Annotated in this window: 52 protein-coding genes and 2 pseudogenes (1 of these 54 running past the window's edge); 27 read left to right on the top strand and 27 right to left on the bottom strand. The window is 70.7% G+C overall.

Annotation, left to right across the window (positions count from 1 at the left end; genetic code table 11):
• The 4 genes from vanX to EBO15_RS11530 all read right to left on the bottom strand — a co-directional run.
• On the bottom strand, positions 1–204 hold the 5' end (the start) of the coding sequence (gene vanX / locus EBO15_RS11545; RefSeq protein ID WP_122194341.1) for a D-Ala-D-Ala dipeptidase VanX. Its footprint begins 405 nt before the window's first position; the window shows 204 of its 609 coding nt (coding positions 1–204); its start codon is at positions 202–204; its stop codon lies off the left edge, out of view.
• Positions 201–1,241, bottom strand: a complete 1,041-nt coding sequence (gene vanA, locus EBO15_RS11540) for a D-alanine--(R)-lactate ligase (RefSeq protein WP_122194340.1) — start codon at positions 1,239–1,241, stop codon at positions 201–203. Before vanA ends, vanX begins: the two co-directional genes overlap by 4 nt.
• Entirely contained in the window at positions 1,238–2,227 is a 990-nt protein-coding gene (locus EBO15_RS11535; protein WP_122194402.1) for a D-isomer specific 2-hydroxyacid dehydrogenase family protein, read from the bottom strand. The genes vanA and EBO15_RS11535 overlap by 4 nt, the downstream gene beginning before the upstream one ends.
• A gap of 264 nt (positions 2,228–2,491) precedes the next feature.
• Positions 2,492–2,833 (bottom strand): ArsR/SmtB family transcription factor, encoded by a 342-nt coding sequence (locus tag EBO15_RS11530; protein ID WP_122194339.1) that lies wholly within the window; start codon positions 2,831–2,833, stop codon positions 2,492–2,494.
• A gap of 128 nt (positions 2,834–2,961) precedes the next feature.
• Between EBO15_RS11530 and EBO15_RS11525 the strand changes: the two genes are divergently transcribed.
• From EBO15_RS11525 to EBO15_RS11515, 3 genes are all read left to right on the top strand, one after another.
• Positions 2,962–4,146 carry an MFS transporter gene (locus EBO15_RS11525; protein ID WP_199744474.1) on the top strand — a complete coding sequence of 395 codons (1,185 nt, stop codon included), beginning with the start codon at positions 2,962–2,964 and terminating at the stop codon, positions 4,144–4,146.
• A 182-nt stretch (positions 4,147–4,328) separates the two neighbouring features.
• Entirely contained in the window at positions 4,329–4,787 is a 459-nt protein-coding gene (locus tag EBO15_RS11520; RefSeq protein WP_233616119.1) for a MarR family winged helix-turn-helix transcriptional regulator, read from the top strand.
• On the top strand, positions 4,784–6,268 hold the full coding sequence (locus EBO15_RS11515) for an MFS transporter (RefSeq protein WP_199744473.1): 1,485 nt from the start codon (positions 4,784–4,786) through the stop codon (positions 6,266–6,268). The genes EBO15_RS11520 and EBO15_RS11515 overlap by 4 nt, the downstream gene beginning before the upstream one ends.
• A 32-nt stretch (positions 6,269–6,300) precedes the next feature.
• On the opposite strand, the gene EBO15_RS11510 is transcribed toward EBO15_RS11515, so the two are convergent.
• Together EBO15_RS11510 and EBO15_RS11505 are read right to left on the bottom strand one after the other, a co-directional pair.
• Positions 6,301–7,029, bottom strand: a complete 729-nt coding sequence (locus EBO15_RS11510; protein ID WP_122194399.1) for a phosphotransferase family protein — start codon at positions 7,027–7,029, stop codon at positions 6,301–6,303.
• Positions 7,030–7,081: 52 nt separating this feature from the next.
• Positions 7,082–8,218, bottom strand: a complete 1,137-nt coding sequence (locus EBO15_RS11505) for an epoxide hydrolase family protein (protein ID WP_122194337.1) — start codon at positions 8,216–8,218, stop codon at positions 7,082–7,084.
• A gap of 62 nt (positions 8,219–8,280) precedes the next feature.
• Between EBO15_RS11505 and EBO15_RS11500 the strand changes: the two genes are divergently transcribed.
• Complete coding sequence (locus EBO15_RS11500; RefSeq protein ID WP_122194336.1) at positions 8,281–9,234, top strand: helix-turn-helix transcriptional regulator; 954 nt, start codon at positions 8,281–8,283, stop codon at positions 9,232–9,234.
• Positions 9,235–9,292: 58 nt separating this feature from the next.
• Here the strand turns inward: EBO15_RS11500 and EBO15_RS11495 are convergent, their stop codons facing one another.
• Positions 9,293–9,832, bottom strand: coding sequence for a DUF1062 domain-containing protein (locus EBO15_RS11495; RefSeq protein WP_233616118.1), 540 nt, complete (start codon positions 9,830–9,832; stop codon positions 9,293–9,295).
• A 432-nt stretch (positions 9,833–10,264) separates the two neighbouring features.
• Here EBO15_RS11495 and EBO15_RS11490 point away from each other — a divergent pair, with 432 nt between their 5' ends.
• Complete coding sequence (locus tag EBO15_RS11490; protein ID WP_122194334.1) at positions 10,265–10,861, top strand: VanZ family protein; 597 nt, start codon at positions 10,265–10,267, stop codon at positions 10,859–10,861.
• Positions 10,862–10,917: 56 nt separating this feature from the next.
• Positions 10,918–11,601, top strand: coding sequence for a response regulator transcription factor (locus EBO15_RS11485; protein WP_122194333.1), 684 nt, complete (start codon positions 10,918–10,920; stop codon positions 11,599–11,601).
• 8 nt (positions 11,602–11,609) lie between these two features.
• Here the strand turns inward: EBO15_RS11485 and EBO15_RS45925 are convergent, their stop codons facing one another.
• Positions 11,610–12,461 (bottom strand): LysR family transcriptional regulator, encoded by an 852-nt coding sequence (locus tag EBO15_RS45925; RefSeq protein ID WP_122194332.1) that lies wholly within the window; start codon positions 12,459–12,461, stop codon positions 11,610–11,612.
• An 80-nt stretch (positions 12,462–12,541) separates the two neighbouring features.
• Between EBO15_RS45925 and EBO15_RS11475 the strand changes: the two genes are divergently transcribed.
• On the top strand, positions 12,542–13,447 hold the full coding sequence (locus EBO15_RS11475; protein WP_122194331.1) for an MBL fold metallo-hydrolase: 906 nt from the start codon (positions 12,542–12,544) through the stop codon (positions 13,445–13,447).
• A gap of 1 nt (position 13,448) precedes the next feature.
• On the opposite strand, the gene pdxR is transcribed toward EBO15_RS11475, so the two are convergent.
• On the bottom strand, positions 13,449–14,837 hold the full coding sequence (pdxR, locus tag EBO15_RS11470) for a MocR-like pyridoxine biosynthesis transcription factor PdxR (protein ID WP_122194330.1): 1,389 nt from the start codon (positions 14,835–14,837) through the stop codon (positions 13,449–13,451).
• Between the two features lie 84 nt (positions 14,838–14,921).
• On the opposite strand from pdxR, the gene EBO15_RS11465 reads away from it, so the two are divergent.
• Together EBO15_RS11465 and EBO15_RS11460 are read left to right on the top strand one after the other, a co-directional pair.
• Positions 14,922–15,671, top strand: coding sequence for a metallophosphoesterase (locus EBO15_RS11465; protein ID WP_233616124.1), 750 nt, complete (start codon positions 14,922–14,924; stop codon positions 15,669–15,671).
• Between the two features lie 25 nt (positions 15,672–15,696).
• Positions 15,697–16,383 carry an HAD family hydrolase gene (locus EBO15_RS11460; RefSeq protein WP_122194329.1) on the top strand — a complete coding sequence of 229 codons (687 nt, stop codon included), beginning with the start codon at positions 15,697–15,699 and terminating at the stop codon, positions 16,381–16,383.
• 16 nt (positions 16,384–16,399) lie between these two features.
• Here the strand turns inward: EBO15_RS11460 and EBO15_RS11455 are convergent, their stop codons facing one another.
• Positions 16,400–17,362: a GlxA family transcriptional regulator gene (locus tag EBO15_RS11455; protein WP_122194328.1), complete on the bottom strand. Its 963-nt coding sequence runs from the start codon at positions 17,360–17,362 to the stop codon at positions 16,400–16,402.
• A gap of 145 nt (positions 17,363–17,507) precedes the next feature.
• On the opposite strand from EBO15_RS11455, the gene EBO15_RS11450 reads away from it, so the two are divergent.
• The 5 genes from EBO15_RS11450 (at position 17,508) to EBO15_RS11430 (ending at position 23,325) form a co-directional block, all read left to right on the top strand.
• The gene (locus EBO15_RS11450; RefSeq protein ID WP_122194327.1) at positions 17,508–18,404 is read left to right on the top strand and encodes an NAD-dependent epimerase/dehydratase family protein; all 897 of its coding nucleotides are present in this window, start codon (positions 17,508–17,510) and stop codon (positions 18,402–18,404) included.
• A gap of 230 nt (positions 18,405–18,634) precedes the next feature.
• Positions 18,635–18,817 carry a hypothetical protein gene (locus EBO15_RS11445; RefSeq protein WP_122194326.1) on the top strand — a complete coding sequence of 61 codons (183 nt, stop codon included), beginning with the start codon at positions 18,635–18,637 and terminating at the stop codon, positions 18,815–18,817.
• Positions 18,818–19,658: 841 nt separating this feature from the next.
• Positions 19,659–20,921, top strand: coding sequence for a chymotrypsin family serine protease (locus EBO15_RS11440; protein WP_122194325.1), 1,263 nt, complete (start codon positions 19,659–19,661; stop codon positions 20,919–20,921).
• 190 nt (positions 20,922–21,111) lie between these two features.
• Positions 21,112–22,518, top strand: a complete 1,407-nt coding sequence (locus EBO15_RS11435) for an FAD-dependent oxidoreductase (protein ID WP_122194397.1) — start codon at positions 21,112–21,114, stop codon at positions 22,516–22,518.
• A 69-nt stretch (positions 22,519–22,587) separates the two neighbouring features.
• Positions 22,588–23,325 carry a VOC family protein gene (locus EBO15_RS11430; protein ID WP_122194324.1) on the top strand — a complete coding sequence of 246 codons (738 nt, stop codon included), beginning with the start codon at positions 22,588–22,590 and terminating at the stop codon, positions 23,323–23,325.
• Between the two features lie 58 nt (positions 23,326–23,383).
• On the opposite strand, the gene EBO15_RS11425 is transcribed toward EBO15_RS11430, so the two are convergent.
• Positions 23,384–24,907, bottom strand: coding sequence for an MFS transporter (locus EBO15_RS11425; RefSeq protein WP_199744472.1), 1,524 nt, complete (start codon positions 24,905–24,907; stop codon positions 23,384–23,386).
• 267 nt (positions 24,908–25,174) lie between these two features.
• Here EBO15_RS11425 and tnpA point away from each other — a divergent pair.
• Both tnpA and EBO15_RS11415 read left to right on the top strand, forming a co-directional pair.
• Positions 25,175–25,611, top strand: a pseudogene (gene tnpA / locus EBO15_RS47275) (IS200/IS605 family transposase).
• A gap of 28 nt (positions 25,612–25,639) precedes the next feature.
• Entirely contained in the window at positions 25,640–26,803 is a 1,164-nt protein-coding gene (locus EBO15_RS11415; protein WP_233616116.1) for an RNA-guided endonuclease InsQ/TnpB family protein, read from the top strand.
• 26 nt (positions 26,804–26,829) lie between these two features.
• Here the strand turns inward: EBO15_RS11415 and EBO15_RS11410 are convergent, their stop codons facing one another.
• Together EBO15_RS11410 and EBO15_RS11405 are read right to left on the bottom strand one after the other, a co-directional pair.
• Positions 26,830–27,270: a ChbG/HpnK family deacetylase gene (locus EBO15_RS11410; RefSeq protein ID WP_122194322.1), complete on the bottom strand. Its 441-nt coding sequence runs from the start codon at positions 27,268–27,270 to the stop codon at positions 26,830–26,832.
• A complete protein-coding gene (locus tag EBO15_RS11405; protein ID WP_158628187.1) occupies positions 27,267–28,457 on the bottom strand; it encodes an ROK family transcriptional regulator in 1,191 nt (396 codons plus the stop codon). The genes EBO15_RS11410 and EBO15_RS11405 overlap by 4 nt, the downstream gene beginning before the upstream one ends.
• A 444-nt stretch (positions 28,458–28,901) precedes the next feature.
• On the opposite strand from EBO15_RS11405, the gene EBO15_RS11400 reads away from it, so the two are divergent.
• On the top strand, positions 28,902–30,161 hold the full coding sequence (locus EBO15_RS11400; protein ID WP_122194320.1) for a chymotrypsin family serine protease: 1,260 nt from the start codon (positions 28,902–28,904) through the stop codon (positions 30,159–30,161).
• A gap of 105 nt (positions 30,162–30,266) precedes the next feature.
• On the opposite strand, the gene EBO15_RS11395 is transcribed toward EBO15_RS11400, so the two are convergent.
• Positions 30,267–31,184, bottom strand: a complete 918-nt coding sequence (locus EBO15_RS11395; protein ID WP_122194319.1) for a DMT family protein — start codon at positions 31,182–31,184, stop codon at positions 30,267–30,269.
• A 161-nt stretch (positions 31,185–31,345) separates the two neighbouring features.
• Complete coding sequence (gene sigJ / locus EBO15_RS11390; RefSeq protein WP_122194318.1) at positions 31,346–32,293, bottom strand: RNA polymerase sigma factor SigJ; 948 nt, start codon at positions 32,291–32,293, stop codon at positions 31,346–31,348.
• 150 nt (positions 32,294–32,443) lie between these two features.
• Here sigJ (EBO15_RS11390) and EBO15_RS11385 point away from each other — a divergent pair, with 150 nt between their 5' ends.
• A complete protein-coding gene (locus EBO15_RS11385; protein WP_233616115.1) occupies positions 32,444–32,998 on the top strand; it encodes a carboxymuconolactone decarboxylase family protein in 555 nt (184 codons plus the stop codon).
• A 57-nt stretch (positions 32,999–33,055) separates the two neighbouring features.
• Here the strand turns inward: EBO15_RS11385 and EBO15_RS11380 are convergent, their stop codons facing one another.
• On the bottom strand, positions 33,056–33,952 hold the full coding sequence (locus tag EBO15_RS11380) for a LysR family transcriptional regulator (protein ID WP_233616123.1): 897 nt from the start codon (positions 33,950–33,952) through the stop codon (positions 33,056–33,058).
• 79 nt (positions 33,953–34,031) lie between these two features.
• On the opposite strand from EBO15_RS11380, the gene EBO15_RS11375 reads away from it, so the two are divergent.
• Positions 34,032–34,970 carry an NAD-dependent epimerase/dehydratase family protein gene (locus EBO15_RS11375; RefSeq protein WP_122194315.1) on the top strand — a complete coding sequence of 313 codons (939 nt, stop codon included), beginning with the start codon at positions 34,032–34,034 and terminating at the stop codon, positions 34,968–34,970.
• A gap of 14 nt (positions 34,971–34,984) precedes the next feature.
• Positions 34,985–35,869, top strand: coding sequence for an aldo/keto reductase (locus EBO15_RS11370; protein WP_122194314.1), 885 nt, complete (start codon positions 34,985–34,987; stop codon positions 35,867–35,869).
• 17 nt (positions 35,870–35,886) lie between these two features.
• Here EBO15_RS11370 and EBO15_RS11365 read toward each other — a convergent pair.
• The 6 genes and pseudogenes from EBO15_RS11365 to sigJ (EBO15_RS11330) form a co-directional block, all read right to left on the bottom strand.
• Positions 35,887–36,063: pseudogene (locus EBO15_RS11365) on the bottom strand (mycothiol transferase); the annotation flags it as partial.
• 43 nt (positions 36,064–36,106) lie between these two features.
• Positions 36,107–37,330, bottom strand: coding sequence for an NAD(P)/FAD-dependent oxidoreductase (locus tag EBO15_RS11355; RefSeq protein WP_122194313.1), 1,224 nt, complete (start codon positions 37,328–37,330; stop codon positions 36,107–36,109).
• Positions 37,331–37,988: 658 nt separating this feature from the next.
• Complete coding sequence (locus EBO15_RS11345; RefSeq protein WP_147481454.1) at positions 37,989–38,216, bottom strand: hypothetical protein; 228 nt, start codon at positions 38,214–38,216, stop codon at positions 37,989–37,991.
• Between the two features lie 30 nt (positions 38,217–38,246).
• On the bottom strand, positions 38,247–38,453 hold the full coding sequence (locus EBO15_RS11340) for a hypothetical protein (RefSeq protein WP_122194310.1): 207 nt from the start codon (positions 38,451–38,453) through the stop codon (positions 38,247–38,249).
• Positions 38,454–38,666: 213 nt separating this feature from the next.
• On the bottom strand, positions 38,667–39,857 hold the full coding sequence (locus EBO15_RS11335; RefSeq protein WP_122194309.1) for a helix-turn-helix domain-containing protein: 1,191 nt from the start codon (positions 39,855–39,857) through the stop codon (positions 38,667–38,669).
• Between the two features lie 89 nt (positions 39,858–39,946).
• Complete coding sequence (gene sigJ / locus EBO15_RS11330; protein WP_122194308.1) at positions 39,947–40,819, bottom strand: RNA polymerase sigma factor SigJ; 873 nt, start codon at positions 40,817–40,819, stop codon at positions 39,947–39,949.
• Between the two features lie 214 nt (positions 40,820–41,033).
• On the opposite strand from sigJ (EBO15_RS11330), the gene EBO15_RS11325 reads away from it, so the two are divergent.
• Entirely contained in the window at positions 41,034–43,283 is a 2,250-nt protein-coding gene (locus tag EBO15_RS11325) for a hypothetical protein (RefSeq protein ID WP_122194307.1), read from the top strand.
• Positions 43,284–43,347: 64 nt separating this feature from the next.
• Here the strand turns inward: EBO15_RS11325 and EBO15_RS11320 are convergent, their stop codons facing one another.
• The gene (locus EBO15_RS11320) at positions 43,348–46,005 is read right to left on the bottom strand and encodes a WD40 repeat domain-containing protein (RefSeq protein ID WP_122194306.1); all 2,658 of its coding nucleotides are present in this window, start codon (positions 46,003–46,005) and stop codon (positions 43,348–43,350) included.
• A 145-nt stretch (positions 46,006–46,150) separates the two neighbouring features.
• Here EBO15_RS11320 and EBO15_RS11315 point away from each other — a divergent pair, with 145 nt between their 5' ends.
• Positions 46,151–47,038, top strand: coding sequence for a helix-turn-helix transcriptional regulator (locus EBO15_RS11315; RefSeq protein WP_122194305.1), 888 nt, complete (start codon positions 46,151–46,153; stop codon positions 47,036–47,038).
• On the opposite strand, the gene EBO15_RS11310 is transcribed toward EBO15_RS11315, so the two are convergent.
• Positions 46,949–48,049 carry a metallophosphoesterase family protein gene (locus tag EBO15_RS11310; protein ID WP_199744470.1) on the bottom strand — a complete coding sequence of 367 codons (1,101 nt, stop codon included), beginning with the start codon at positions 48,047–48,049 and terminating at the stop codon, positions 46,949–46,951. The genes EBO15_RS11315 and EBO15_RS11310 overlap by 90 nt on opposite strands.
• A gap of 113 nt (positions 48,050–48,162) precedes the next feature.
• Between EBO15_RS11310 and EBO15_RS11305 the strand changes: the two genes are divergently transcribed.
• The 3 genes from EBO15_RS11305 to EBO15_RS11295 all read left to right on the top strand — a co-directional run bounded on the left by EBO15_RS11305 (position 48,163) and on the right by EBO15_RS11295 (position 52,597).
• Entirely contained in the window at positions 48,163–50,397 is a 2,235-nt protein-coding gene (locus EBO15_RS11305) for a DUF4132 domain-containing protein (RefSeq protein ID WP_122194304.1), read from the top strand.
• A 79-nt stretch (positions 50,398–50,476) separates the two neighbouring features.
• Positions 50,477–51,478 carry a sigma-70 family RNA polymerase sigma factor gene (locus tag EBO15_RS11300; protein WP_199744469.1) on the top strand — a complete coding sequence of 334 codons (1,002 nt, stop codon included), beginning with the start codon at positions 50,477–50,479 and terminating at the stop codon, positions 51,476–51,478.
• Between the two features lie 420 nt (positions 51,479–51,898).
• The gene (locus EBO15_RS11295; RefSeq protein ID WP_199744468.1) at positions 51,899–52,597 is read left to right on the top strand and encodes an HAD family hydrolase; all 699 of its coding nucleotides are present in this window, start codon (positions 51,899–51,901) and stop codon (positions 52,595–52,597) included.
• Here the strand turns inward: EBO15_RS11295 and EBO15_RS11290 are convergent.
• Entirely contained in the window at positions 52,584–53,786 is a 1,203-nt protein-coding gene (locus EBO15_RS11290; RefSeq protein WP_147481453.1) for a helix-turn-helix transcriptional regulator, read from the bottom strand. The genes EBO15_RS11295 and EBO15_RS11290 overlap by 14 nt on opposite strands.
• Positions 53,787–53,915: 129 nt before the next feature.
• Between EBO15_RS11290 and EBO15_RS11285 the strand changes: the two genes are divergently transcribed.
• On the top strand, positions 53,916–54,176 hold the full coding sequence (locus EBO15_RS11285) for a hypothetical protein (protein ID WP_122194300.1): 261 nt from the start codon (positions 53,916–53,918) through the stop codon (positions 54,174–54,176).
• 184 nt (positions 54,177–54,360) lie between these two features.
• On the opposite strand, the gene EBO15_RS11280 is transcribed toward EBO15_RS11285, so the two are convergent.
• Positions 54,361–55,062 carry an HAD family hydrolase gene (locus EBO15_RS11280; protein ID WP_122194299.1) on the bottom strand — a complete coding sequence of 234 codons (702 nt, stop codon included), beginning with the start codon at positions 55,060–55,062 and terminating at the stop codon, positions 54,361–54,363.
• Between the two features lie 150 nt (positions 55,063–55,212).
• Here EBO15_RS11280 and EBO15_RS11275 point away from each other — a divergent pair, with 150 nt between their 5' ends.
• Positions 55,213–55,413, top strand: a complete 201-nt coding sequence (locus tag EBO15_RS11275; protein WP_199744467.1) for a hypothetical protein — start codon at positions 55,213–55,215, stop codon at positions 55,411–55,413.
• 14 nt (positions 55,414–55,427) lie between these two features.
• Here the strand turns inward: EBO15_RS11275 and EBO15_RS11270 are convergent, their stop codons facing one another.
• The gene (locus EBO15_RS11270; protein ID WP_325051895.1) at positions 55,428–56,171 is read right to left on the bottom strand and encodes a helix-turn-helix domain-containing protein; all 744 of its coding nucleotides are present in this window, start codon (positions 56,169–56,171) and stop codon (positions 55,428–55,430) included.
• Positions 56,172–56,348 lie beyond the last annotated feature (177 nt).

Below are 56,348 nucleotides of genomic sequence, written 5' to 3'. Positions count from 1 at the left end.
GTCCCAGAGAAGCAGCCCGAAGCCGAGAGAGGCCGCCTTCCGGCGCGCTCGCTCCAGGGCCGCGCTCAGGGACCGGGTGCCGACGATTCGATTCGCGAGATAGCCGTCCACCGGTTTGCCGGTGAAGTTGTCCCAGGTGGCGTACTTGGCGTCCCAGCGGACGCCCGGAACCCAGTCGTCGATGTAGACGAAGTCGTCGTTCATCGCTTCGTCCCGTGCAGCGTCATCGAGATGAGCCGGTCGATCACGTCCGAGAGCGACAGTCCCGCGGCGGCCATCATTCGCGGGTAGCGGCTGTAGGACGTCATGCCGGGCATGGTGTTGACCTCGTTGAGCACCACCTGTCCGTCGTCGGTGAGGAACATGTCGACGCGGGCGAGTCCCCTGCAGCCCAGGGCGCGGTAGACGGTCTTGGCGGTCTGTTGGGCGAGCCGGCGCGAGTCGTCGGAGATGTCGGCGGGAACGATGAACGTCGAGTTCTCCGAGCCGGTCTCGGGGGAGTCCTCCTGGTGGATTCTGAAGAATCCGTGCGAGAGGTCGACGCGGTCCACCTCGCCGGTGACCAGGCCGGACCGTTCTTCGAGGACCGCGCAGCCGATCTCGCCGCCGGCCACCGCCTCCTCGATCAGAACCTTGAGGTCGTACTGTCGCGCTGCGCTCAGCGCGCTCGGCAGCTCATCTTTCTCGGTGACTTTACTGACGCCGAACGATGAACCTGATCGGGCCGGCTTCACGAACACGGGATAAGGGAGGCGGTCGGGGTCGACCTTCTCGTTCTCCGCGACGACCCAGAAAACCGGCGTCGCGATTCCTGCGCTCTTCGCGACGGTGTAGGCCAGGGACTTGTCCATGCACACGGCCGAGCCCTGGATGTCGCAGCCGACGTAGGGGATGCCGGAGAGCTCCAACAAACCCTGGATCGCGCCGTCTTCGCCGAGCCTGCCGTGAAGTATGGGGAAGACGAGGTCGAGGCGCACCGTCTCATAGCCAACCTGCCCCATGACCAGCAGACCGTGCACGCTTCGGTCAGGTGACAGCGTGACGGGTCGGGCGCTGCCGCTCTCCCAGCCCGCGGCAGGGCCGTCGCACAGTATCCAGTCGCCGTCGGCCGTGATGCCGATCCAGAGCGGCTCGTACTTCTCGGTGTCGAGGTTCCTCGCCACCTCGCGCGCTGACTTGACGGAGACGGAGTGCTCCTCGCAAGCGCCTCCGAAGATGAATCCGACCTTCAATCTGCTCATGCTGTTCTCCCGCTCTCGAAGCTCAGGCAGTTGATGAGAGTGTTCTCGACGATGTCTTTCAGGGCGTGGTCGGTGTCATAGGCGGAGTGCGGACTGATCAGCACGTTCGGCAGGCGCTGCAGTCGCGCCAGGGCCTCGTTCTCGAAAGGCCTGTTTCGACGGTCGGTGTAGAAGATGCCGTCCTCGCCTTCGAGGACGTCCAGTGCCGCGCCGCCCAGCCTGCCGCTCTCCAGTGCGGCGAGGAGCGCCTCGGTATCGAGCAGCGGTCCGCGACCTGTGTTGACGATGTACGCGCCGGGCTTCATCCGCTCGATGCGATGGCGGTCGAGGAGATGGTGGGTGTCCGCGGTGAGCGGGGTGTGGAGCGTCACGATGTCGCTCAGTTCGATCAGTTCGTCGAAAGGCACGTGGCCGGGTGAATCGTGAGATCGGTTGTTGTGGGCCAGCACGCGGCAGCCGAAACCTCGCAGACGCTGGATGACCGCTGCGCCGATGCGGCCTGTGCCGATCACCCCGACGGTCAGGTCCCGCAGCTCCTTGCCGCGAGTTTCGCTCAGCCGATAGTCATGAGCGTCGGTGCGGCGGATGGTGGATTTCGCGTGGCGCACGGCCATCAGCATCAACATCAACGTGTAGTCGGCCACGCTGTCCGGCGAGTAGGCGACATTGCCGACCGAGATACCGACGCGCTCGGCGTACTCCAGGTCGATGTGGTTGCAGCCGATGCTTCTGGTGGAGATGTATTCCACACCGGCTTTGCTGAGCGCCAGAAGCATGGGACCGGTGACCTGGGTCTTGTGGTTCACGCTGACGCATCGGTTGCCACGTGCAAGTTCAGCGTTGGTCTCGCAGACGGCGCCCTCGGTGATGGTCAGCGACAATCCAAGGCGTGCCCCCATCTCCCGGAACAAGGCGGCATCGTCCTGACCGCATCCGAAGACCGCGAGTCCTGTTGGTGGGATGGGCGAGGAAGATGGCTCGGCCATCGTTCGGGCGCGACGGTCCGTGGCCACTTCGCTGTAGATCGAACCCGATTCGCTGAAGGGCATGTCTCAAGTCAAGACAGCGCCGTGTTGTCAGCACGTATGCGAATCTCGATACGCGGCCGATATTCCGCTCTGATCTGACTGCGCAGGGCGCCGCCTGGACAGGGCGCACATCGGTGCTTCCCCCGGATGACCGAGTCCGAGGCGTGGAAGGCCGGCCGCGGAGTGGTTCGGGGCGGCCGGTCGTTTTGTGGGGAGCCGCGCCTACGAGGCCTCGACGGTCGCGGTGGCGCGTGTTTTGCGCTGCGCGGTGAGTACGGAGTCGAGCAGGCCGGGGAACAGCTCGTTGAGTTCTTCCCGGCGCAGTCGGACCAGCCGGGATCGGCCCTGCACCGTCGTCCACGTCACGCCGGCCTCGCGCAGTACCCGGTAGTGGTGCGACAGCGTCGTCTGGTGCACGTCGAGTTCGGCGCCGATCGCGTTGCAGAAGTCCTCGCCCATCTGGTCGAGCCGCAGGACGAGGTCCAGTCGCACCGGGTCGGCGAGAGCGCGAAGCACCTCCACCAGCCGGATGGCCTCGGTCGCCGGTTGAGACACCTCACGCATCGCCGCTCCTCGTGGTCCGCACACCCGCACCCTAGCACTCATTGATACATGGACAAGTATCAATGTATTGGCCTAGGGTTCCGCTCTGTACTTCCGAGGTTCCTCTGGAAAGGCGGCACCCTCCGGTGTTGAAACGACTGCTTCCCCTGGCCCTGGCGACGTTCGCCGTAGGCACCGACAGCTACGTCATCGCGGGCCTGCTCCCGGCCATCGCCACCGACCTGCGGGTGTCCACGCCCGCCGCCGGGCAGCTGGTGACGGTGTTCGCCCTGGTGATGGCCGTGTCGGCGCCGGTCATGGGCGCGATCACCAGCGGGCTGGACAGGCGGTCCGCGCTGCTGATCGCGTTGAGCGTCTTCGTGGTCGGCAACGCCGTCACCGCCGTCGGCACCAGCTACGAGGTCGTGATGTTCGCCCGCGTCGTCACCGCGGTCGGAGCCGGGATGATCAACTCCGCCGCGTCCAGCACGGCGGGGGCCATCGCGCCCCCCGAACGCCGGGGCAGTGCGTTGGCGTTCGTGTTGGGCGGCCTCACGTTGGCGACGGCGCTGGGCCTTCCCCTGGGCACGCTGATCGGCCGTAGCGACTGGCACGTCACCCTGTGGGCCGTCGCCGGTGTCGGCCTTGTCGCGATCGTCGGAATCGTCGTCGGCCTGCCCAAGGTGACGCTCCCCGCCGCCTCACTGGGGGACCGGCTGCGTCCACTCAAGCAGGGACGGGTCCTCTCGCTGCTGGCCGTCACCGCGCTGGCCTTCGTCGGCGCCTACATCCTCTACACCTACATCGCCCCGGCCCTGAAGGACGCGACGGACGGCTCCGAGTCGCTGTTCACCATCGTCCTTCTGGCCTGGGGACTCGGCATCCTTGCCGGGAACATCATCGCCGGACGGCTCGTCGACCGGCACGACCCCGCGCGTGTGCTGACCGCTCCGCTCGTCATCGCCGCCGCCGCCCTCGCCCTCACCTCGGTCGCGACGTCCACGTACGCGTCCACCCTGGTCTGGGCGGCGGTGTGGGGCGTGGCCCTGGGCATCGTCGTCGTGCCCCAGCAGCACCGGCTCATCGCGCTCAGCCCGGCCGCGGCGCCGGTCCTGCTCGGCCTGAACTCCTCGGCCATCTACATCGGGATCGCCCTCGGCGGCGGACTGGGCGGACTCGCCCAGGAGTCGTTCGGCATCGCGCCCCGCTCCCTCGGCCTGCCCGCCGCCGCGGTCACGACGCTGGCGCTGCTCTACCACCTGACGACCGTGCGCCGCCGTCCGGCCGCGGCACCCCAGCCGACCCCCTCCACCCCGGAGCCGGCCGAGGCGTGACCCTCTGACCGGAGCCCCGGACCGTCACCGGTTCCGGGGCCTGAACGCCCGTTCTCACCCCTGACGTCGCGGCCTCATGACGGGTCTTCGAGTTTGACCATGAACGCGTTGTCAGCCGAGTACCGCCGAACCCCGACCGGGAGATACATAAAGGCTTCATATAAAAGTGCTATGTTTCCGGCATGAGCCACCGAGACGCCGCGCACGGCGCTTCCGATGCCATCGGGACAGCCCTCTACGGTCTGGCCACCAGGGCCGTGAAACGCCTTCCCCGCGACATGAGCCTGACGTCCGCCGCCACCTTGGCCACCCTGGACAGGACCGGCCCGCGACGCATCACCGACCTGGCGGTGGCCGAGGGCGTCACCCAGCCCGCGATGACCGTCCTGGTCCGGGTGATGGAGGAATCCGGGCTGGTCGAGCGGAAGGGCGATCCGTCCGACAAGCGGGTCACGCTGGTGTGCCTGACCGAGGCCGGCGCGTCGTACGTCCGGACGCGGCACCAGGCGGGCGTCGACGCGTACGCGCGGTTGATCGACGAACTCACCGGTGACGAGGTCGAGGCCTTGGCAGCGGCCCTTCCGGCGCTGCTGCATCTCGCGGAGCTCGAAAGCCACGCCCGGCAGGAGTCGGACCGGTGACCGAGGCCCAGGCTCATGACCAGCCCGTGAACACCGCCCCGAAACGTTCCGAGGCACGTCTGCTGGTCCCCGCCCTGATCTTCGTCGCCCTGGTCGTGGCGGCGGTCGGCAGCCTCGGGACGCCGCTCATCACCAGCGTGGCGACCACGTTCCACGTTTCCCTCGACAGCGCGCAGTGGACGCTGACCATCGCCCTGCTCAGCGGCGCCGTCGCCACACCCGTCCTCGGCCGGCTCGGGGCCGGTCCGCACCGGCGGGCCACGATTCTCGCCACGCTGGCGATCGTCGTCGTCGGCAGCGCGCTCACCGTGCTGCCGCTGCCGTTCGCCTGGCTGCTCGTGGGCAGGGCGGCCCAGGGCGTCGGACTCGGCCTCACGGCGCTGATGATGGGCGTGGCCCGCGACCATCTTCCCGAGCGGCGCAGCGCGGCCACGATCGCCCTGATCTCCGTGGTCTCCATCATCGGAGCCGGCGTCGGCTACCCGCTGGCCGCGCTGCTCGCCGAGTTCGGCGGACTGCGGGCCGCCTACGGCCTCGGCCTGCTCGTCACCGCCCTCGCCTTCGTGACCGCGTGGCGCTCCATGCCCGTAGCTCCCGAAGGCCGCTCCGCTCAGGTGAACGTGGCTGGTGCGTTCGTCCTGACGGGTGGACTGCTCCTCGTCCTGTTCCTGGTCGGCGAGAGGAGCCTGTGGAGCCGACACCTCGCCGTGGCGGTGACCCTTGCCGTCGCCGCCGTGCTCCTGCTCTGCGCCTGGACCGTTTCCGAGCTGCGGACCACGACGCCCCTGGTCGACGTCCGGGCGGTACGGCACCCGGCGGTCGCCGGGGCGAACATCGCCATGTTCGTCGGCGGGAGCGGCATGTACCTCCTGCTCACGCTCATCACCCGCTACGCGCAGACGCCGCACAGCGCCGGCTACGGCTTCGGACTGACCACCTTCGTTGCGGGGCTGGTCCTCATCCCGTTCTCCGTGCTGGGGTTCGTCGCCGGCAGGCTCACGCAGCGGGTCCGGGAACGGATCGACGGCCCCCTGCTCCTGGCCGGCAGCGCCGCCATCGTCGGCGGCGGGTTCGTCCTGTTCGCCACCGCCCGGTCCGACCTGGCCGAACTGCTCGCGGCCATGGGCGTGCTGGGCTTCGGCGTCGGCGGCTTCTCGGCCGCCATGCCCGGCGTCATCCTGGCCGTCACGCCCAAGAGCGAGACGTCGAGCGCCATGAGCTTCAACTACGTCGTCCGCAGCGTCGGGTACTCCCTGGGCAGCGCCATCGGCGGTCTGGTCCTGGCCGCCGGCACCGCCACGGGCCACCTCTTCCCGAACGAGGACGCCTACACGACCGCGGCGCTGGTCGGCGTCGCCGCGATGGCGATCACGACGATGGCGAGCCTCGCCCTCGCCCGCCGACGCTCACCCGAGACCGATCCGGCCACGGCCCCGGTCGGTGAGCCGGGCCAGGGCCGGTCGAGTCGCACCGAAAGCTGAGGATCGAAACGTCCGGCGTGACGACCGACGTTTCAGGACTGGGCCTTCAGGACGGCGAGCTCGGGCCACGGGTCGAAGCCGTGCTCGATCAGCCAGCGGACCACGCGCAGGCTTCGCCACGACCACCAGGCGCGGATCACGTCGAGATCGACGTCGGCGCCGTAGCCGGCGACGACGTCGTCGAGGTGCTCCCCGTGCCCGAGCGTCAGGGTGGCGAGGTCGAACAGGGCGTCGCCCGGGGCCGCTTCGGACCAGTCGATCACGCCGGTGACCTCGTCGCCGTCGACGAACACGTGGGTGACCTGCAGGTCTCCGTGCGCGAACACCGGCGTCCACGGTCGCAGTGCGACCTCGGCGACCCGCCGGTTGCGGTGGACCACGTCGGCGGGGAGGACGTCGTTGGCGACGAGCCACGCGCATTCGCGGTCGAGTTCGGACGCGACGTCGTCGAGGCTCCGTCCCGGCCACGGCGGCGGAGGCGCGTCGTGCAGTGTCCGCGCGGCGGCGCCCGCCGCGCCCCACGCCGCCGGGGACGCGGGCGACGGCTCCCCGAGGCGGCCGAGGGCCGTCCCGGGGAGGGCGGCGAGCGCCAGCGCGGGCGGCTTCCGCCACAGGACCTCCGGGGTGGGGATCGGTGCCCTGGCCATCGCCTCGACCTCGACGTCGGTGCGCGCCTGATCGGCGTCGATCTTCAGGAACACGTCGCCGACGCGCAGTGTCGCGCGCTCGCGATGGGCGACGACGACCTCGACCTCATCCACGGCGGCCATTATCGTGGGCCGGTCCGCTCCCTGCCAGACCGGGTGGTCCGCGTCAGCGGAGTTCGCGGAAGAACGCGCGGAGGTCGCCGATCATGAGGTCGGGGGTCTCCATGGGGGCGAAGTGGCCGCCGCGGTCGAACTCGGACCAGTGCACCACGGTGTTCTGCTTCTCGGCGATGCCGCGGATCGTGTTGTTCCCCGGGAAGGCCGCGACGCCCGTGGGCACGCCCGAGTTGGAGAGCTCCCCGCCCCACTGCCGCATTTCCTTGTACATCCACATGGACGAGCCGGTGGTGTTGGTGAACCACAGGATCGAGATGTTCGTGAGCAGCATGTCGAGGTCGATCGCGTCGGAGGGCGTGGCCTTGGCGGGGTCCTTGAAGGTGTTCACCACGTCCAGTACCCAGGCCAGCATGCCCGCGGGGGAGTCGGCGACCGCGGGCGCGAGGGTCTGCGGACGGGTGGAGTGCATGCCCGCGTAGCCCGAGGTCTGCTTGCTGCTCCAGTCCTTCATTCGCGCCAGCTTCTCCTGGTCGCTCGCGCTGTATCCGGATCCGTCGTCGCCCCAGGACGGAACGGTGATCGGATCGTTGAGGTGGATTCCCGCCACGTGCCCGGTGTCGATGCGTCCCAGCTGAGGTGCGATGAACGAGGCGGCGTCGCCGCCCTGTGCGCCGTAGCGCTCGTATCCCAGTTCCGCCATGAGTTTCGCGATGAGCTCGGCACCACGGTCGGTGGACGCCGCACCGGCCTCGCGCGTCGGGCCGGAGAAGCCGAACCCCGGGAGCGTCGGAATCACCAGGTGGAAGGCGTCCTCTGCGGTGCCTCCGTGCGCGACCGGATCGGTGAGAGCGTCGATCGTGGCGGTGAAGTCCTCGAACGGCCAGCCGTGCACGAGGACGAGCGGCAGTGCGTCGGGCTCGGCCGAGCGGATGTGCAGGAAATGCATCCGCTGCCCATCGATGTCGGCGAGGAACTGCGGATACCGGTTCAGGGCGGCCTCCTGCGTCCGCCAGTCGAAGCCGGTACGCCAGTAGTCGGCCAGCTCCCGCACATAGGCGGTCGGGATGCCGTAGGTCCAGCCGACGCCGGGCAGCTCGTCGGGCCAGCGGGTGGCGGCGAGCCGGCGGTGCAGATCCTCGAGGTCGGCGTCGGAGATGTCGATGCTGAAAGGAACGATCTTCGTCATGTCCTCCAAGCTAGGAGGGCCTTAGGACAGGCTCGTTCCTAAGCCGGTGGCATTCTTGGGGCATGCTCGAAACCTCGGCCCGGCTCCTTCGCCTGCTGTCCCTGCTCCAGATGCGTCGCGACTGGTCGGGCGGCGATCTGGCCGAACGTCTCGGCGTCAGCACCCGGACCGTCCGGCGGGACGTGGACCGGCTGCGCGAACTCGGCTACCCGGTGGACGCCGTCCAGGGCACGGCCGGGTACCGGCTGGCCGCGGGCAGCACCCTGCCGCCGCTGCTCCTGGACGATGAGGAGGCGCTGGCCGTCGCCGTCGGACTGCGCACCACGACGGGCGGGACCGTGGGCGGCTTCGAGGACGCCGCGCTGCGCGCCCTCACCAAGCTCGAACAGGTCATGCCCTCGCGCCTGCGGCACCGTCTGCAAGTGCTGCAGCGCGCCGTCGTCCGCGTGGAGGCGTCCGCGCCACGCGTGGAACCCGACACCCTCATCGCCATCTCCGACGCGTGCCACCGTCACGAGCGGCTGCGTTTCGAGTACACGAACTTCCACGGCCGGGAGTCGGTCAAGGATGTCGAGCCGCACTCACTCGTCAACTTCAACCGGCACTGGTACCTGGTCGCGTGGGACACGGCGGCCACGGACTGGCGCTCCTACCGGGTCGACCGGCTCCACGTCCTGACGCCCAACGGCCCGCGATTCCCACCCCGCGAGGCGCCGGAGGGGGACGTGGTCACCTACCTCTCGAATCAGCTGTCCGTGTGGGCGTGGCCCTACCGGGCCACGGTCACCCTGCACCGCTCGGCCGCCGAACTGGCCGACCGCATCTGGACGGGCAAGGGCGTCCTGGAGGCGGTCGACGACGGCAGTTGCCTGCTCCATGTGGGCGCCGACTCCCCGTGGGCGCTGTCCTGGATGATCACGTCCATCGACACCGACTTCACCGTCACCGAGCCCCCCGAGCTGGTCGAGCAGCTCGAGATCCTCGCCCGCCGGTGCACGGCCGCGATCCGGACGTGAGGGCACGAAGCCCGAAGGCCGCGGCGAGCCGGATGGCCCGCCGCGGCCTCGTCGTCCGCTAGTCGCCGGGCATCACGTCGAACGTGAACCCGGTGCTGGTCGGACGGCGGAGCGGCGTTTCGGACTTGATCCGGCGCAGCGCCTCAGCCCTGCTGAGGCCGACGACCCGCGCGATGAGGCGGTCCGGACGCACGGGCACCGGGTCCTCGAAGCGGACCTCCACCCGGACGGGCCATGCCTCGTCGAGCCACGGCGACGGGGTGTCGAGCCGCCAGGCCCCCGTCCAGTCCAGGGTGAAGCGGTTGCGGCGGGCGAGCAGCGGATCCAGCAGCGTGGACGCCACCAGGCCCGGATCGTTGACGCGGTAGCCGCGGAACACGGCCGGATCGAGGGACCTGACCGGCACCCGGTCGTGCACGGTGAGCTTGCCCGTCCGGTTGCAGGACACGCAGCGGACGAGCAGCCACACGTCGACCAGCTTGCCGTTGGAGTTGACGCGGAATCTGCCCTCGCCGGTGGTCGCCGACTCCGACCCGCAGTCGACGCACCGCAGCGACAGCAGGGGCAGCCGGGTACGACGGACGACCCAGGGCAGCACGATATGAGGTTGTGAAGACATGATCTCTCTAGACCTGACACGAGGCCGATTACGCGCGGCCTCGAACGCTGTAGAACCGGGCGCGCGAGGGCAGCCCGGCGGAACCGACGAGAGCGCGTCGGCTACAGGAGAGCGGAGAAGCTGTCAGGTCTAAAGGGCAGGCGGGGTCACGCGGGTCCGTCCTCTGTCTTCACGATGATGGGCCGTAGGCAACCTACGAAACGCGATGGCCGGTTTCAAGCGGTTTTTTCGTCCGGCACCTTGAGCCACTCCAGTGGCGGACGAACCCGGACGGTCGACACGGAAGCCGCACACGACCGGCGACAAGCACGTTGAAAACGCATACGCCCTCGAAACAGCCTTGCTGCTTCAGTGGGGGACGCGGAACCATCCGGGATCCGCGGCTCGACGGGAAGCGGAGGCGGAGGCGGCATGCTCAAGGGGTGGCACGGCTTGTTCGGCACGTTCACGGGCGTCGCGCTCATCACGGTGGCCGTCCTGCCGGTGGCCGCGCTGGTCGTCGGGGTCCTGGCGCGCCGCCGCAGGGCCGCCGGGGTTCCGACCGCGCTGGCGCGGCGATGGTCACTGGCCGAGGTCGGCATCGTCTACGGGACGGTGCCATGGGTGTGGATGATCCTGTTGCCGGGCAGTCACCCCGGCGCCGACCCCCGGGTGAGCCTGGTGCCGCTGCGGGACCTGTTCGCGATCCTCAGCGGCAGTCCGGTGACGGCGACGGCGCAGATCGTCGGCAACCTGCTGGTGTTCGCGGCGCTGGGGTTCTTCTGCCCGCAGCGGTTCCCGGCGCTGGCGTCGGTGCCGCGGGCCCTGGCGCTCGGGGCGGGGTGCTCGGCCCTGGTCGAGACCGCGCAGTACGTCCTGCGGCTGGACCGGGTGTCGTCCGTGGACGACGTCCTGGTCAACGCCGCCGGAGCCGGGCTGGCCGCGCTGGCCTCGCGCCGCTGGTGGCGGGCCGCGGCCGGCGCGTCCGAGGAGGACCGGCCGCTCTCCGCCCCGGCGCCGGGACGCTGAGCGGGTCCGCCCGCTTGCATACGCCGGCGATATGCCGCGCCGCCTAGGCTTCGGGCATGCGCGTGCTGATCGTGGAGGACGAGCCCTACCTGGCCGAGGCCGTCCGGGACGGGCTCCGGCTGGAGGCGATCGCCGCCGACATCGCGGGCGACGGCGACTCCGCCCTAGAGCTGCTCAGCGTCAACTCCTACGACCTCGCCGTCCTCGACCGCGACATTCCCGGCCCGTCCGGTGACGAGGTCGCCCGGCACATCGTCGCGTCCGGCAGCGGCATCCCGATCCTCATGCTCACCGCCGCCGACCGGATCGACGACAAGGCGTCCGGGTTCGAGCTCGGCGCCGACGACTACCTCACCAAGCCGTTCGAGCTGAGGGAGCTCGTCATGCGGCTGAGGGCGCTCGACCGCAGGCGCGCGCACGTCCGCCCTCCGGTCCTGGAGATCGCGGGCGTCCGGCTGGACCCGTTCCGCCGGGAGGTCTTCCGCGACGGACGCTACGTGGCGCTCACCCGGAAGCAGTTCGCCGTGCTCGAGGTCCTCGTCGCCGCTGGGGGCGGGGTCGTCAGCGCCGAGGAGCTCCTCGAACGGGCCTGGGACGAGAACGTCGACCCGTTCACCAACGCCGTCCGCATCACCGTCTCCGCCCTGCGCAAACGACTCGGCGAACCGTGGCTCATCGCCACGGTGCCCGGTGTCGGCTACCGGATCGACACCGACCTCGGCGGTGGCGCGCTCGAGTAGCGGAGCGCTCAGCGGCGGTAGGCGGCCGTGGCGAGGCGGACGAACGAGGGGATCAGCGGGTTCGTGTCGCCCGCGCTCCACGCCGCGACGACGCGGCTCGGAGCCATGTCGGCCAGCGGCACCGCGGTCAGCCCCTCGGGCATGGCGTGCCCGAGCGGGGTCATGCCGACCGTGCCGTTCCAGAGCACGGCGCTCCGGCATTCCTGGACGGCCCGCACCACCGGTCCTTCGCGGGGCTCGCCGCCGTTCCAGTACGACCACCACTGCGGGTCGGTGCCGTCCGGGAACTGGAACCAGCGGCGGCCGGCCAGGTCGGCCAGCTCCAGGTGGGCGCGGTCGGCGAGCGGGTCGTCGGCGCGGAGCACCGCGCCGACCGGGTCGGCGCGCAGCTCGCGCACGGCAAGGCCGGTCTCGTCGAACGGCGCGCGGGTCAGCGCGACGTCGACCAGTCCGGCCCGCAGCCCGCAGGTCGGGTCGGTGAGGTCGGCCTCGCGGACGCGGACCTCGACGCCCGGATGCCGCTCCCGGTAGGAGTCGGCCAGCCGGACGGCGCCCAGGTCGGTGCCGTCGCCGAGGAGCCCGATGGTGAGGGACGCGGCGCCGGCCTCCGCGGCGACGCGCGCGGGGATCAGGTCGGCCCGGTCGAGCAGGTCGCGGGCCTCGTTCAGCAGGACCGTCCCGGCGGGGGTGAGGGTGACGCCCGTGGGCGAGCGGTGCAGGAGGGTGGCGCCGAGGTGGGTCTCCAGCCGCTTGATCGCCCGGCTCAGCGGAGGCTGGCTCATGTGCAGCCGGGCGGCGGCCCGGCCGAAGTGGAGTTCCTCGGCGACGGCGACGAAGTAGCGCAGCGTTCGCAGCTCCATGGTGCGACGATACCGATGGGGTATCGGGGCCTCCGCATCGGTCTTGGACGGCCGGACGCCCCGGGCTGTGGAATCGCGGCATGAGCGACACGCAGATTCCCGACCCCGTTCTCGATCCCGCCGTCCATGTGGCCGGTGTCCAGGAGGTCGCTCCGGACGTTCTGGTGATCCCGGACCGCGGCGTCCAGCTGGTTCCCAACATCGGTGTCATCGGTGGTGAGCGGGCCGTGCTCGTCGTCGACACGGGCATGGGCACCGCCAACGCCGAACAGGTCCTCGCGTTCGCGTCCGAGGTGGCCAAGGGGCGTCGGCTGTACCTGACGACGACGCACTTCCATCCCGAGCACGCCTTCGGGGCGCATGTGTTCGGCGGCGCGGCGACCTACCTCGCCAACCGTGCCCAGGCGGACGACCTGGAGGCGAAGGGGCCCGGCTACCTGGAGATGTTCCGCGGCTTCGGTTCCCCGGTCGCCGACCGGCTCGACGGCGACGTCCGCGTGCCGGCCCCCGACGAGGTCTACGACGGCGCCTACGACCTGGACCTCGGCGGACGCACGGTGCGGCTGCGACCCACCGGCCGCGGCCACACCAAGGGCGACCAGGTCATCGAGGTGCCGGACGCCGGGGTCCTGTTCACCGGCGACCTCGCCGAGGCCGGGCAGTTCGCGATCTTCCCCTGGTTCCCGCCGTACGACACCGACGTCTCCGGGATCGGCTGGCTGGCGGTGATGGAACGGCTCGCGGCCGGTGGGCACCGGGTCGTGGTCCCCGGTCATGGCGAGGTCGGCGGCCCGCGGGTGCTGGCCGACGTCCGCGACTACCTGCGCCTGCTCCGCGACGAGACCTGGCGGCGTCGCGACTCCGCGATGGGGGAGGGCGAGATCGCGGCCGAGGTCCGGGCGCTGCTGATCGAGCGGCACCCGGAGTGGGTCGGGCGGGAATGGATCGAGAAGGGCGTCGGATGTCTGTGCAGCGAGCACGCCTGATTCAGGTGAAGGCGGAGAACAGGGCGTCCAGGGCCGCCGGGTAGGCGCTTTCTGAGGGGGCCGCGAAGCCGACGAGGATGCCTTGGGGGCGACCGGCGGGGTCGTGGTGGAGTTCGGTGAAAGTGCGGATTCCGACGCTGCGCGCCGCGCAGTGGTTGAGGATCTCGGTCTCGTCCGGCCCGTCGGCGGGGAGGGTGAGCAGGCTGTGCAGCCCGGCCGGGACGCCATGGACGGTGAGACCGGGGACGGCGGACGCGCGTTCGAGCAGGAGCGCGCGGCGACGGCGGTAGCGCAGGCGGGCGGCGCGGATGTGGCGGTCGTAGACGTGCCCGGCGATGAGGTCGGCCAGGACCAGCTGGCCGAGGGACTCGGTGTACAGGTCGGCGTCCTGCTTGGCCCGGACGACCTCGGGCACGAGCCGGGGAGGCAGCACCATCCACGCCAGGCGGAGTGCCGGGCTGAGCGTCTTGGACGCCGTCCCGCAGTAGACGACGTGGTCGGGAGCGATTCCCTGCAAGGCCCCGACGGGGTGGCGTTCGTAGCGGAACTCGCCGTCGTAGTCGTCCTCCACGATCACGCCGCCGGTGGAGCGGGCCCACGCGCACACGGCGTGGCGGCGGTCGGGGTGGAGCGGGACGCCGGTCGGGTACTGGTGCGACGGAGTGAGGAACACGGCCCCGGCGTCGGGTGGCACCTCGTCCACCCGGGCGCCGTGCCCGTCGACCGGCACGGGCAGGGTGGCGAGCCCGCCGCGCCGGACGGCCCGCCGGAAGACGTTGTGGCCGGGGTCCTCCACGGCGGCGGACGTCGTCCCGGCGGCGGCCAGCACCCCGCTGAGGAGGCGAACGCCCTGGTAGTGGCCGGACGTGATCACAATTCGGTCGGGCGAGGCGACGACGCCGCGGGTGCGGCCGAGATGGTCGGCGAGCGCCCGGCGGAGCTCGATCCGCCCCTGTGGGTCACCGGCGGCGAAGATCTCCGGACGGGAGCCGGTCAGCACCCGGCGGGTCGCCGCGAGCCAGGCGCCGGTCGGGAAGGCGCTGAGGTCGGGGCGTCCGGGCCGGAGGTCGTGGCGGAACGCCGGCTCGACCTGCGGAGACGGCTCCGACACCGGGGCCTGTGAGGCCAGCCCCACGACCGTGGTGCCCGACCCTGGACGCGTCGTCAGGAACCCTTCCTCGGTCAGCTGGTCGTAGGCGGCCGTGACGGTGCCGCGCGAGAGGCCGAGGTCCTGCGCCAACCCGCGCGTGGACGGCAGGAGTGTCCCGGCGGGCAGGCGTCCGTCCTGGATCGCCGCGCGCAGGGCGGCTTCCAGGCCCGCCCGCCGTTTCGAGGTGCCCTCCAGATCGAGGTGCAGGTCGACACCGGAACTGGACCAAGAACGCGTCATGGAACTGGATCTTAAATCTGGTCCAGTCGCCTTCTAGTGTCGGGTTCCGGCATCGCACCGACCGAAGGGACCGCCGCGTTGATCGTGATCGCCCATGTCAGTGACGTCCATCTCGACACCGGCGAGCGCAGCACCGAGCGCACCCGGGCCGTCATGTCCTACCTCGAAGACCTCCCGTACGACCTGGACGCCGTCCTCATCACCGGGGACATCGCCGATCACGGCCGTCCGGAGGAGTACGAACTGGCCCGGGAGCTGTTCGTTTCGAGGCACCCGGTGATGGTCTGCCCCGGCAACCACGACGACCGTGCCGCCTTCCGGGAGTTCCTGCTTCAGCAGCCGCCTTCAAAAGCCCTGGTCGACGAGGTTCGTCATGTGGGCGGCGCCGTCGTCGCGCTCTGCGACTCCTCGGTACCGGGCAGGCATGAGGGCCTGGTGCAGGACGAGACCCTGGCCTGGCTGGAACAGGTGCTGGCGGAGACCCCGGAGACGACGCCCGTCCTCGTCGGGTTCCACCACCCGCCTGTCGAGCTGCACGATCCGTACATCGACGGCATCCGCCAGTTCCGCGCCGAACGGCTCGAAGCCCTCGCCGCCCGCCATCCCAACCTGGTGGCCTTCCTGTGCGGGCACGCCCACACCGCGGCGTCCACCACCTTCGCCGGACGGCCGCTGCTGGTGGCGCCGGGCGTGGTCTCCACGCTCCGCCTCCCGTGGGAACAGCGCGCCCACCCGCTGGACCACGTGTTCCTCGACCAGCCGCCCGCGTTCGCGTTCCACGTCCTGGACGACACGGGACGCCTGACGACGCACTACCGGTCCGTCCTCCTCTGACCGTTCAACGCTCCGGAGCCCACGCATGCCCTACGAACTGGTGATCTTCGACAACGACGGTGTGCTCGTCGACAGCGAGCGCATCGCGCACCGCGTCCTGGCCGAGTACCTGACCGAGCTGGGCTATCCGATGACGCTGGAGGAGTCCCTCCAGCACTTCCTCGGAACCGCCGCGCGCAACGTCCACACCGTGATCGCGGACCGTCACGGCGGCCGCCTGCCCGACGACTTCACGGCGCGCTGGCAGGAACGCGTCTACGCCGCCTTCCGGCAAAGCCTCACCGCCACCCCGGGGGCCGCCGACCTGCTCACCGACCTGCGCCGATCCGGAGTTCCCTACTGCCTGGCCTCGTCGTCCGACCGCGCCTGGATCGACCTCGCCCTCGACCTGACCGGCCTGCGCTCCCACTTTCGTCCCGAGACCGTCTTCAGCGCCGAGGACGTCGGCGGCGTGGGCAAACCCGCCCCCGACCTCTTCCTGCGCGCCGCCGCGTCCCTCGGCGTCGCGCCGCGAAACTGCCTGGTCGTCGAGGACAGCCCGAACGGCGTCCTGGCCGCTCGCGCCGCAGGCATGGACGTCCTCGGCTACACCGCCCTGACGCCCTCCGAAAGACTCCGAACCGCCGGCGCGACGCACCTGATCGCCCACCTGTCCGAGGTCACGGGCCACCAGGGCGTCGCGATCGAGGAGGACCCTTCGCCGGTTCACTGAGCCGAGTCACGCACCGTCACCGACCGGCCTTCACGGCCGGGCGGTGAGTGAAGGCGCCCCGGTAGGCGGCCGGGGTCATGCCGATCTGGCGGCTCAGGTGCTGGCGGAGCGACTCGCCGGAGCCGAGGCCGCTGCGGCGGGCCACATGCTCGACGGTGAGGTCGGTGGTCTCCAGCAGTTCGCGGGCCCGCAGCAGCCGCTGCTGGAGCAGCCACTGGAACGGGGTCACACCGGTCTCGGTCACGAAGCGGCGGGTCAGGGTCCGCACGCTGACCCCGGCCTGACCGGCCAGGTCGTGCAGAGAGATCGGCTGGTCCAGATGTTGCAGTGCCCAGACGCGGGCCGCGTCCAATGAGGAGTCGGTCTTGGCGGGCAGCGGGGTCTGCACGAACTGCGCCTGCCCGCCCTGGCGCACCGGGGTGACGACGGCGGCACGGGCCGCGGCGTTGGCCACGGCCGCGCCGTAGTCGCAGTCGATCAGGTGCAGGCACAGGTCGATCCCGGCGGCCGAGCCCGCGCCGGTGACGATCGATCCGTCCTCGACGAACAGCCGGTCGGCGTCCACGCGCACTGAGGGGAAGGCGCGCTGCAGTTCCTCGGCCAGGCCCCAGTGAGTGGTGGCGGCACGGCCGTCGAGGAGCCCGGCCTGGGCGAGGACGAACGCGCCGCTGCAGATCGAGGCGACGCGCTTGCCCGCGGCGACCGCCTCCCGGAGGACGTCCAGGGTGGCCGGATCGGCGTCGTGCCGGCTGGCCGTCGAGGGGACGATCACCGTGTCCGCCGCCGCGACCGCCTCGAGGCCGTGCCGGATCACCACGTCGATGCCACCGGAGGCGGCGACCGTGCCGGGCACGGCGGTGCACACCGTCACCTCATAGGCGGGGTGTCCCTCGAGTTCGGCGGCGCCGAGCAGTGTCGACGGCATGGACAGGTCGAAGGGCTTGACCGGAGGGACGGCCAGGACGGCGACACGATACATGGCTAGATCCTTGGGGCTCATGGCTATCAGGCCACTGACCCTACCCCGCGTCCGAACGGCAGAGTTGACCAAGCGGTCGGGCCCCCGCGCACCACCTTCCCCTTCAGGGGAGCGTTCCATTTCTGCGAGACACGGAGACAACGTCATGGCTGAATCAGTCGTCATCGGGGCAGGCGCGACCGGGGTCGCCACCGCCAGGCAGCTGGCCGGCAGGGGCGAGCAGGTCCGCCTCATCACCCGCAGCGGCAGCGGCCCCGACCACCCCGGCATCGAACGGATCGCCCTGGACGCGGGCAGCACCGACGAGCTGGCCAAGGCTCTCGCCGGAGCGACCACGGTCTTCAACGCCGCCATGACCGCCTATCACACCTGGCCAGAGACCATGCCGCCGCTGTTCGCGTCGATCCTCGCCGCGACCGAGCGGGCCGGGGCCGACTACGTGATGCTCGGCAACCACTACGGCTACCAGCCGACCGACGAGCCGCTCACCGAGCGCACCCCGATGGTCCCGACCACCCGCAAGGGCCGGGTGAGGGCCGAGCTGTGGCAGCAGGCCAAGGACGCCCACGACGAGGGGCGGCTGCGGGTCACCGAGGTGCGAGCCGGCCAGTACCTGGGCCCGGGCGCGGTCTCGGCGTTCACGCTGCTGGTCGCGCCCCGTGTCCTCGAGGGTGAGCTGGCGCTCGTCCACGGCAACCCCGACGCGGCGCATTCGTTCTCGTACACCGAGGACGTCGCAGCGGCCCTGGTCGCGGTCGGCGACGACGAGCGGGCCTGGGGACGGGCCTGGCACGCCCCGGTCATCACCACGACGCTGCGCCAGGCCGCGACCGCTCTCGCCGAACTCCACGGAGCGCCCGAACCGCGCCTGGAGCCGCTCACCGAACGGGACCTGATGCTCCTGTCCTTCACCGATCCGATCTGGCGGGAGTTCGCCGAGATGAACTACATGGCCGAGCGCCCGTTCCTCGTGGACGACAGCGACATCCGCGACACCTTCGGCCTCAAGCCGTCAACCCTCCGCGAAGCACTGACGGTCTGACACCGCGATGGGAGGGCCGGACCCCGGCCCTCCCACACCCGGCCACAAGGCGCTCGACCATCCTTCATGGGCGCCAAGGTCGAGGGACTGCGGGTGATTGGCGGCGGTTCTTCCTTGCTGAAGGTTCGAAAGTGCAACCAATCGACCTCGACCAGCAAGAGCTCGGGACAACGATGGGTGCACGGCCGGGATACGCTCATGCGATCTCAATACGGGCACGAAGGGACACAATGCACGACTATGCGGTCGGCTGGGGCACGCTCACTCTGATCAACGCCGGCCTCGCCCAGGCGAAGGGGCGCAGCGGACTCAACTGGTGGGTCGCCTCGTTGTTCATCGGCCCGTTCGCGACGTTCATGATCGTGGTCCTCAATCGACTTCCGGCCCACAGCGGGCGACGCGGACAGGGCTGACCACCTGCGCCGAAGGCGCGGTGAAACCCGGTCGGACAGCCCAAGGGGGTCCGGCGGCCATGCGCGCGCCTTCCGCTCCCCGGACTTCGACGCTCGGTCGGTCGCCGGGCGCCCACCCGCTGCCACGCCCCATCTGCAGGATGTTCCGCTGAACGAAGCGGACAGGCCACACCAGCCTCACAGGGCGGTGTTTGCGCCCGTCAGCGGGGTGGTGGGCCAGGTACCGGGTGGTGGCGTTCCAGTTGTGCGACGGAGACCGGTCGGCGCTGGCGGTGTCGACCCAGCCGGTTGACGTGTCATGTCCGGGCGTGATTTCTACCGCGTAGATGTCGCCCTGGCGGCGGACACGACGGCCTTGTTCGCGGGCCAGGGTGACGTCGGCGGGGGCGAGCCAGGTCGGCGCGGCCGTGGCCGTGACCGTGGTGAGGGTGGCGGGGACACACACTGCTCGTTCTCGGGGCACCATCCACCCGGCTCAGGGGTGTCACCACAAGAGAGCCGCACCTATCCTCCATCGCTCCTCCGCCCACACGAGCCGGTCGTGTTCCGAGACCCGGGCAAATCCAGCCGGGTCCCTTCGGATGCCACTCGGGCGAGCCACTCGAACCAGGATTTCTTGTCTCCGATTGTTTCCGGCGGATTTGCCGCTCCTTCAATGGAAATTCACCTTCTCGGACATGCGTTCTGCGCGCAGTGAAAAGGCCGCGCCGGACCGTGACGATTCATTTTTCGCTCGATATCTCCGCACGCGTTGCATAGCCGAGCCGCACGCCTGTGCAAGCATTCTCCTGCGAATTCGATCGATACTTTCGCCAGGTCACGCCCTACATGAGGGGAACGCATGGGTTTCAAGTACGGCTCGGCACGGTTCGTCGGGGTCTTGGGCGCCGCAGTGCTGAGTGTGGCGGTGGCGGGCATGGTGCCCGCGGCCGCGGGGCCGGCGTCCGGCGGCGGAAAGAACACCGTCAAGCCGGCACCGTTCAGCAATATTCCCGCCGACATCCGGCAGAAGATGCACGACCAGGAGCCGCTGAAGAAGGCCGCGTCGAAGATCTCCTGGGCGATGGAGAAGTCGGGACGCGGAGGCGGGTTCGCGGGTATCGTCCTGCAACCCAAGTCGGTCGAGTTGTGGTGGAAGGGCAAGCTCCCTGTCGCTGTGAGCAAGGCCGTCGGGCAGGCGCGCGGTATCGCGGCGGTCGAGGTGAAGCCCGCCCGCTACTCGCAGGCCGAGCTCAAGGCCGCGGCCTCGGGACTGATGGCCGACATGAAGAAGGACCCGGCGTATCCGATCAGCCGGGTCGCCGGCTCACTCAAGGGAGACGGGCTCGTCCTGACCACCAATGGCAAGGGGAAGGGACTCGCGGCGCGGCCCAAGACCCTCGCCGGTGTTCCGGTGAGCTATGTCGAAGGTGGCATAGCCAGCCCTGCCGGCCGGTGGGACGACCAACCGTCCTTCAAGGGGGGTGGCGCCATCCTCAACGACGACATCAAAGGCAACGTCAAGTCCTTTTGTACAGCGGGGTGGGGGGTCTCTGACGGCAGCGGCCACAGTTACCTCTTGACCGCCGGTCACTGCGGCCGCGTCGGAGGCGGCTGGCACAACGGCGCATGGACGACGGACTGGACCGGTTTGTGGATCGGGCGGGCCGTCCGGGAGAACGTCGGGCATGACCTGCTCCTCATCGACGCCGACTCGGCCGGGCGTATGTGGGACGGCAGCAAAGCGGGCACCTTCATCAAGGGTGTCAGCGGTTGGGACTGGGCCTATGCCAACGAGTGGGTCTGCCAGTCCGGTGCGGCCAGCGGCGCTATCTGCGGCATCCAGAACACGTCCGATTTCGCCTTCGTCGGCTGGTTCGGCCCCGACGCCTACGGCAACAAGGAGTGGTACACCGACCTGGTCGTCGCTCGCCGTGCCGACGGCGGGCTACCGGCCCAGCATGGTGACAGCGGCGGCCCCATCTTCTCCCTCACCAACGGTGACCGCGAGGTCATAGCCAAGGGAACGCTCACCGGCCTCGACAACAAGGACATGTCCATGATCTATTACCAGGACTTCGGCACGGCCTGGCGCGACTTCGGGATCAACGTGAAGCTGGGCTGAGCCAACGGCCGGATCTGCTCGCGGGTGACCCCGTCGCCACCACGGCCCCCGATCCGAACAGATCGGGGGCCGCTTCATGTGCCCAGGCGGTCATGTCCGGCGGTCGGCCCAGTGGTCGCTGGATTGCGCGATGGGGGTTCAGGGGCGGGGAACCGGAATACGCCTCGGGGTGTGGGTGTTCGTCGAGGCCATGACGGCATTGACGGACAAGACGGCGGCCGAGGGCGACGCGGCCCTTCAGGCCGATCTGCTGGTGATCGGGTTCGGCAAGGGCGGGAAGACGCTCGCGAGTGCCCTCGGACGTAAGGGGCAGCGGGTCGTCCTGGTGGAGCAGTCCGATCAGATGTACGGCGGCACCTGCATCAACATCGGCTGCGTCCCGACCAAGGCGCTCGTGCACCGCTCCGGGGAACGGCCCGGCGCCGACGACCCGGCGGTGTGGTTCGAGAAGAACGCGCGCGACGTGCAGGACCTGACCGCCTTCCTGAACCAGAAGAACTACGCGATGCTCGACGGAATAGACACCGTCACCGTCGTCACAGGGAAGGCCCGCTTCCTGGGCCCGGAGACCGTCGAAGTGCGCGCCGGCGACGACCGGCTTCTCGTCTCCGCGGGCGCGATCGTGGTGAACACCGGAGCCGTTCCCGTCGTGCCCCCGATTCCCGGGCTGCGGGAGAGCGCCCACCTGGCCACCAGCACGGACCTGCTGCGCGGCACCGAGCTGCCCCGCCACCTGGCCGTCATCGGCGGCGGCCCGCTCGGCCTGGAGTTCGCGCAGATGTACCGCCGCTTCGGCTCCGAGGTGACCGTCCTCGAGTCCTCTCCGCGCCTGGCCGGACGCGAGGACGACGACATCGCCGGGACCCTCGCGGCGATCCTCACCGGCGACGGGATCAGGGTGGTGACCGGCGCGTCCGTGACCGAGGTCGAGGACACCGAGGGCGGTGCCATCGTCCGCTACGAGATCGAGGGCACGAAGGGCGAGGTCCTCGTGGACCGGGTGCTCGCGGCCACCGGCCGCAGGCCGGCCACCAACGGACTCGGCCTGGACGCAGCGGGCGTCGAGCTCACCGAGCGCGGCGCCATCGCGGTCGACGAGCATCTGCGCGCCAGCAACCCGCGTGTCTTCGCCATCGGCGACGTCAACGGGGGCCCGCAGTTCACCTACATCTCCCTGGACGACCACCGCATCGTCGCGGACCAGCTGGTCGGGTCCGGACGGCGCAGCACGGCCGACCGGCGCGCCGTCCCCACCACGACGTTCATCACGCCGCCACTGTCCACGGTCGGGCTGACCGAGAAGGCCGCGCGCGAGGCAGGGCACAACGTCAAGGTCGCGGCGAAGCCGGTCGCGCAGATCGCGGCCATGCCCCGCGCCCGGATCGTGGGGGAGACGCGGGGCCTGTTCAAGGTCGTCGTCGACGCGGACACCGACCTCGTCCTCGGCGCGGCGCTGCTCGGCACCGACTCCCAGGAGATGATCAACACCATCGCCCTCGCCATCCGGCACGACGTGACGGCCACCGAACTGCGCGACGCGATCTACACGCACCCGAGCGCCACCGAGGCGCTCAACGAGGTGCTCGGCCTCCTCTGACGGGCCGCCCGGCCCAGGCGACGACCTGCCTCGGCTGGGCCGATACCCGGACGGAATAGGATCTGCCGCATGGCAACGAGGCTTGTGCAGATTCACATGAAGGCCGGGGACGACGCCGCGCTCGGACGGTTCTGGGCGGAGGTTCTCGACTGGGGGATGGACAGCGAGGGACCCGGGGTGACCAACCTCGGGCCCAAGGGCCTCACCTACCCGGACCCCTCGGCCCTCTACATCGACGTCGTCCGCGACGAGGGCGCCAAGACGGTGAAGAACCGCGCGCACGTCGATCTCGCCACCACCTCCGAGGCCCACCAGGCGGAGCTGGTCGCCCGTCTCACGGAGCTCGGCGCGACGCCCGCCGACATCGGTCAGGGCGACGTCCCGTGGACGGTCCTGGCCGACCCGGAGGGCAACGAGTTCTGCGTCCTCGAGCCTCGGGAGATCTACCGGGACACCGGGCCGATGGCCGCCGTGGTCGTCGACTGCGTGGACCCGCGGGCCATGGCGCGGTTCTGGGGCGAGGCGATGGACTGGACCGTCCACGAGGTGACCGACGACCAGGCGACGATGCGTTCGTCCAAGGGCGTCGGGCCGTACCTGGAGTTCGTCCGCACGCCGGACGTGAAGACCGTGCGGAACCGCATCCACCTCGACCTCCGGCCGTACGCGGGTGACGACCGCGAGGCGGAGGCGGACCGGCTGCGCGCGCTCGGCGCCGTCGACGTCAACATCGGTCAGGGCGACGTCCCGTGGACGGTCCTGGCCGACCCCGAGGGCAACGAGTTCTGCATCCTCCGCCCGGCCTGACGCACACCGCTCAGCAAGACGGGGCGGGCCCTGACCACGGTCAGGGCCCGCCCTTGTGTCAGCCCGCCTCGCCCACGGGTTCGACCGCCATGCTGACCGCGCGGGTGCGGTCGCGCAGCGGGTACAGCAGGAACGACGCGGCCGCCAGAAGCAGGACGGCGATCGGCACCGCCCCGAGAAGCAGCCGCACCCCGGTGTCGACCGAGCCCGGCTGATGCCCGGCGCCCGCGTGGTACCCGGAGGCGCCGAGGACGCCGCTGATGAGCACCGCTTGCAGGGACGTCCCCCAGCGGACGACGAAGCCGTTCATTCCGGTGTACATGCCTTCGCGGCGCGCGCCGGTGCGTGCCGTGTCGTCGTCGATGACGTCCGCCAGCAGCACCTCCAGCAGGACCATGACCCCGGCCGCCCCGACGCCGACCAGCGCTCCCGTGGCCATCGCGGCGGGCAGCCCGGACGCTCCGAGGAAGGGCAGCAGCGCCGCCGCGAGCACCGCGGTCGCCGCGAGGACCGCCGAGCGCGGCCCCCAGCGGGTGATGAGGCGTCCCCAGACGAACAGCGTCGGGATCGCCGCGGCGAACAGCGAGCCGAGGATCGCGGTGTTGGCGGCGTCGCCCAGGCCCAGCGCGTACTCGGTGTAGAACGGCAGGCCGCCCTGGAAGATCGCCATGGCCAGCTGGAGGAGGAGCCCGCCGACGGCGTAGGTGACGAACGCCCTGTTGGCGAGCGTGTACCGGACGGCCGCGGTGAACCCGAACGACGCGTGCGGCACATCGGCGCGCTCGACCGATCCGTGCAGCGACAGCGCGAGTGACGCCGCGGCGAGCAGCGCGAAGCAGGCGCCCATCGCGGGCCAGCCGATCGACCCGTACAGCAGGGGAGCCCCGGCCACGCCGAGGATCATCCCGGCGATCCCGAACAGCTGGCGTGCGGGCGCGACCGCCGCCCGCTCGCGCGTCGTGCGGAACATCTCGGGGAACAGCGCGCCGTAGTTGAGCACCACCGTGATGGTCAGCAGGTCGAAGACCAGGACGGTGACCAGGAAGTACCACAGCAGGGCGGTGTGCCCGTGGAACGGCGGTGCCCAGATCGCGGCGCTGACTACGGCCAGGGGGAGGGTTCCGGCGGCGATGTAGGGGACGCGGCGTCCCCAGCGGGTGCGGGTCCGGTCGGAGAGGTGCCCGATCACGGGGTTGAGGATCGCCAGCGCCGCCCCGCTGGCGATCATGACGGCGCCGACGAGCGCGGCGTTCAGGCCGAGCCGGTCGACGTAGTAGAAGGTGGCGTAGTTGGTGAAGGTCTGCGCGAGGAGTTGGACGCCCAGGTTCCCGGCCCCGTAGGCCAGGGGCCGCCGCGCCCTGCTCACCGGGCGCCGGTCCGCACGGCGCCCCGCTGGAGGTCGCGCAGGTCTCGCCAGCCGATGAGGGCGGACGAACAGCTCGTTCACGCCCTTGGGGATGCCGCGGACGAGGTCGATGAGGTCGCGTTCGAGCGAGTCGTGGGTCTCGCCGTCCAGGAGGGGGAACGACAGCGTCCACAGACGGTCGGGGATGACCACGCCCGCCGCGGCGGCTCGGGCCACGTCCACGATCTCGGCGGGCAGCGCCAGCCCTGGGACCAGGCTGCCGGCAGGGTGGCGGGGGAGCCGGAAACTCGGCGCACACGAGCAGCACCGGTTCCAGGAAGTGGCGGCCGGTCCCCAGGCCGTGGACGCTGCCCATCCGATAGCTGGCGAGGGGGCCTGTGCCTTTAGGTATCGGGGAGTCGTTTCTCTCGGGCCGTTCTGGCCTCGGCTAGATGTGTGCCGCGTTTATGGTGGTGGTGTGGCTGTGGCGCGGAAGGTTCGCCGGTGCTTCGGCGGTGTGTACGACTTGGCTTGTATGTGGTGTGGTGCCCAAGTACCGCCGCCGGGTTCTTGGCGGCCGGGTCGGGGTCCGGCTGCGTGAGCTGATCGAGTAGAAGGCTGAGGAGAAGGGCTGGGAGATCATCGCGTTTGAGGTGATGCCGGATCACGTGCGCGTGTTCGTCGAGCACGAGCCGGAGGCGTCCGCCTCCTACGTGGCGAACCAGTTCAAGGGCTTCACTTCCCGCGTGTTGCGGGAGGAGTTCCCTCACCTGGAGTCCCCTATGCCCACGCTGTGGTCGTCGTCGTTCTTCGTCGCTTTGGTGGGTGCCGTTTCGGCGGATGCGGTGGAGAAGTACATCGACACCCAGTGGGAACGCCCTCGGGTGAAGAAGCGGAAGGAGAAGAAGGACAAGGAGGCCGGCCGTGCACCGGGCGTATAAGTTCCTTCTCCGTCCCACTGTCGGTCAGGTGCAGGCACTGGAGGAGATGCTGCGGGATCACTGCTCGCTCTACAACAGCGCGTTGCAGGAACGCCGCGACGCCTACCGGCACAGGTCGAAGACCTCGGTCACCTACGGGCAGCAGTCCGCCCAGCTCAAGGAGATCCGGGCGTTCGACCCGGAGCGTCAGGGACGCTGGTCGTTCTCCTCGCAGCAGGCCACCTTGCGCCGCCTGGACAAGGCGTTCCGGGCGTTCTACCGGCGTGTGAAGGCCGGGGAGAGGCCCGGCTATCCCCGGTTCCGGGGCGTCAACTGGTTCGACACCGTGGAGTTCCCGAAGGACGGCGACGGGTGCCGGTGGGATTCCACCCCCCGCGACACCGTCACTCGTGTCCGCCTGCAAGGCGTCGGACACATCCGCGTCCACCAGCACCGGCCGGTGAAAGGACGCGTCAAGACCGTCTCGGTCAAGCGCGAGGGACGCCGGTGGTACGTCGTCCTCGCCTGTGACAACGTGCCCGCCGAGCCGCTGCCCGCCACAGGGGCGGTGACCGGCATCGACATGGGCATCACGCACTTCCTCACCACCTCCGAGGGCACGCACGTCCAAAACCCCAGGCACGGCAGGCGCAACGCCGATGCCCTCGCCGATGCGCAACGGGCCCTCAAGACATTTCCCCGGCGGAAGCGGGATGACCGCACCGCCAGGCACCGCCGGGCCGTGGAGAAGGTTGCCACGCTGCACCGCAAGGCGCGTCGCCGGCGCCTGGACCATGCCCACAAGACCGCGCTCGCCCTGGTCCGCTGCTACGACCAGGTGGCGCACGAGCGGCTGAACATCGCGAACATGGTCCGCGCCCCCAAGCCCAAGCCCGCCCCCCAGACGCCCGGCACGTTCCTGCCGAACGGTGCCGCCGCCAAGGCCGGGCTCAACCGGAGCATTCTCGACGCGGGTTGGGGGGTGTTCCTGGGCATCCTCGCGCAGAAGGCTGAAAGCGCCGCTCGCGTACTGATCCCGGTGGACCCCCGCAACACCTCCCGCACCTGCCCCAGGTGCGGGCACGTGGACGCCCGAAACCGCGACGGCGAAAGATTCCAGTGCACCTCCTGCGACCACCGCGACCACGCGGACCGGGTAGGCGCCTGGAACATCGCACACAGGGCCGGGCTGGTCCTTCCCGACGTGGCCTAACCACCAACAGGAGAAGCCCCCCGAATTCATCCGGGAGGAGGAGTCACGTGGTTGTCGGCGTGCGAGGGGTCCAGGCCGAGGGAGATCGCCTTCAGGACCTGCGCACGCAGTTCCCGGTACACCTCGTCGGGGTTGGCGCGTTCCTCGACGGTTCGGCAGTCGCGGGGGAAGTACCCGTCGGCGTCCACGAGGGACGAGACCGGGGCGTCGCGGGTGACCGGGCCCCACCGGTAGGAGTCCCATTCGCTGGTGAGAGTCAGGTGGACGCCGACGTCGTGCCCGCCTGCGGCGCCGATCGCGGCGGGCGCCCAAGAGCAGGGCGTCATGACGGTAGCGGAGCTGATCGCGCCCGCGTCCAGCAGCGCGAGGATGCCGGTGTTGGCCGACAGGCACATGCCGAGGTCGTCGGCGTTGACGATGAGCAGGCGCGCGTCGGGGGCGTGGCCCAGGCGTTCGGCGAGGTTCACGAGTGCTCCGGGGTCGGGGGACGGGGGTGGAGGGGAGCGCGGCTCGCGGCCGCGAACAGCCGCTCCTTCAACTCGTCGCGGGCCAGCCAGCCCGCGCCGCCGAGGACGGCGGTGTCGTGCGGGACGCCCGACAGCCGCAGCTGGCAAACCAGTTCGGGCGCGAGCTCGGCGAGCAGTTCCTCGACCAGGCGCACCAGCGTGTGCCCGCCTGCGCGGTCGGGTCCGTCGGCGGTGTCGGGGGCGTTGACGACGAACACGCCGGGCTCGACGATCAGGCTGACGGCGGCGACGACCTGGGCCAGCGCGCGGGCGTACTCCCTGGTCCATGCGAGGGCCTCGGCGTCGCCCGCGGCGGCGCGGGCGAACGTCTCGCCGTCCGGGTCGACGGTCCGCCGCGCGAGGACGGACTCGCCCAGTGGAACGCCCGGCTGCGGCAGGAACCCGACTTCGCCCGCGCCCCCGGCGATGCCCCGGTGCAGGCGTCCGCCGAGGAAGACGCCCGCGCCCAGCCCGGTGCCGAGCCGCAGCACGACGAAGTCGTCCAGGTCCCGGACGGTGCCGACGCGCCGCTCGGCAAGGGCCGCGAGGTTGGCGTCGTTCTCCAACACGAACGGGACGGGCAGCGCGTCGTCCAGCGCCGCCACCAGCCCTTCGCCCGACCGTGGCAGGCCCCGCCCGACCCGGATGGTCCGGCGGTCGGCGCCGACGATGGCGGGCACACCGACGACCGCGTGCGCGGGCCGGTCCGCCGCGATCCCCGCGTCGGTGCAGGCGCGCTCGGCCGTCCGGGCGACGGCGTCCGCCAGCGCCTTGGGACTGTCGGCCGTCTCCCCGCCGACGTCGGCCTCGGCACGGGACAGCTCGGCCCCAGCCAGGTCGATGACACAGACCCGGACGCGCCGATGCCCGATCTGGACACCGAGGGCATGTCCGTGTCCCGGGTCGACGGTGTAGAGGGTGGCGGCGGGGCCGCGCCGGTCGGTGTCGATCCCGGCCTCGGAGACGACGCCGTGCGCCAGCAGCGCGTCCAGCGCCTTGGTCACGGTCGGCTTCGACAGGCCGGTCGCCCGCACCAGGTCGGGTCGGGCGCGCGGCTCGTCCGACCGGTCCAGCGCGTCCAGCACGGCACGCGCGTTCAACGACCCGAGCAGAGCCTGCGGCCCGGCCAGGTACCCCTCATCAGCCACGTCCACCTCCGGCGGGTGGTGCATCGGACGCCGCGAACGACGTCACCGAGACAAGTAGGCAGAGAAGTTACCTACTCGTCGCGCACCGCGCCACCCAGGCGAGCGAACCAAGACACACCCGCTGCGCCGATCGCCCAGGTGCCGGACTGGCGCGCCCCGGCGGGGTCGAACGAGAAGGAGGGGAACTCGGACACCCATGCGGGCCCCAAGTCCAGCGGGGCACCTTCGGTGTGGAAGCCGTCGCAATTCGTTGCACTAAATATCGACGGCCTGGCGGCTTGTCTCCCCCCGGATATCTACGTCCCGCACGGTACGGAGGTCGCGCCGAAAAGCTCCGGGTATCGCCGCACGCGTTGCACAGCCGGACCGCACGCCTGTGCCTGCCTTTTCCCGTGAAGTTGATCAATACTCTCGCCAGGTCACGGGTCTACTTGAGAGGACCACATGGGTTTCAGGCAGGGCTCGGCACGGTTCGTCGGGGTCTTGGGCGCGGCGGTGCTGAGTGTGGCGGTGTCGGGCATGGTGTCCGCCACCGCAGGGCAGGCATCGAGCAGCGGCAAGGGCGCCGTCGAGCCGGTTCCGTTCAGCTACATTCCGGCGGACATCCGGCAGAAGATGCATGACCAGGTGCCGCTGAAGGAAGCAGCGTCGAAGATCTCCTGGGCGATGGAGAAATCGGGACAGAGAGGAGGGTTCGCGGGTATCGCCCTGCAGCCCAAGTCGGTGGAGTTGTGGTGGAAGGGCAAGCTGCCCGCCGCTGTGAGCAAGGCGGTCGGGCAGGCGCGCGGTGTCGCGGCGGTCGAGGTGAAACCCGCCCGCTACTCCCAGGCCGAACTCAAGGCGGCGGCCTCGGGACTCATAGCCGACATGAAGAAGGACCCGGACTATCCGATCAACCAGGTCGCCGGCTCGCTCAAGGGAGACGGTCTGGTCCTGACCACCAGGGACAAGGGCAGGGGACTCGCGGCGCGGCCCACGACCCTCGGCGGTGTTCCGGTGACCTACGTCGACGGCGGCGCTCCCAGCCTCAACGGCCGGCTCGACGACGATGGGGAGTACGCGGGGGGTGGTGCCATCCTCAACGACGACTTCCCAGGCGAACCAAAGAAGATGTGCACGGCCGGGTGGGGCGTCATCGACACCTGGGGCAACAGCTACCTCTTGACCGCTGGTCACTGTGGCCGCCCCGGAGGCGGCTGGCACAACGGCCAATGGTCGACGCCCGGGACCGGCAAGTGGGTCGGACGGGCCACCCAGGAGCACGTCGGGCACGACCTGCTCCTCATCAACGCCCCTTCGACGGGACGTATCTGGGACGGTAGTCGCTGGGGCGACTTCACCAAGCACGTCGTCGGCTGGGACTGGGCCTACGCCTACGAATGGGTCTGCCAGTCCGGCGCGACCAGCGGCGCCGTCTGCGGGATCCAGAACACCGAGAACTTCACCTACGCCGAGTGGTTCAACGCCGATGACTACGGCAACAGAGGGTTCTTCTATGACCTGATCGTCGCTCGCCGTGTCGGCGGCGGGCCGGCCAGCCGGGATGGCGACAGCGGCGGACCGGTCTTCTCCGTCAGCGGCGACTACGACGTCGTGGCCAAGGGGACGGTCACCGGCACCGACACCAACCACACCTCCACGCTCTACTACCAGGACTTCGGCACGGCCTGGCGCGACTTCGGGATCACCGTGAAGACCAACTGAACCAAAGGTCGGCGCGCCCATAGATGACCGGGATCGACGCACCGTCCACATCACGGCCCCCGATCCCTTCGGATCGGGGGCCGCTTCACATTTCTCGTGGTCGGGTCAGTTCGAGGCGGGGACTTCCTCGGGGCGGGGTTCCTGGGCGTGGGTCTCCTCGGACTGGCCGAACCAGGCGACGGCGACGGCGCCCACCACGGCGAGCAGGAAGCCGACGACCGCCAGCCAGGCATAGCCGGAGCGCGAGGCGTCGCCGAGCCAGAGGACGCCGAGGGCGCCGGGGACGACGGTCTCGCCCACGACCAGGGCCGCGGTCGCGCCGTTGATCGAGCCGATCTGCAGGGCGACGGTGTGGAGGTACATGCCGCCGACGCCGCCGATCAGGATGGCGTAGAGGGCCGGGTCGGTGAGCAGCGCGCCCAGGTCGAGCGGGTCCACGCCGTTCAGCACCCGTACCCCGATGCCGACGACGCCGAAGCCCAGGCCGGACAGCAGACCGGCCGCGATCGCCGCGTTCGCTCCCAGCCAGCGGACCGCCAGGGTGCCACCGCCGATCAGCAGCGCGGACGCCGCCAGCAGCCACCAGTGGGTGGTGATCGGGGTGTGGCCGCTGCCTTCCGGGCCGGCGGCGCCGGCCAGCAGCACCAGGGCCGCGCAGACCACGCCGATGGAGCCCCACTCGCGCCCGGTCAGCTTGACGCCCAGCAGCTTGATGCCCAGCACCGCGGTGATCACCAGGTTGGCGCTGATCACGGTCTGCGACAGGAACAGGGGCAGGAGTCGCGCGGCCAGCGCGCCGAGCCCGAATCCGACGAAGTCCAGGACGCTTCCCAGCATGAATTCCCAGGTCACAGCGGCTTTCGCGGTGGAGGAGAGACTGGGGCCGCCGCGCTGGGTGGTGCCGCTCGCGGAGCTCGCGGCGGCCTCCTGGCGGCTGGACCTGCGGGACCCCATGGCCTGGAGGACCGACCCGACGCCGTAACAGGCCGATGCCGAGATGGCCGTCATGAGGCCGATGATCATCGATTGCTCCGTTCGCGTACCGCTCTGCGGGGGACCGGGGACCGCCGCCGACCTCCGGCCGCCGGGCGCAGTCGAGCGCCGCCCCTCTCGCAGCATGACGCGCAATATGTGACGGAAGTTCCGAAACCCCCAAACGGACGGCCCGGTTCGTGAGCCGGCGGTCAGGGGCGAGGGGAGATCGCCGTTGTCCAGGGGCGGAGTTTCTCGGGGTTGCGGATGGCCCAGATGCGGGTGATCCGGTCGTCGGTGATGTCGAAGGCGTACACGGTCACGACGACGCCGTCCTGCTGGGCGACCAGGCCGGGACGGCCGTTGACGGTGCGTTCCAGGAAGGTCAGGCCGTCCTGCCTGCGGACGAGGTCGGCGAGGCCGCGCGCCAGCTGCTCGGCGCCCGTGCGCGGGTGGAGCGCGGTGGTGGCGAGGCCGCCGCCGTCGCCCGTCCCGATGACGTCCGGGTCGAGGAGGCCGATGAGGGCGTCGATGTCCTTGGCCTCCCACGCCCGCTTGAAGTCCCGGACGATGGCGGCCTGCCGGGCGGTCGGGGGTTCGGGCGTCCGCGCGGCCTCGACGCGGCGTCGGGCCGAGGACGCCAGCTGGCGGCAGGCCCCGGGGGAGCGCCCGACGATGTCGGCGACCTCGGCGAACGGGTAGCGGAAGACGTCGTGGAGGACGAAGGCGACGCGTTCGGCCGGGGTCATCGACTCGAGGACGACGAGGAAGGCCATGCTGATCGACTCGTCCAGGGTGACGCTGTCGGCCGGGTCGAGGGTGCCGCCCTGCCGTCCGCCCGGCCATTCGGCGGGTTCGGGCAGGGGCTCGGGGATCCAGGCTCCGACGTAGTTCTCCCGCCGGGCCCGCGCCGAGCCGAGCACGTTGAGGCAGACGCGTCCGGCGACCTTCGTGAGCCAGGCGCCGGGGGAGCGGATCTCCCGCTGCTGCTCCCGGGACAGCGTGTACCAGCGGGCGTAGGTCTCCTGGACGGCGTCCTCGGCCTCGGCGAGCGAGCCGAGGAGCCGGTAGGCGAGGTTGATCAGCTGACGCCGCTCGCTCATGATCGCGCTCAGGGTCGGGTCGGTGCGGCCGTCCTCCGGTCCGGTCGGGATGGTCATGCTGTCGTCGGCCCCCTCGGTCGCGTCCGTCCTCAGTGGTTCGACAAGACAGCGTCCCCGAACGTGATGCCGGCGCCCCGCCTTGCATTCCGCGTTCCCGTGCTGTCGGACGGGTGAGACACCATCCGTCAAAGGAAGGACGACCCGATCATGTCGACGCCAATGACGACCGACACGACGACCGACACGACGACCGGCACGACGACCGGCACGGCGGCGGAGCAGGACGGCATCCAGTCGCGCCTGCCCGACCCCACCAAGCTGTACCCCGAAATGGCCAAGCTGTCCGCGTCCATGCGCAACGCCGTCTGGAACGGGCCGGTCCCGCAGACCACGATCACGCTGATGCTGCTGCGCGGCGCGCAGATTGTCGGCAGCACCTACCACGCGGTCTCACTGACCGGCAGCCTCCGCAAGGCGGGGGAGACCGAGACGCGGATCACCGCCGTGGCGACGTGGCAGGACGCCCCCTACTTCACCGACGAGGAGCGGATCGCGCTGGAGCTCGTGGAGGCCGTCTTCACCCCGAACCCGTTCGGGGAGCGCGTCTCGGACGACCTGTTCGCGCGGGCGTCCGAGCACTACGACGACGAGGCGATCTGGACGCTGACCATGGCGATCGGCCAGTTCGGGTTGTTCGTCCCGGTCGCCCTCATCGGCAAGCCGATCCCCGGGCGGCCCATCGGGAAGAACTACAGCCGGTAGCACCCGCGGACGCGAAGCCTCCTGGCCCGGGGAGCCCGCCCGGCCAGGAGGCCGGGTTCAGGGGCGTCGGCGCGCCGCCTGATCTTGGAGGGCCTCGATGAGGGTCGCGACCTGCGGGTGGTCGCGGCGGCCGATCGTGGCGACGCCGATGTGCCGTCCCGGGGCCGGTGAGGCGATCGGGACGGTGCGCAGGCCCGGGATCGGCGGGTCCAGCGCGATGGACGGGGTCAGGGTGATGCCCATGCTCGCCCCGACGAGGGAGCGGGCGAAGAAGTAGTCGCTGGTCGTGGCGCGGATCTCCGGGGCGAACCCGGCGCGCTCGGCGTAGCGGCGCAGGTACACCTCGGTCTTGTGGCAGCCGAGCACCCAGGGTTCGGCGGCCAGTTCGGCGAGGTCGAGTGCGTCGCGGTCGGCGAGGGGATGCCCGTCCGGCAGGACGACGTGCAGAGGGTCCTCCATGAGCGGCGTCCAGTGGAGGTCGTGGGTGCGGCCCTGGCGTCCGGGCAGGGGGCCGTCGAAGGAGTAGGCGAGGGCGAGGTCCACGGCGCCCTGCCGGACGAGGGGCAGGCTGTCCTCGGGTTCGTTCTCCCGGACGTGGAGGACGGTGTCGGGGTGGGCGGCCGTGAGGCGCGCGAACGCGCCGGGGAGCAGCAGCCTGCCGCCGCTGGTGAAGGTGGCGACGGTGAGCTGGGTGCGCCCGGTGTTGAGCCGGTCGACCTGCCGTCTCGCGTGTTCGAGCTCGGCGGCGACCGACTCGGCGGCGCCGACCATGATCTGCCCGGCCCGGGTGAGGGCGACGCCGCGGGTGCTGCGGGTGACGACCTCGGCGCCGAGGCTGCGTTCCAGGACGGCCACGTGCTGGGACACGGCCGAGGGGGTCAGGCGCAGGGCGGTCGCCGCCCGGTTGAAGCTGCCGTGTTCCGCCACCGCCCGCAGGACGCGGAGCCGCTGCACATCGATCAACAGTTTTCCTTAATACCTATCCAGCAGGTCGGTACTTCTGCTGATGACCATAGGTCTCCAGGATGGAGGCATGCAAAGGATCTGCGTCGTCGGCGGGAGCCGGTACTTCGGGAAACTGCTGGTCGGACGCCTTCAGGCGGCCGGTCACCAGGTCACCGTGATCAACCGCGGCTCCGTCCGGCCGCCCGCCGGGGTCGAGCACCTCGTCGTGGACCGCGACGACGAGGACGCCCTCGTGACCGCCCTCGGCGCCCGGACCTTCGACACGGTCGTCGACCAGGTCTGCTACACGCCCGTGCAGGCGTCCATCGCCGCCCGCGTCTTCGGCGGCCGTACACGGCGCTACGTCATGACGTCCACGATCGAGGTCTACGACCCGGCGACCGCCGCGCTCCCGGCCGTGCCGGTGGGCACCCCGGTGCCGGAGGAGACCGTGGACCCGTCCGCCTGGGTGGCGGCGACGGACCTGCCCTGGCACGACGCGGCGTACCTCGAGACGCACTACGCCGAGGGCAAGCGGCAGGCCGAGGCCGTCCTCACGGCGGCCGGGTTCGCGTTCGCGTCCGTGCGGAGCGCCCACGTGCTCGGCGGCGGCGCCCAGGAGTTCACCGGCCGCCTCGCGCACTACGTCGAGCGCATCGCCGCAGGTCGGGAGATCGCCGTCCATGCCGATACGCTGCCCACGGTCTTCGTCCACTACGAGGAGCTCGCGGACCTGCTGCTGTGGGCGGCCACGGCCACCGACTTCACCGGCCCGGTCAACGCCTGCTCCGACGGCCTGCTCGACGTCCGCGACCTGGGGGCCGTGATCGCCGCGCAGGCCGGACGGCAGCCGCTGTACCGGACCGTCGCCCCGGGCGAGACCGCCTCACCGTTCTCCTTCGACCACCACTACGCGATGAGCAACGCCCGCGCCAAGCGGCTGGGCTTCTCGTTCTCCCACACCAACGACTGGCTGCCCGGCGCCGTCGCCGAAGCCCTCTCCGTCTCCGCCGTCTCCACGATCTGAGGAACAGAGCCACCATGCAGTACCGCACCATCGGGAACACCGCCGTCAGCGCCGTCGGCCTGGGCGCCATGCCGCTGTCCATCGAGCACCGCCCGGACGAGCAGCGCGCCATCGCCACCCTCCACGCCGCCCTGGACGCCGGGGTCACCCTCATCGACACCGCCGACAGCTACCACTGGCACGCCGGTGAGGAAGGACACAACGAGCTCCTCATCGCCCGCGCCCTGGCCGCCTACGGCGGCGACACCTCCGGCGTCCTGGTGGCCACCAAGGGAGGACGCGGACGCCCCGGCGACGGCAGCTGGACCGTCAACGGATCCCCGGACCACCTCAAGCGCGCCGCCGAGGCGTCCGCCAAGCGGCTGGGCGTCGAGGCCATCGGCCTGTACCAGCTGCACAAGCCGGACCCGACCGTCCCGTGGGCCGACTCCGTCGGGGCGCTGCGCGACCTGCTGGACGCCGGGACGATCCGCGCCGCGGGCCTGTCCAACGTGACCGCCGACCAGATCCGCGAGGCGCACGCGATCCTCGGAGACGGGCTGGCCTCCGTCCAGAACCGGTACTCGCCGGCGGTCCGCGACAGCGAGCCCGAGCTGCGGCTGAGCACCGAGCTGGGCCTGGCGTTCCTGCCCTGGAGCCCGCTCGGCGGCATCTCCCGCAGTTCCCTGGACGGCCCGTCCGGCTCGACCTCGGCGAACACGGCCTTCCACGACGTCGCCGCCGCGCACGGCGTCAGCCCCCAGCGGATCGCGCTGGCCTGGCTGCTGGCCCGCTCGCCGAGGGTGATCCCGGTGCCGGGCGCGAGCCGTCCGGCCTCCATCCAGGACTCGGCCGAGGCCGCCGACGTCGAGCTGAGCGCGGCGGACCTGGAGCGGCTCGAGGCCGCGCTGCCCAACTGAACCGGGCTGCGGCCCGGTCAGCGTCCGGTCGTCCCGTCGATCAGTTCGCGGAGGATGTCCGCGTGGCCCACGTGGCGGCCGGTCTCCTCGATCATGTGGGTGAGCGCCCACCGGACGCTGGGGGCGGGACGCCCCGGCCGGGGCCGGAGGACGGGTGCGCCGAGGTCGGCGCACCCGTCGAGCACGGCGTCCTGCCGCACTGGCTGGGCAGCGCCGACGGCGGCTCGGTCGAGCTCCTCATCCTGTTCGGCCTGCAAGGCGTCCGTTCGCACGTGCGCCCGGACGCCCGTCGCCCGTGACGGGAGCGGCCTCTTCCTCTTCCCGGGGGAAGAAGGGATGCTCGACGCTGATGCGGTCGGCGGCGGCGAGGATCTTCTCCATGTCGTCGACCGGCGGGTGGATCGCCCGGTTGATCAGCGTCTTGATCTCCTTGCCCTCGGCGCCCGACGCCATCACCTTCCGGTCCCAGCCACGCGTGAAGATCCCACCGGCGGCCCCCATGTCCAGGCAGGTGACGTAGGGGCTGGGGGTGAAGTCGCGCAGCGGCGTGCCGAGCAGGTCGGCCGCCGCGTTGTACCCGGCGACCTTGCCGAGCGGGGTGGCGTGCTGGCACGCCTGCATGACCGTGTGCTCGTCGTCGAACGGCGCGGCCGCGGTGTCCCCGGCGGCGAACACCTCGGGAAGGGCGCGGAGCCGCCGGTCGACCGGGACCCGGCCGAGGTGGTCGAGGTCGGCGGAGACCTGCCGGGTGAGCTCGCTGGCCCGCATCCCGACCGTCCAGACCACCGCGTCCGCGTCGACCTTGGTGCCGTCGGACAGGGCGGCGTACCCGTCGCCGACCTCCGTCACCGTCGTCCCGAGGCGGCGCTCGACGCCCAGTTCGTCCAAGGCGGCCTCGATGTGCGCGCGCGGCCCCGAGCCAAGCGCGTCCGCGACCACCTCGGACCGGTCCACCAGGAACACCCGGCCCCGGGCGGCCAACGCGGTCGCGGCCTCCAGGCCGGTGAAACCGGCGCCGACGACCACGGTGGCGACGTCCTCCCGGCCGCGCAGGTGGCCGGTGAGGCGCCGGGCTCCGTCGAGGGTGTCGATGTCGAAGAGCCGCTCGGCGCCGGGCAGGTCAAGCGGCCGGACGAGCCGACTCCCGGACGCCAGCACCAGCCGGTCGTACCCGACCTCCCGACCGTCGGCCACCACCACGTGGCGGGCGGTGTCGATCGTGCTCACCGACGCACGCAGGTGACGAACGCCGATCGGCCCGAGAACCCGACTCAGCTCCACCTTGGCCAGCTCGGGCTCCGGCTCGTAAAGACGCGGCCGCAGCACCAGGTGCTCGTTCGGCGCGATGAGCGTGATGCGCAACTTCACGTCCGTCGCGCCCGCCCGCTCGCGCGCCAACGCCGCACCCGCCGCACTCCACACACCCGCGAACCCGCCCCCGATGATCACAACATGCGCCATCGCAAAAGTCCCTTCTCCGTGTTGCCGCGCCCCACGAGGATCGGGGGCGGCAGGGAGACAAGACGGCGCCGTAAAATGTGACCGCCCTTGGACAGCAGGCCTCTGACCTACACGGGAATGCGTCGGCCTCGCCGAGATCGCGACGTCCTTACTCAGGCTCGCCGGGCAACGCCGAATGTCCGTTCGGGCACCGCCACACCCCGCCCGGCCGGACCTTGAACGCTCCACACTCGCCGCACACATGCGTCTGGGCGTCGAACTCCTCGGTTGCGGGCGGGGTGTTGCGCGTCCCGGTGACCCCTGACCCATCGCACGTCTCGCAGCGCAGCTCGATCCAGCTCCGGCCGGTCAGGACGAGCGACCCAACGCCGCGGCAGTCCGGGCACGGGGGATCGGTCCACGGGTCGTTCACTTGGGGATCCTCCCTGACCCACCGCAACGCGGGCACGTCACCCAACGTTCCGGCTTCCCGTTCTTGGCCACCCACCAGCCCCCGCTCCCACCGCAGTGCGGCTCGGTGCACTGCTTGGTGTCGCCCATGCCGCCACGCTAGGACGGAAGGCGTCGACGGTCTGCGCACCGAAGGGTGTGACAAATGTGGCCGCCGCCTCGAACATGCGCACCGAACGGGAGGCAGCACAGACGACAAGCCGTTTCGTCATGCCCGTCCCTCCCGGGCGCGGGCCGTCGCTCGCTCGAGGATGTCGCCGTACACGCGGGCGGCCTCGGGGTCCGCCTTCTTGCCGGCGCCCTGCTCGAACACCCCCGGCGCGGCGTCCAAGAACTTGTTGAAGGCCCACAGCGCGACGGCGAGGCGCTGATCATCCGTCAGGTGGTCGAAGCGCATGGACTCCGGGTCGGGCAGACCGTCCGGGATCTCACCCACGACGCACCGCCCCCGCACGGCGAGGCATGGTCACCGTGCCCCGTCCGAGGGGTGGGTGAGGAGGCTCCGGATCGCGACGATCGCGTCCGGGATCCGGTCGGCCTCGACCAGCGGGCCGAGCGGACCCCAGAACCACATCCGGTCGCCGTCGGACGGCCGCTCCCGGCACTCGACCCGGGCGGCCGCGCCGGGCCGCTCCGGATCCCGGACGACGATCCCGACCGCAGTCGGCTCCACACTCAGCCCTTGTCCGCGGCAGTGCATGCTCAGCGCGGCAAGGTGCTGCCGCACAAGAATGGGCCCGAGCACGGCGTAGGGCACGGGTTCGTGTTGGGCATCGCTTGGCCTCGGCTGGCGTGGCTGTGTCATGACGGACAGCGTTGTCGTCCGCACGTTCCGTGATGTTCCAAAGTGGTGCAGCGAGCTGCTTGCTGGTGGGGCGCGTCCGTGTTAGGTGCTCATTCGCGCGTGTAGGCGTCGCAGCGGTTCGGGCAGTGAGCGGCGGACGTCCACCAGGTGTGCCACCACGGACCGCGCGGTCGGGTGGAAGGTGACCATCTGGGGTGCGACCCGGTCGGCGCTCGCCAGCCGCTCGAGCGCCTTGCCGTAGTCGCCGACCTCGACGTGAACCCGGGACATGTCGATCTCGTGATGTGCGCGCCGCTCCGGCGGAAGCGCGGTCAGTGTTCGCTCGCCGATCTCGTGGTCCCGCCGTGCGGCCTCGTCCAGGTCGCCGAGCTCGACGGCGACGGCCGCGCCGTGGACGGCGACGTTCGCGGCCGTGAACTGGAGGTCGTGAACGGCCGCCCGCCTCGTCGAGGACTGGGCGCGGGTGACGGCCCGGCCGTAGTAGTCCCACGCCTGCGAACCGGCGTGCGGAGACCGTGCGGCGACGATCGCCGACCGCAGCTCCAGGGCTCCCGCCACCTCGTCGGCGTCGGACAGCGCCGGGTCGATCTCGGCGGCCGCACGGTCGAGCAGCGTCAACGCCGGACGGGTCTGGTCCATCGCCATCAGCAGGAGCGTCCGCGGCAGTGTCACCACGAGCGGCAGGTGCGGGTCCTGAGAACGGCGAGCGGCCTCCATCGCCCGGTCCATGAGTGCGAGCGCGTCGCCGGTGTACCCGAGTCGCCGCGCGAGGCTCACGGCGGCGTAGTGCCCCTTGGAGAGCAGCGCCCAGACGGCATGGTCGTCGGTCTCGTGGGCGTAGTACGTCAGCTCCTCCAGGACGCCGGGCAGCCTGCCACCGAGGCGGCTCAGCTTGGCGTCCAGCAGCAGGCGGCGAGCGGTCGCGACCTCTTCGGCGAGGACGTCGAGGCCGCGCGGCCGTCCGGCGAGTTCGGGGCCGACGTCCACGTATGCCAGAACACGCCTCAGCTCGGGGATCCACGTGTGGACGCGGTCGTCGTGGCCGCGCGCCCGGTAGGGCTGGCCGTACAACTCGCCCGGGTCCAGTCCGAGTGCGGCGGCAACAGCGGCGACGAAGGAGGGTATGGCAACCTTCTGTCCTGACTCGACCTGGGCGATGTGGCCACGCGAGTACCTGCTCTTGTCCGCCAGGCCATGTTGCGTGAGGCCGCGTCGCTTTCGCGCACGAGCGATGCGAACGCCGACGGTCTCCGGGGCGGCATCCTGAGTCATAGGGCTCTGCGCCTTCCTGAGTGGTCGCGCTCTCAGGCTACGGCGCAGGGGCTTTCGTCGTCAGGGGTTGGCGGACCGCCCAGTCGATCTCAGATGTGGGCGATGCGAGCCAGCTTTTCGGGGTTGGCGAGTCTGCGTAGGGTTGTGATCCGGCCGTCGGCGACCTCGATGGTGTCGAGCCAGACGAGGTTGCCGTCCTGGTAGGTCGCGAGGGCCGGGTGGCCGTTCACTTCGACGATCCGGAACGTATCGGGGCGCCTGATCTGGATCTGCCTGACCGCGAGCAGCGCGATCGTCTCGACGCCTCGGACCGGGCGGCGCGCGGCGGTCGCCTTGCCGCCGCCGTCGGCGACGTAGACGGCCTCGGGGTTCAGCAGCCTGATGAGGGTGGCCATGTCTCCCGCGTCGGCGGCCGCCTTGAACGCCCGGAGGACGCGTTCGGTCTCGGCCCGGGACGCCCGCGGTTCCTTCTGGACGGCGGCGACCCGCGCCCGCGCACGGGAGGCCAGCTTGCGGCTCGCGGCGGGCGTCCCGTCGAGCACCTCGGCGATCTGGGCGAACGGGAAGCCGAACACGTCGTGCAGCACCAGCGCGACGCGTTCGTCCGGGCTGAGCGACTCCATGACCACCAGCATCGCGGTGCCGACCATGTCGTCCACCAGCACCTGCGCGGCCGCGTCGGGCCCGGTCAGCAGGGGTTCGGGCAGCCAGGGGCCGACGTAGGACTCGCGGCGGACGCGGGCCGAATTCAGCACGTTGTACGACGTCCGGGCGGCGAGGGTCACGAGCCAGGCCCGCAGGTCCCGCACCTCGGAAAGGTCGGCGCCGGCGGCGCGCAGCCAGACGTCCTGCGTGACGTCCTCGGCTTCGGTGACGCTGCCGAGGATCCGGTAGGCGGCTCCGAAGACGGCGGGGCGATGCGCCTCCCAGTCGGCCTCCGCCAACGTGCCGGTCGGCTCCACGCGCGGCCTCCCAGTCCTCGGATCGGTGATCGGCCCATGGTGGCAGGCCACGGCGACCGGTATGAGACCGGTGTCCTGGAATCGGTGGCGATGATGATCTTCAGCGGGCTACGATTCCGGGCCGAATCGGGCCTAGCGGGAGCTTCTCATCAACACCGTCCAGCGTGCGTACTCGACCCTGTTCGCCGCCTCTGACCTGGAGGATTGGCGTCCGGTGCTGACCTCGGCACCCGACTGCTTCACCGAGGCGCTGTCCGAGGGGGCGTTGCCCAGGGAGGTCGTCGAAGCCGTCCTGGAGGACGGGCGCGCCGAGTCCCTCGCCTACCTGGCGCTGAACCAGGAACTCCTCGAGGACGACCCGGAGCTCCTTTCGCGCCTCGCCGCACTGGGCCTCTCCCAGGTCGCCAGGGCCGTCGTCCTCAACCAGCACGGCCACCGTTCAACGGAATGGTGGCTGCTGCGCGGATTCCGAGAACTGCTGGCCGCGGCGCGCCCGCATGAGGCCTGGACGGGCCCGGACGGCGCCCTTCCGAGACTGGAACACAGCTATCTGCGTTGGCGTCGCACCCTGGTGGTGTGCCCGATCGGCCGGTGGGCGCGCTCGACGCTCATCGAGATCACCTCCGACCTCACCCGCGCCGAGCAGCTCCGGGGACTGCTCACCGTCCATGACCACGACGGAGGCCTGGAACAGCTGGGAAATTTCGACCAGGACAGGTTCCGCCCGGCGGTCGCCGAGGTTCTCCGAACCGTCCTGGCCGGCGGTGACGTGACCGTGTTGCGCGAGGCGGTGGCCATCGCCGAGGGCACCGACGGGCTCATCGAGGAGCTGTACGAGCAGGAGACGATCCGCAACGTCCCGACGTTCGCCCTGGACATGCTGGGCCTGCGCGTCCAGGTCGACTGGGAGGCGCTAACGCGAGCGCACGCCGACCGTCCGTTCGGCGCGAACGCGCTCGCGACCTTGAGGTCGCGCCACGACTGCCCCGCGGAGCTGCACCCGCCCCTGCATCCCCTGAAGGCCGCCGCGAGCGACCCGGACCTTCCCGCGCTCGTCGCCAAGCATCTCGGCGACCGGGTGGAGGCGTGGCGCGCCGCCCGCGCCCGCCTGACCCGCTTCAAGGGGGAACTCGCCGACCTGCTGCCGGAGATCGGCGAGGAGGCCCCCGCCAAGGGACGCGCCGGAAAGACCGCCGCATGGCCGGGCGCGGGCGACCTGCCCGCCTGGGACGCCGTCGCCTCCGTCTCGGGAGCCCGCGCGAAGTTCCTGGCCCTGCTGGACGCCGCGTCCGTCGAAACACAGCTGAAGCTGCTCCGGCACCTGGACGACCGCACGGTCGCCGAGCTGTTCGGCCAGGGCACCTGGCATGATGACTGGCTCGACTTCGCCATGAAGGCGAGGCTGAAGCGGTACCGGTTCGCGCTGGCGCAGCGGCCCTCGCTCACCGCCGAGGCGATCGAGACGCTGATGGGCCGGGACGACCCGGCGATCAACGCCCGGCTCTTCCTGCGGACCGCCGCCACCGGAACCCAGCGCGAACGACTGCTGTCCGGGCGCCTGACCAAGGAACTGGTCGAACGCCTCCTGGAGCGCACGGGCGGGTTCCGTGCCCGCGACGCGGTCAGCTGCTCCAACACGGAACTACAGCGGCACATCCTGACCCTGGTGCGCGTCCGCGGGCTCGTCCCGCAGCAGCGTCTGATGCTGAACCTGTGGGAACGCGGCGGCGTCGCCGCAGTGCGCGACCTGCTGGAAAACGAGCCGAAGGGACGGAACTTCTCCCGCAACGTCATCCGTCCCGACTCGCGCCGGTTCTTCACCAAGCTGGTGAACGAGCCGGACGCCGACGCCGCGCTGGAGACGCTGCGCGCCACCGTCGCCACGGGTGAGACCGCCGAGGACCAGATCGCGATCCTCCGCATGCGCGGCATCCACCCGTCCGCGGAGATCTTCCGCGAGGCGCACCTGTGGCGATGGGACGAGCTCCTCGCCGAGCACCGGCGTGAACCGCTCGGCACGATCATCCTGCTCGGCCTGGCCGAGAACCCCGACTGCCCCCAAGAGTTCCGGGACGAGGCCGACCGGAACCGGTGGCGCTGGGTCGACTACGAGAACAAGGTCATCAGCGGTGACACACCGGAGGAGATCCTCGGGGTCGACGTCGACGCGCAGTCCTTGCTGAGCGGTGGTCTTGCCGGCAGCACGCGATCGTGGCTGGGCAAGGCCGTCCGGGCCGAGGCGGTGACCTGGGAGCAGGTGGCCGCCCTCGCCCGTCCGGCCGCTCTGGCGCTGGCCGCCGTGCCGGTCGAGGACGCCCGGGCGACCGTGGGCCCGCTGGTCCGCGAGCATCTCGACCCGTCCCGCGACACCTGGGTCCTCGCCCTGCACATGCTGCCGGACTTCACGGGCACCATCACCGAACTGTTCACCACCGCCGCGATCGCGACGGCCGCCACGCGCTAGCCCCACCGCCCTGCGTCCGCGCTCGCTCGCTCGCAGCGCGGACGCAGGTTGGTCTCAGCGGATGTCACCAGGTTTCGTGGTCGACTCCGGCCGTGACGATCCGGAGCGCGCTCAGGGCCGCGTACGGACGTTCGTGCGAGCTCAAACCGTCGCACGACGGCATCGGCAGCTTCGGGAGGAGCGCGAGCACCGCGTCGATCCGGTGCCGTCCGGCCGCGCGGATGAGCAGGTCCGCGATCGGGCCCTGCCGCTGCGCGGGCGGGATCAGCTCGATCTCGGCGTGCCTGCGGGCAAGGTCGGCGTCCTCGTCCGGTTCGTCGGGGGAGAGGCCGTTGCGCTCGGCCCATTCCCGCAGCAGGTCGGCCTGTCCGTGGTGGCGGAGGAGGGTCATCACCGTCCACTCGCCGAACCAGTCCTCCGCCTCACGCAGGACGCGGGAGGCCAGGTCGACGCGTCCCTTGCGCAGGAGGTAGGCGACGAAGGGGACTCCGGCGGTGTCGCCGGGGTCGCCGGTGCCCTCGTCCAGGAGCGCCAGCGCCTCGTCCTCTCGTCCGCACTCCAGCAGCGCCCAGACGACCGGCAGGCGGTGATCCCAGCCGTCGTGCAGGTCGCGAAGGGCCTCGCGGGCCCGCCGGAACCACCGGTCGGCCCGCTCCTGGTCGCCGAGCAGCGCGTACGCCCCGCCCACGGCGGCGGCGGCACGGGCCTGGCTGCCCTGCTCCGCCGGGTACCAGACCGGCTCGGCCCACCGCTCCTCGCAGGCCGCCGCGTGGTCGGCCAGGAGCGAACGCGCGCCGTCCGGCACCCCCTCGGACGCCAGGACCAGCGCGGCCTCGGCCGCCGTGAACGGGCGGCGGCGTCCCGTGGACGCTTCGACCAGCGCGCGCACGCCGTCCGGCTCGCCGCGCCTGGCCTGGAGGAGCGCGGCCTCGTGCAGGGCCGCGCCGGTCCAGGGGAGTGAGTCGGCGCCGTACTCGACGACCGTTTCGTGAAAGGCCCGGAACAGGTCGTCCACCGTGGACGGTCCGGGCGGCGGCCACTCCCCGTCCTCAGGCGCCGACGCGTCAGGATCGAGGCCGAGGAACGGCTCCAGCTTCTCGCGCAGCGGGCCATCGCCCTGAGCCGCCGCGGCGGACGCGTTGGGGAAGACGTCCAGCGGTCCCCAGTGGACGGGCCACGCGTAGCGGTGATCCACGGCCCACGCGAGGACCCCGGTCAGGTCGTCCTCGCGGCCGGGAGGCGCGATGACGGCGCCCTCCGGGAACGCGGCCGCCCAGGTCCGCTCGTCGAGCGCGAACGTCGGGTTGGGACCCGGCCGCATCTCCTCGCCATGGTCCTCGCCGTCCAGGAGCAGCGGGCGCGGCGCCGGGGGCTGGCGCAGCAGCGTGAAGTCGCCGACGACCTCGCCGGTGCCCGCGTGCATGAAGCGCAGGACGGTCGGACCGATCACCACGAGCACGTCGTCGACGCCCCACAGCAGCCCGGTCGCCTTCGCCGGTGCGTCGAACGCGCGGACGCGTCCGGCTCCCTCGTCGTCCATCGACCAGACCTCGACCCGTCCGTCCGCGGTGAGGAAGGCCGCGCGGTCACCGCCTGGCGCCCAGGCCCAGGTCGGAACCATCAGGTCGTGGCCCATGCTCTGGACGGTCACGTCGAGGTCGTGGCGGTGCCGGCCGACCGGGTCCACGATCGCGACGCGCGGGCGGTCGGAGTCGTGTCCGGCGGGGAGGATGACGGCGAGCCGCGTCCCCCAGGACAGGTACGCGCCGGTGGGCGACACGTCGGCGCAGACGGCGGCGTCCTGGCCGGTCGCCGCGTCCGCGATCACGAGTTCGCCGCCCCGGCGGTAGGCGAGACGCGTCTCGTCCCGGTTCCAGACGCCAGGCGACTGCGAGTGCTCCCTGTCGCCTTGGACGATCCAGGAGACTTCGCCGGATGCGACGTCGATCGAGCAGAGCCTTCCATCCCGCAGGCCCCCGTACAGGCGCTTCTCGTCGCGGGACCAGGACGGCCACTGGAGGACGAATCCCTCCTCGTCGTCCTCGACCTCCTCGTCCTCGTCGTAGTCCTCCTCCTCGTCGTGGTCCAGCGCCGGGACGGCCGTGGTCTCCAGACCGGGGAACCCCACGATCGAACCGAACGTGTCGGAGTCGTCGTCCATGGCGTACGCACGCAGCCCGCCCGGCGCGAACGCGAACGGATCGGGACGGCCGTTGAAGGTGAGGCGGACGGTCTCGGAAGGCTCGACGTCCGCGCCGAAGGGATCCCACACGCCGATGTTGTTGGACCGGTACATCACGGCCAGCCGGGTCTCGTCGGCCGACCACTGGAGCGTCCCGCCGTACCCGGGCCAGCCGATCCCGCCCACGATGCCGTCGATGACGTTGACGCAGCGGCCGGTGGCGACCTCCCAGATCTGCAGGGTGGCCCCGGCGTCATAGTCGTCGCCGCCGAAGTCGCCGACCGCGAGGTACCGTCCGGACGGGCTGAGCGCCTGCGCGGTGATCTCGACGCGATGGACGTCGGGATGGCGCAGCAGCGCCCCACGCTCGCGGATCCGCTCGGTCGCGAGCCGATGGGCCGCGCCGACGCCTTCGTCGCGTTCCAGCCGATTCAACGCCGTCCGCAGGGGGAGCAGGTCGCGCTCAGGCTCGAAGGCGGCCCAGTCCTGGGCCTCCAGCGCGTTCAGAACGGCGCGCCCCGTCGTGTCGGTGATCTTCATGTGCGGCGATGCTAGGGGGCCCCGCCGACGCTTTCGGGTCACTTTGCGAAAGCGGCTGGTCACCGGACGAAGGGCTGGAACCGGCGGCCGTGGGTGCACCTGACGGGTGCAGGCACGCCCCGGCGAAAGGCGGCATCCTGGAGGAATGGACCAGCGATCGGAGCTCGGCGAATTCCTGCGCACCCGGCGCGCCCGGCTGCGTCCCGAGGACGTGGGACTGCCCGACTACGGCGGACGGCGGCGCGTCCCCGGCCTGCGCCGGGAGGAGCTCGCGCAGCTCGCGGGCGTCAGCGCCGGGTACTACACCCGCCTGGAGCAGGGACAGAGCGCCAACGCGTCCGACGCGGTGCTCGACGCCGTCGCGCGCGTCCTGCGGCTCGATGAGGTCGAGCAGGCCCACCTGCACAGCCTGGCCCGCCACAGCCCGAGGACGGCCCGCCGTCCCCGTCCCGAGCGGCTGCGCCCGAGCGTGAAGCTGATGCTCGACGCGTTCGGCGACGTCCCCGCGCTGGTCGTCGGCCGCCGCGTGGACGTGCTGGCCTGGAACCGTCCGGCGCACGCCCTGCTCGCCGGGCACCTGCCCTATGAGGCGCCGGAGCGGCCCCGGCAGCGTCCCAACATCGCCCGCCTGGTCTTCCTGGACCCGCACACCCGCGAGCTGTACGCCGACTGGGAGGGCAAGGCCCGTGACACCGTCGCCGACCTGCGCATGACCGCGGCCGGCTTCCCGGACGACCCGGACTTCACCGAGCTCATAGGCGAGCTCACCCTGAAGAGCCCGGAGTTCGCGTCGCTGTGGGCGGCACACCCTGTTTCCAAGTGCATCCCTCCCGTCCGCGCCTTCCAGCACCCGCTCGTGGGTTCGATGACGCTGATCAACGAGCTCATGGAGCTGTCCCACGACCCCGGCCAGCGGATGGCGGTCTTCACGGCCGAGGAGGGCTCACCGTCGGCGGCGGCCCTGCAGCTCCTCGCGAACCTCAGCGCCGCGCCCCGCGAACGGCCCGCGGATGCCGACGTCCTCCAGCCCTGACCAGGTCAGCCAGGGAACCCGCGGACGGCCAGGCCGAGCGCAGCGGCCAAGTCGATCGTCTTGCGAGGCGTCGAGCACTGCCTGCCCAGGCCGGCCTCGTCGAGGCGGCCCGCGCGAGCCTGGAACAGGAACCGTGCCGCGGGATGCCGCCGCATGTCCTCCGTGCTGAGCCCGTCGGCCGCGCGGAGAACCGCCGTCACCAGCGCCGGAAGCGATGAGCGCAGCTCGGCCGCCCAGGTCTCGACCGTCTCGAGCCAGCCGCGCGTGGCGGCGTCGGACCGCGACGAGAACCGTGTGACCGCCTCGGCCAACTCCTGCCACGTGAAGTCGGGCCACGGCCTGGGTCTTGAGGACGGGCAACTGCCACTCACGCTTCACGATCGACCAGTGATCCGCGCGGGCCGCCACCGAGTGCACGGTGAAGCCGGGGACGCAGAGCGCGGTCAGGTTCCAGCCGTGGCATGCGCCGGTGTCCAGGCCGAAGATCCGGCCGTCGCGGGTCAGCGGCTCGGGCCCGGTCACGTGATGGCCGAACACGACCGGCTTCGCGTCGGTGTAGTGGTCGTGCCAGTGCCCGTGCGGGAAGAGCGCGGCGAGCTCTCGTTCGCCGCTGGTCGAGCCGCAGAGGATCTCCGCCTTCTGGTCGGCCAGGGGAACTCCGGACAGCATCGCCGCGTGCACCACACGGATGTCGTCGGTCTCGAAGGAGTACGGCAGCGTCCGCATCCAGTCGACCGTCTCGGCGTAGTCGTCGCCGAGTTGCAGGCGGGTGATCTCCTGCGCGTAGGAGAAGATCCCGCGCACGTGCTTGCGTTCATGGTTGCCCATCACGGCGACCGAGTTCGGACGCTCGCGGAAGAGCCGGACCACCTCGCCGGGAGACGGCCCGCGATCGACCAGGTCACCTACGCTGACCAACAGGTCGTCCGGCTGGAGGCCGACCTTCTCCAGCAGTTCGATCAGCTCGTCGAAGCAGCCGTGGATGTCGCCGATGATGATGGTCCGCCGCACCCGGGGGAGCCTAGGCAGGCGCCGAATCGGCACGCAAAGGAATATCCGGCGCCGGGAGGACCTTCCACAGCGGATCACCGGGAATGTCCGCGTGCGCGTCTAGGGTGACGGCCATGGAACGTCCCCTTCCGGACCTCTACGCGGACGCCGTCGGTGAACAGCGCGAGCTGCTGTGGCGGCGGCTGGAGCGGGTGTGGGCCGCGGCGAACGCCGGTGACCGCCCGGCCCTGCGCGACCTGGCCGAGGAGATCCTCGACCAGATCAAGCGGGCCGACGACCTGACGATCGGCAACTTCGAGCCGCACATCGGCGACATCCTCACGGAACTCGACGCGGTGTACGACGTCGGTTTCCCGGCGAGCCGTCCGGACGACATCACCGACATCCTGACCACCCCATGGCCGTCGGCGCGCCGAAAGGCCCGGCTCGCCGCGTACCTCGGGGTCGACGTCCGGCACCGGCTCCAGCTCGACGAGCTGGCCGAGCGCGCCGTCGCCGCCGCCGACGTCCGCCTGCTGCGGCTGCTCGTCCTCAGCCCGCTGGGCACCCTGCGGAGGGAGACCGTGGCGCAGGTCCTCAACGCCCTCCACCAGTCCGACGCCGTGGACACCCTGTACGACGCCATGGACGACGCCGTGGTCGAGCGGGCCTTCGCCAACGACCCCTACCTCGGCAAGGCCATCGCGGGACCACCGCCACTGCCCTGCGCGGACGCCGTCCGTGACCATGTGGACGAGCTGACCTGGCGCCTCGTCAACGCCTCGCCCTCGACCGGCTGGGACGCCCTGCCCAAAGCACCAGCCCCGCGCGGCCTGCGGTTCGTCCAGGTGGCGCTGAGCTGGCAGGGCGACCGTCACGTCTCCGACCACCTCGGCGTCGCGGACCTGACGGACGCCGAACGCGCCGCCCTGCTCGACCTGCTGCGCGACCTGCCCGACGAGGATCGGCGCCGGGCCTTCGACTGGCGGCTGCGCGCCGGTGACGCCGACGCGCTCCTGCCGTTGTTCGGCCTCGAAGGGGCGACCTCGCTGTTCCACCTGATCCAGGCGATGCCGTCCGACGAGGTCGTCCGGCAGGACCGGGCCGCGTTCCTCGCCGCGATCGAGGAGGCGGGCGAGGACGCCGCCGGACGCCTGCTGAGGCTCGTCCCGAACGAGCTGGCGTCCGCGGTCACCGGTTCGAACCGCGCTCAGGTGCTGAAACGCGTGAAGAACAACGCGCTGCAGGGCCTCGCCGCATTCGGCATGCTGCCGCTCGCCCCGGACGAGACCGTCCTGGACCGCTATCTGGTGCTGCGCGAGTCCGCGAAGAAGGGGCTCAAACTCGGCCCGAACCGCAGGCACAGCCACGCCGCCGCGGTCTCGGTCGCGCTCGACCACCTCGCGCAGGTCGCCGGTTTCCCGGACGCGAGCCGCCTCGAATGGGACTGCGAGGCCCGCATCGCCACCGGCACCACCACCGAAGCGCGGGTCGGCGACTACTCGATCGCCTTGCGGTTCGAGGGCGCCGAGCCGGTGATGACGGTCAGCCGGGCAGGAAAGGCGCTGAAGTCGGTACCGTCCGCCGTCCGCACCGACCCCGCCTACAAGGAACTACGCGAATCTCAGAAGCTCCTCCAGGACCAGGCGCGCCGCATGCGAACCGGCCTGCTGGAGCGGCTCGTCGCCACCTCCGCCCCGCTCGTGCCGGACGAACTGACCCGGCTCCTGTCGCTGCCCGTCGGCGCCGCGATGCTGCCCGGCCTCCTCTGGCAGGACGAAGCGGGCGCGATCGGCCTGCTCGACCAGGTCGACACGAGCGGCCCGGTCACCGCCGTCCATCCCTTCGACCTGCACGAACGACGCGAACTCGACGACTGGCAGGCGGAGATCGCGCGCCGTCGCCTCACGCAGCCGGTCAAGCAGGTGTTCCGGGAGCTGTACTACGTCACTCCGGAGGAACGCGAAGCGGGCGACGTGTCGCATCGCTTCGCGGGCCGGACGGTCGACGGCAAGGTCGCGGGCCAGTTGCTGGCCGGACGGGGCTGGTTCACGCACGGCGAGTACGACTCCTACCAGGCGACCCGTGCCGCCGGCGGCGACCTGATCGCCGCCCTGCGCTGCGACTTCCGCGGCTTCTTCGGGATGGGGGAGGTCCACGTCGGCGAGATCCGCTTCCTGACCGGCGGACGCCGCGCCCCCGGCCGCTACGGCGCCCCAACAGGATCCGGCGGCGCCCCGATACCGCTCGTGGACGTCCCGCCCGTCGCGTTCTCCGAGGTCATGCGCGACCTGGACCTGATCGTGTCGGTCGCCGGAACCGAGCAGACCCCATCCACCCCGAACCAGTTCGACGACCCCATTCCTTAGCGCACCGCCCCCTTCACGCCTCGGACGGCGTCCATACAAGGTGGACAGAGAACCGGCAGGGGAGAGGAACCTGAACGTGATGAGACCCGATCTGATCGGCAGGGCGCGAGGCGGGGACGGCGAGGCCTTCCAAACGCTGACCGAACCGCACCACCGCGAACTCCTCGTCCACTGCTACCGGATGCTCGGTTCCTTCCAGGACGCCGAGGACGCCCTCCAGGACACCCTGCTGTCCGCCTGGCGCGGCCTCGCCGGGTTCGACGGACGCGCCTCGCTCCGCACCTGGCTCTACCGGATCGCCACCAACACCTGCCTCAGCGCGCTCCGCGCGGCGAACCGTCGTCCCGCCAAGCACGCGGACCTCCCCACCTTCGACCTCCCGGAACCGACGAGGCTCGGCGAGATCGTCTGGCTCCAGCCCTACCCGGACGCCCTACTCGAAGGCACCATCGCCCGCCCGCCAGGCCCGGAAGCGCGCGCCGAACAGGCCGAGGCCGTCTCCCTGGCCTTCGTGACCGCCCTCCAGCTCCTGCCACCCCGCCAGCTCGCCGTCCTCATCCTGCGAGACGTCCTGGACTTCCCGGCCGCCCAGGTCGCCGACATGCTCGACACGTCCGTCGACTCGGTCAAGAGCGCCCTCAAGCGCGCACGCGCGGGACTTCGGGAACACCAGTCCACCGACCATGAACCGCCCCCACCGCCAGGCTCGCCCACCGAGGACACAATCGTCGCGAAGTTCGTCACCGCCTTCGAGTCCGCCGACGTCGACGCGCTGGTCGGACTCCTGACCGACGACGTGTTCATCTCGATGCCGCCGCTGCCCCTGGAGTACGAGGGCCTGGACGTCGTCGCTCGCTTCTGCGCCAACGTCTTCTCCAACGGCCGCCGCTTCGACCTCGTCCCGTCCCGGGCCAACGGCCAGCCCGCGTTCGGCATCTACCTGCGCACGGCATCCGGCATACGCCATGGCACAGGCCTGTTCGTCCTCACCCTCGCGGGCCCCCGCATCCGCGCCATGGCCCGCTTCGAGAACACCATGCTCCCCGCCTTCGGCCTCCCACGCTCCCTCCCACCCCGCTGAACCCCGGCAAGGACGACTGTCTCGCCCAGCTCAAGAACGTGGTGATGGAATTCGCCCGGACCGGCGACCCCGGCCGACTCTGACCGCTGAGGAGGAAAGGAGAACCTCGTACGCTGGAATCTCCGCCTGAAGGCCGCCGAGAGAGGGCACGATCGAGCACCCCGACCTGCGCGACCAGCACTCCAGTTCCTGAACCCGCCCCCTCAGACACCCTCACCACGAGGCACCCCTGCTCGGGTTCGCCACCGAAGAGGCTTCAAATTCCCGAACCGGCTCTCGTCTCGCTCTACGGCGCGGGCGTGAACCCCGGCGGCGGCTCCGGCCAGGACAAGCGGCTCGCGGACCCGGACGAGATCTGGTGCGACGGGAACATCCGGTGCACGCAGTTCCCGAGACTACGCCTCACGTAGGATCGCTGGGGTGCGAACCCTGGTGCTTTGGGACGTCGACCACACCCTGCTCAGCATCGGAGACTTGAGCGGCCAGATCTACGCCGAAGTCTTCGAGGACGTCACCGGCCGGCCAATGCAGCAGCTCGCCGACATGACCGGCCGCACCGACCGAGCCATCATCACCGCAACTTTGAGACTTCACGGCATCGAGCCGACCGAAGACCTGGTCGTCAGGTTCGCCACCGCCCTCGGACGGGCGTTCGACGCCCGTCGCGCGGACCTCGCGGCACGCGGCAAGGAACTGCCCGGTGCCCGAGCCGCGCTCGCAGCGCTCACACGCCAACCCGTCATCCAGTCGCTGCTGACCGGAAACATGGAGCCGATCGCCCGCTGCAAGCTCGCTGCGTTCTGCCTGGGCGAATTCGTCGACTTCAGCGTCGGCGCCTACGGGCTGGACGATGCCGAGCGACCTCCGCTGGTCAGGTTGGCCAGGAAGCGAGCCGAGGCCAAGTACGAGCAGCCCTTCGATGAGTACAGCACCGTCCTGATCGGCGATACGCCACTGGACGTCACCGCGGGGCACGAGGGCGGTGCGCGCGTCGTCGCTGTGGCAACGGGAGCCAGCGATTCCGACGAGCTGCGCTCAGCGGGCGCGGAGATCGTCCTCGCTGATCTCACCGACACGGGCGCGGTTGTCCGGGCGGTGCTGAGGGCTACTCAGCGCTGATCGACTCGACCAGGTGCTGCACGAGCGGGGAGTCGAATGGCCGCATCTTGTCGATCAGCTCACGGAACCGTTCGCCAACGCGCGCGGAACCGATTTGTACAGCAAGGCTGTTCGCTTCGACAGCCGTGGAGACGGCGGCCTCCAGGTCGCCATCGAGTAGATAGGCGGTGGCGAGTCGCGTCTTGTAGTGGGCCAAGTCGCGGACATGGTCTGGGGCCGTGGACTCAACAAGTTCAACTGCGCTGGTCAGCGTGGTGATTGCCTCGCGCGGCCTCTGTAGATCGAGGTAGCAGGCGCCGGCCTGCGCGGTGACCTCGATGTCGGTGACGTAGGTGGTCCAATGTGGCTCCCCGTCGGCCTCCCTGTCCGCGTAGGCGGCCTGCGACAGGTCGAGTTGACGACGGCATGCGTCGTCCTCACCGAGGCGGGCATGGGCCCGTGCGACGCGCGTGTGTAGGACGGCCCGCGTTCGAGGTGTCGCCGCCCCGTTCGCCAGCGCGGCGGCCGTATCAGCGAGTGACAGGGCTCGGCGCGGCTGGTCGCGGTAGAGGGCGTGGAGGCTCATGTAGCCCATGGCATGGGCTGCGAGCGCGGTGTCGTCGGCTTCGTGGGCGGCGTAGACCGTGGCGGCGAGGTGCCGACTGGCAGCGGAGTGCTGGTTGGCGTCGATCGACAGCCATCCGGCCATCTGTGTGAGCCCGGCGAGGGCGGCGTGAAGGCGCTGCTCAACGCTCGGCAGGGTGGGTTCGGCCAGCAGCGCAGTCGCGTGGTTGACCTGGTCGGCGATCAGGCTCACCAGTTCGTTGCCGCCGAACGCGTCGTCGAACCGGTAGAGGCGTGCCAGCAGGGCCTCGACGTGGTCGATGCCGAGGCGTGGTGCTGTGGTTGTCGGGCTTGTGATGGCTGGGCGTTGCAGCAGCATGGTCAACGGGGAGACGTCGTCCAGATCGGGAGCGAAGAGCTGTTCCACAGGGATGGCGAACGCGCTCGCGTAGGCGCTGGCCCAGTCCCGAGGGAAGTGGCGGCCTTTCTCCCACTCGCGGATCTGCCGGGCGAGGCTGTCGATTGCGCCGTGCTGATGACCAGCAGCTGCCTGGAGCTGCCTGGCCATCTCCTTCTTGCTCCAGGCGCGCGCCTCGCGTTCGGCCTGAAGTCGCCGAGCCCAAGTTGGGCGATCGTTCGGGGTCATCGGCGTGCACCATTCGCTGATTCCCTGAGGGGGGAGACGAGAGTCGCCCCCAGTATCCGCCTATCGCACTGTGTGCACATGGCGTTTCATTCGGGATGTGGGCGCGCACCGTCCGCCAAGCCCGACCCTGTGCGGAAGGGACACCGGCTCACCACCCACGGAACACTTCTCGCACTCGGCACCAAGGCCCTCGCCAAACGCACCGTGAAGGTCTACTTCCAAGCCTGCGGATCCAAGAAATGGGTCGCCATGGCCACCGTCCGGACCGACGCCCACGGCGCCTTCACTCGAACCTTCACCGCCAAACAAGACGGCACCTGGCACGCGGTCTTCACCGGCGATGCTCTCGACCTGCCCGGGAACGCCGCCGACTACGTGGACGTCCGCTGATCAGCCAGTGGCTGACCCCTGGGGACACTGAGGTGGGCGAAATGCGGCGTCGAGGCCGGTGCGCAGGGCGTCGGCCCCGGACCTCGAGATCCAGAGCTCAGGGTGTCCACGTTCCAGGCTGAAGGCCTCTCGGCGCGTGATCTCGTCTCCCAGCTTCCGAATCGGCAGCGGCGTGTTGGGCTCTTCATGCAAGTGCTGCGATGAGGCCGTCCAAGTTGCTGAGGTCGGTCAGGGCCACCTCGGCTCCTGCGAACCTCAGCTCTGCGGGGGTGCTGCTGCCCGAGGCGACGGCGACGATCCGGGCACCGCCTTGACGGGCGGTCGTTACGTCGCTGGGGGTGTCTCCGATCAGGATGGTGTTGGTCGAGTCAAAGGTTGTGCCGTATCGGGCTGCTGCGCGTTGCTGTGCGATTCTCACTAGGTGAGGCCGCACGGCGTCGTCCGAGCCGTATGCGCCAGCCTCGAAATCAACGTGTTCGTCCAGCCCGAATGCTGTCAGCTTTGTTTCGGCGACCGGGCGGATGTTGCCGGTGAGCACCGACTGCACGATGGTCGTGTCCTTCGCCAAGGCGGCCAAGGCTGCGGCAGCACCGGGGAGGGCTCGGCCTCGTTTCCGCATTTCCTCGATCTGATCCTGGTATCCTTCGGCCAGCTGGGTGGCGAACGTGTCGAACAACTCGGTGGTGATCGGGACGCCATGGAGTTCGGCCGTTTCGCGGAAGATATCAGGCTCGGTGCGTCCGCTGACCTCGGCCATCGCCCCCATGGGTCGTCCGGTTGCATTGGCGAAAGCGTCCGCGAAAACCTTGCGTCCGACTCCGCCGGTCTCCATCAGAGTGTGGTCGACGTCCCAGAGGACCAGACGGACGAGCGGCGGGTTTGCCATGTCGGAGGTCCCTTCGGAGGCTTAGGTTTGTCCTATGGCAGCAGGCTTGCCGGAGAGCTCGATCGGCGATCGTATTCGGTTCTACCGCCAGTCCCGCAGGAAGACCCAAGCGGTGCGCGCCGTCCGAGCGGTGCGCCACGCTGGGTGTTCGTGCCCACGCCGGAACAGCTCGAGCTTCCCGAGTCCGTGGACGACCTGGAGGGGTGGCTCGTGGCGATGCTGCGGACGGCCCCGGACGACGCGCTGGCCTCCGCCCTGGACCAGGCCGAGACCATCGCTGCCGAGCGGTTCAGCGGCGAGCAGATCGTCGAAGCACTCCGGCGAGTGCTCGCCACCGAGCTACGCCGGTAGGGCGGAGACGAGCGCTAATACCGCTGCGCGTACCACGTCGGTGGCTCGCCGAACATGCTCTTGAAGTCGCGGACGAAGTGGCCCTGGTCGGCGTAGCCGAGGTCCGCCGCCAACCCGGCCCAGTCGATCGCCCCGCCGGCGGCCATGCGTGCGGTCACTTCGTGCAGGCGGTAGCGGCGGATCACCCACTTGGGCCCGATGCCGACGTACTCCGCGAACAGCCGTTGCAGCCCCCGCACGCTCAGCCCCAGCTCGTCGGCGAGGCGCTCGACCCTGGTCACCGTCTTGTCCTCGGCGATCAGCTCGACCGCGGCCGTCGCCTGGCGCACCCGGGAGTCGTCGTCCGGCAGGTGTCTCAGCAGGAACGCGTCCACGGACGGCACGTCGAGCACCGTGGGCAGATCCGGGCCGAACACCTCGGTCGCCGGAACGACACGGTCGGTGATCGTCGAGACGGAGGCCTTGAGGAACGGGCGGAAGCCGCCCGGCCGGAACGCGACGCCGAAGACGTGGTCGTGGCCCTCGAGAACCTTGATCTGGTATCCGCTGCACACGCCGCTGACGTCCGCGCGGACGCCGCCGAACGACAGGTGCACCCTCGGATACGGCACGATCTTCTGCCGGTAGGGCTCGGCGTAGTCCCAGCGAGCCTCCCAGTAATGCTCCACCCATGGCGCGAGCACTGGCGACGGGCTGTGAAACGTGTGGCGCTGATACCTGGTCCACGCACTCCGCAGCTCACGAACGTCCCGTCCCACACGGCAGAGTTTATGTCGCCTTTGTTCAATACCCTTCCGGCCCGCGCCGCCTAAGGGTTGTCCCGTAACGGTCGGGTGCTGTGCGCGATGATCTTGGTGTGGAGCGGGTGTTCTGTGCGGATGACCAGGTGTGGGTGCCGACGTTCACGGGGTTGTCGGTTCGGCAGTTCCGTCGTC

Origin of the sequence: Actinomadura harenae, assembly GCF_003696215.1 — a bacterium.
GTDB lineage: Bacteria > Actinomycetota > Actinomycetes > Streptosporangiales > Streptosporangiaceae > Spirillospora > Spirillospora harenae.
This window is presented reverse-complemented; position numbering and strand designations above follow the sequence as displayed.

What these genes read in the sequence shown, in the direction of transcription:
- vanA (WP_122194340.1), bottom strand. Translation starts at nt 1,241, where the DNA reads ATGAGCAGATTGAAGGTCGGATTCATCTTCGGAGGCGCTTGCGAGGAG.
- EBO15_RS11535 (WP_122194402.1), bottom strand. Translation starts at nt 2,227, where the DNA reads ATGGCCGAGCCATCTTCCTCGCCCATCCCACCAACAGGACTCGCGGTC.
- EBO15_RS11530 (WP_122194339.1), bottom strand. Translation starts at nt 2,833, where the DNA reads ATGCGTGAGGTGTCTCAACCGGCGACCGAGGCCATCCGGCTGGTGGAG.
- EBO15_RS11520 (WP_233616119.1), top strand. Translation starts at nt 4,329, where the DNA reads ATGAGCCACCGAGACGCCGCGCACGGCGCTTCCGATGCCATCGGGACA.
- EBO15_RS11505 (WP_122194337.1), bottom strand. Translation starts at nt 8,218, where the DNA reads ATGACGAAGATCGTTCCTTTCAGCATCGACATCTCCGACGCCGACCTC.
- EBO15_RS11500 (WP_122194336.1), top strand. Translation starts at nt 8,281, where the DNA reads ATGCTCGAAACCTCGGCCCGGCTCCTTCGCCTGCTGTCCCTGCTCCAG.
- EBO15_RS11490 (WP_122194334.1), top strand. Translation starts at nt 10,265, where the DNA reads ATGCTCAAGGGGTGGCACGGCTTGTTCGGCACGTTCACGGGCGTCGCG.
- EBO15_RS11485 (WP_122194333.1), top strand. Translation starts at nt 10,918, where the DNA reads ATGCGCGTGCTGATCGTGGAGGACGAGCCCTACCTGGCCGAGGCCGTC.
- EBO15_RS45925 (WP_122194332.1), bottom strand. Translation starts at nt 12,461, where the DNA reads ATGGAGCTGCGAACGCTGCGCTACTTCGTCGCCGTCGCCGAGGAACTC.
- EBO15_RS11475 (WP_122194331.1), top strand. Translation starts at nt 12,542, where the DNA reads ATGAGCGACACGCAGATTCCCGACCCCGTTCTCGATCCCGCCGTCCAT.
- pdxR (WP_122194330.1), bottom strand. Translation starts at nt 14,837, where the DNA reads ATGACGCGTTCTTGGTCCAGTTCCGGTGTCGACCTGCACCTCGATCTG.
- EBO15_RS11460 (WP_122194329.1), top strand. Translation starts at nt 15,697, where the DNA reads ATGCCCTACGAACTGGTGATCTTCGACAACGACGGTGTGCTCGTCGAC.
- EBO15_RS11455 (WP_122194328.1), bottom strand. Translation starts at nt 17,362, where the DNA reads ATGTATCGTGTCGCCGTCCTGGCCGTCCCTCCGGTCAAGCCCTTCGAC.
- EBO15_RS11450 (WP_122194327.1), top strand. Translation starts at nt 17,508, where the DNA reads ATGGCTGAATCAGTCGTCATCGGGGCAGGCGCGACCGGGGTCGCCACC.
- EBO15_RS11445 (WP_122194326.1), top strand. Translation starts at nt 18,635, where the DNA reads ATGCACGACTATGCGGTCGGCTGGGGCACGCTCACTCTGATCAACGCC.
- EBO15_RS11440 (WP_122194325.1), top strand. Translation starts at nt 19,659, where the DNA reads ATGGGTTTCAAGTACGGCTCGGCACGGTTCGTCGGGGTCTTGGGCGCC.
- EBO15_RS11435 (WP_122194397.1), top strand. Translation starts at nt 21,112, where the DNA reads ATGACGGCATTGACGGACAAGACGGCGGCCGAGGGCGACGCGGCCCTT.
- EBO15_RS11430 (WP_122194324.1), top strand. Translation starts at nt 22,588, where the DNA reads ATGGCAACGAGGCTTGTGCAGATTCACATGAAGGCCGGGGACGACGCC.
- EBO15_RS11400 (WP_122194320.1), top strand. Translation starts at nt 28,902, where the DNA reads ATGGGTTTCAGGCAGGGCTCGGCACGGTTCGTCGGGGTCTTGGGCGCG.
- EBO15_RS11395 (WP_122194319.1), bottom strand. Translation starts at nt 31,184, where the DNA reads ATGATCATCGGCCTCATGACGGCCATCTCGGCATCGGCCTGTTACGGC.
- sigJ (WP_122194318.1), bottom strand. Translation starts at nt 32,293, where the DNA reads ATGACCATCCCGACCGGACCGGAGGACGGCCGCACCGACCCGACCCTG.
- EBO15_RS11385 (WP_233616115.1), top strand. Translation starts at nt 32,444, where the DNA reads ATGTCGACGCCAATGACGACCGACACGACGACCGACACGACGACCGGC.
- EBO15_RS11375 (WP_122194315.1), top strand. Translation starts at nt 34,032, where the DNA reads ATGCAAAGGATCTGCGTCGTCGGCGGGAGCCGGTACTTCGGGAAACTG.
- EBO15_RS11370 (WP_122194314.1), top strand. Translation starts at nt 34,985, where the DNA reads ATGCAGTACCGCACCATCGGGAACACCGCCGTCAGCGCCGTCGGCCTG.
- EBO15_RS11355 (WP_122194313.1), bottom strand. Translation starts at nt 37,330, where the DNA reads ATGGCGCATGTTGTGATCATCGGGGGCGGGTTCGCGGGTGTGTGGAGT.
- EBO15_RS11335 (WP_122194309.1), bottom strand. Translation starts at nt 39,857, where the DNA reads ATGACTCAGGATGCCGCCCCGGAGACCGTCGGCGTTCGCATCGCTCGT.
- EBO15_RS11320 (WP_122194306.1), bottom strand. Translation starts at nt 46,005, where the DNA reads ATGAAGATCACCGACACGACGGGGCGCGCCGTTCTGAACGCGCTGGAG.
- EBO15_RS11315 (WP_122194305.1), top strand. Translation starts at nt 46,151, where the DNA reads ATGGACCAGCGATCGGAGCTCGGCGAATTCCTGCGCACCCGGCGCGCC.
- EBO15_RS11305 (WP_122194304.1), top strand. Translation starts at nt 48,163, where the DNA reads ATGGAACGTCCCCTTCCGGACCTCTACGCGGACGCCGTCGGTGAACAG.
- EBO15_RS11300 (WP_199744469.1), top strand. Translation starts at nt 50,477, where the DNA reads ATGAGACCCGATCTGATCGGCAGGGCGCGAGGCGGGGACGGCGAGGCC.
- EBO15_RS11290 (WP_147481453.1), bottom strand. Translation starts at nt 53,786, where the DNA reads ATGACCCCGAACGATCGCCCAACTTGGGCTCGGCGACTTCAGGCCGAA.
- EBO15_RS11280 (WP_122194299.1), bottom strand. Translation starts at nt 55,062, where the DNA reads ATGGCAAACCCGCCGCTCGTCCGTCTGGTCCTCTGGGACGTCGACCAC.